Origin of the sequence: Salinibacterium sp. CAN_S4 (assembly GCF_015752305.1) — a bacterium.
Classification (GTDB): domain Bacteria; phylum Actinomycetota; class Actinomycetes; order Actinomycetales; family Microbacteriaceae; genus Rhodoglobus.
Genome location: NZ_JADOVB010000005.1, coordinates 226,073 through 283,743, shown reverse-complemented (window position 1 = coordinate 283,743; position 57,671 = coordinate 226,073). Strand labels below are relative to the sequence as shown.

At 65.4% G+C, this 57,671-nt stretch carries 53 protein-coding genes and 2 tRNA genes (2 of these 55 running past the window's edge); 7 read left to right on the top strand and 48 right to left on the bottom strand.

Annotated elements, in window-relative coordinates; all coding sequences use genetic code 11:
• From IWX81_RS13600 to infC, 7 genes are all read right to left on the bottom strand, one after another.
• On the bottom strand, nucleotides 1–299 hold the beginning of the coding sequence (locus IWX81_RS13600) for an amino acid ABC transporter permease (protein WP_199281854.1). Its footprint begins 349 nt before the window's first position; the window shows 299 of its 648 coding nt (coding positions 1–299); its start codon is at nucleotides 297–299; its stop codon lies off the left edge, out of view.
• Between the two features lie 80 nt (nucleotides 300–379).
• Nucleotides 380–1,234, bottom strand: coding sequence for a glutamate ABC transporter substrate-binding protein (locus IWX81_RS13595; RefSeq protein WP_334594244.1), 855 nt, complete (start codon nucleotides 1,232–1,234; stop codon nucleotides 380–382).
• Nucleotides 1,235–1,291: 57 nt separating this feature from the next.
• Nucleotides 1,292–2,029, bottom strand: a complete 738-nt coding sequence (locus tag IWX81_RS13590; RefSeq protein WP_199281852.1) for an amino acid ABC transporter ATP-binding protein — start codon at nucleotides 2,027–2,029, stop codon at nucleotides 1,292–1,294.
• Between the two features lie 90 nt (nucleotides 2,030–2,119).
• On the bottom strand, nucleotides 2,120–2,923 hold the full coding sequence (locus tag IWX81_RS13585; protein WP_199281851.1) for a TrmH family RNA methyltransferase: 804 nt from the start codon (nucleotides 2,921–2,923) through the stop codon (nucleotides 2,120–2,122).
• Nucleotides 2,924–3,077: 154 nt separating this feature from the next.
• The gene (gene rplT / locus IWX81_RS13580) at nucleotides 3,078–3,464 is read right to left on the bottom strand and encodes a 50S ribosomal protein L20 (protein WP_199281850.1); all 387 of its coding nucleotides are present in this window, start codon (nucleotides 3,462–3,464) and stop codon (nucleotides 3,078–3,080) included.
• A gap of 16 nt (nucleotides 3,465–3,480) precedes the next feature.
• Entirely contained in the window at nucleotides 3,481–3,675 is a 195-nt protein-coding gene (gene rpmI / locus IWX81_RS13575) for a 50S ribosomal protein L35 (RefSeq protein WP_199281849.1), read from the bottom strand.
• On the bottom strand, nucleotides 3,668–4,420 hold the full coding sequence (gene infC / locus IWX81_RS13570) for a translation initiation factor IF-3 (protein ID WP_442977798.1): 753 nt from the start codon (nucleotides 4,418–4,420) through the stop codon (nucleotides 3,668–3,670). The genes rpmI and infC overlap by 8 nt, the downstream gene beginning before the upstream one ends.
• Before the next feature lie 188 nt (nucleotides 4,421–4,608).
• Between infC and IWX81_RS13565 the strand changes: the two genes are divergently transcribed.
• Nucleotides 4,609–4,959 (top strand): DUF1844 domain-containing protein, encoded by a 351-nt coding sequence (locus tag IWX81_RS13565; RefSeq protein WP_199281848.1) that lies wholly within the window; start codon nucleotides 4,609–4,611, stop codon nucleotides 4,957–4,959.
• Here IWX81_RS13565 and IWX81_RS13560 read toward each other — a convergent pair.
• The 24 genes from IWX81_RS13560 to IWX81_RS13445 all read right to left on the bottom strand — a co-directional run bounded on the left by IWX81_RS13560 (nucleotide 4,956) and on the right by IWX81_RS13445 (nucleotide 37,683).
• Complete coding sequence (locus IWX81_RS13560; protein ID WP_199281847.1) at nucleotides 4,956–6,092, bottom strand: D-alanine--D-alanine ligase family protein; 1,137 nt, start codon at nucleotides 6,090–6,092, stop codon at nucleotides 4,956–4,958. The two genes, IWX81_RS13565 and IWX81_RS13560, sit on opposite strands and share 4 nt — an antisense overlap.
• Nucleotides 6,093–7,121 carry an NAD(P)H-dependent glycerol-3-phosphate dehydrogenase gene (locus IWX81_RS13555; protein WP_199281846.1) on the bottom strand — a complete coding sequence of 343 codons (1,029 nt, stop codon included), beginning with the start codon at nucleotides 7,119–7,121 and terminating at the stop codon, nucleotides 6,093–6,095.
• Nucleotides 7,108–7,890 carry a lysophospholipid acyltransferase family protein gene (locus tag IWX81_RS13550; protein WP_334594239.1) on the bottom strand — a complete coding sequence of 261 codons (783 nt, stop codon included), beginning with the start codon at nucleotides 7,888–7,890 and terminating at the stop codon, nucleotides 7,108–7,110. Before IWX81_RS13550 ends, IWX81_RS13555 begins: the two co-directional genes overlap by 14 nt.
• Before the next feature lie 55 nt (nucleotides 7,891–7,945).
• Complete coding sequence (gene murA / locus IWX81_RS13545) at nucleotides 7,946–9,313, bottom strand: UDP-N-acetylglucosamine 1-carboxyvinyltransferase (RefSeq protein WP_199281844.1); 1,368 nt, start codon at nucleotides 9,311–9,313, stop codon at nucleotides 7,946–7,948.
• Nucleotides 9,314–9,364: 51 nt separating this feature from the next.
• Nucleotides 9,365–9,961 carry a 3-isopropylmalate dehydratase small subunit gene (gene leuD, locus IWX81_RS13540; RefSeq protein WP_199281843.1) on the bottom strand — a complete coding sequence of 199 codons (597 nt, stop codon included), beginning with the start codon at nucleotides 9,959–9,961 and terminating at the stop codon, nucleotides 9,365–9,367.
• On the bottom strand, nucleotides 9,961–11,412 hold the full coding sequence (leuC, locus tag IWX81_RS13535; RefSeq protein WP_442977796.1) for a 3-isopropylmalate dehydratase large subunit: 1,452 nt from the start codon (nucleotides 11,410–11,412) through the stop codon (nucleotides 9,961–9,963). Before leuC ends, leuD begins: the two co-directional genes overlap by 1 nt.
• Nucleotides 11,413–11,559: 147 nt before the next feature.
• Nucleotides 11,560–12,135: an FHA domain-containing protein gene (locus IWX81_RS13530; protein ID WP_199281841.1), complete on the bottom strand. Its 576-nt coding sequence runs from the start codon at nucleotides 12,133–12,135 to the stop codon at nucleotides 11,560–11,562.
• Between the two features lie 96 nt (nucleotides 12,136–12,231).
• A complete protein-coding gene (locus tag IWX81_RS13525; protein ID WP_199281840.1) occupies nucleotides 12,232–13,140 on the bottom strand; it encodes a hypothetical protein in 909 nt (302 codons plus the stop codon).
• Nucleotides 13,104–13,739 carry a hypothetical protein gene (locus IWX81_RS13520; RefSeq protein WP_199281839.1) on the bottom strand — a complete coding sequence of 212 codons (636 nt, stop codon included), beginning with the start codon at nucleotides 13,737–13,739 and terminating at the stop codon, nucleotides 13,104–13,106. Before IWX81_RS13520 ends, IWX81_RS13525 begins: the two co-directional genes overlap by 37 nt.
• Nucleotides 13,736–14,356, bottom strand: coding sequence for a hypothetical protein (locus tag IWX81_RS13515; protein ID WP_199281838.1), 621 nt, complete (start codon nucleotides 14,354–14,356; stop codon nucleotides 13,736–13,738). The genes IWX81_RS13520 and IWX81_RS13515 overlap by 4 nt, the downstream gene beginning before the upstream one ends.
• Entirely contained in the window at nucleotides 14,353–15,681 is a 1,329-nt protein-coding gene (locus IWX81_RS13510; RefSeq protein ID WP_199281837.1) for a hypothetical protein, read from the bottom strand. The genes IWX81_RS13515 and IWX81_RS13510 overlap by 4 nt, the downstream gene beginning before the upstream one ends.
• A 3-nt stretch (nucleotides 15,682–15,684) precedes the next feature.
• Complete coding sequence (locus IWX81_RS13505; RefSeq protein ID WP_199281836.1) at nucleotides 15,685–15,975, bottom strand: hypothetical protein; 291 nt, start codon at nucleotides 15,973–15,975, stop codon at nucleotides 15,685–15,687.
• Between the two features lie 91 nt (nucleotides 15,976–16,066).
• Nucleotides 16,067–16,363, bottom strand: coding sequence for a WXG100 family type VII secretion target (locus IWX81_RS13500; protein ID WP_199281835.1), 297 nt, complete (start codon nucleotides 16,361–16,363; stop codon nucleotides 16,067–16,069).
• A 99-nt stretch (nucleotides 16,364–16,462) separates the two neighbouring features.
• Nucleotides 16,463–20,956, bottom strand: a complete 4,494-nt coding sequence (locus IWX81_RS13495) for an FtsK/SpoIIIE domain-containing protein (protein ID WP_199281834.1) — start codon at nucleotides 20,954–20,956, stop codon at nucleotides 16,463–16,465.
• A complete protein-coding gene (locus IWX81_RS13490; protein ID WP_199281833.1) occupies nucleotides 20,953–23,427 on the bottom strand; it encodes a transglutaminase family protein in 2,475 nt (824 codons plus the stop codon). Before IWX81_RS13490 ends, IWX81_RS13495 begins: the two co-directional genes overlap by 4 nt.
• A complete protein-coding gene (locus tag IWX81_RS13485; RefSeq protein WP_334594233.1) occupies nucleotides 23,424–24,713 on the bottom strand; it encodes a DUF58 domain-containing protein in 1,290 nt (429 codons plus the stop codon). The genes IWX81_RS13490 and IWX81_RS13485 overlap by 4 nt, the downstream gene beginning before the upstream one ends.
• 15 nt (nucleotides 24,714–24,728) lie before the next feature.
• Nucleotides 24,729–25,697, bottom strand: a complete 969-nt coding sequence (locus IWX81_RS13480) for an AAA family ATPase (protein ID WP_199281832.1) — start codon at nucleotides 25,695–25,697, stop codon at nucleotides 24,729–24,731.
• 34 nt (nucleotides 25,698–25,731) lie between these two features.
• Complete coding sequence (locus IWX81_RS13475) at nucleotides 25,732–31,344, bottom strand: Ig-like domain-containing protein (protein WP_199281831.1); 5,613 nt, start codon at nucleotides 31,342–31,344, stop codon at nucleotides 25,732–25,734.
• 99 nt (nucleotides 31,345–31,443) lie between these two features.
• Nucleotides 31,444–32,199: a hypothetical protein gene (locus IWX81_RS13470; RefSeq protein WP_199281830.1), complete on the bottom strand. Its 756-nt coding sequence runs from the start codon at nucleotides 32,197–32,199 to the stop codon at nucleotides 31,444–31,446.
• On the bottom strand, nucleotides 32,196–33,833 hold the full coding sequence (locus IWX81_RS13465) for a serine/threonine-protein kinase (RefSeq protein WP_199281829.1): 1,638 nt from the start codon (nucleotides 33,831–33,833) through the stop codon (nucleotides 32,196–32,198). The genes IWX81_RS13470 and IWX81_RS13465 overlap by 4 nt, the downstream gene beginning before the upstream one ends.
• Nucleotides 33,830–35,053, bottom strand: coding sequence for an FHA domain-containing protein (locus IWX81_RS13460; protein ID WP_199281828.1), 1,224 nt, complete (start codon nucleotides 35,051–35,053; stop codon nucleotides 33,830–33,832). The genes IWX81_RS13465 and IWX81_RS13460 overlap by 4 nt, the downstream gene beginning before the upstream one ends.
• A 4-nt stretch (nucleotides 35,054–35,057) precedes the next feature.
• Nucleotides 35,058–35,939 (bottom strand): PP2C family protein-serine/threonine phosphatase, encoded by an 882-nt coding sequence (locus tag IWX81_RS13455; protein WP_199281827.1) that lies wholly within the window; start codon nucleotides 35,937–35,939, stop codon nucleotides 35,058–35,060.
• A gap of 124 nt (nucleotides 35,940–36,063) precedes the next feature.
• Nucleotides 36,064–37,074: a TerC family protein gene (locus IWX81_RS13450; protein ID WP_199281826.1), complete on the bottom strand. Its 1,011-nt coding sequence runs from the start codon at nucleotides 37,072–37,074 to the stop codon at nucleotides 36,064–36,066.
• Nucleotides 37,075–37,257: 183 nt separating this feature from the next.
• Nucleotides 37,258–37,683 (bottom strand): pyridoxamine 5'-phosphate oxidase family protein, encoded by a 426-nt coding sequence (locus IWX81_RS13445; RefSeq protein ID WP_199281825.1) that lies wholly within the window; start codon nucleotides 37,681–37,683, stop codon nucleotides 37,258–37,260.
• A 151-nt stretch (nucleotides 37,684–37,834) separates the two neighbouring features.
• Here IWX81_RS13445 and IWX81_RS13440 point away from each other — a divergent pair, with 151 nt between their 5' ends.
• The 3 genes from IWX81_RS13440 (at nucleotide 37,835) to IWX81_RS13430 (ending at nucleotide 41,516) form a co-directional block, all read left to right on the top strand.
• The gene (locus IWX81_RS13440; protein ID WP_199281824.1) at nucleotides 37,835–38,914 is read left to right on the top strand and encodes a Glu/Leu/Phe/Val dehydrogenase family protein; all 1,080 of its coding nucleotides are present in this window, start codon (nucleotides 37,835–37,837) and stop codon (nucleotides 38,912–38,914) included.
• A gap of 407 nt (nucleotides 38,915–39,321) precedes the next feature.
• Nucleotides 39,322–40,380 carry a polysaccharide biosynthesis protein gene (locus IWX81_RS13435; RefSeq protein WP_199281823.1) on the top strand — a complete coding sequence of 353 codons (1,059 nt, stop codon included), beginning with the start codon at nucleotides 39,322–39,324 and terminating at the stop codon, nucleotides 40,378–40,380.
• On the top strand, nucleotides 40,380–41,516 hold the full coding sequence (locus IWX81_RS13430) for a glycosyltransferase family 2 protein (protein WP_334594225.1): 1,137 nt from the start codon (nucleotides 40,380–40,382) through the stop codon (nucleotides 41,514–41,516). The genes IWX81_RS13435 and IWX81_RS13430 overlap by 1 nt, the downstream gene beginning before the upstream one ends.
• A gap of 21 nt (nucleotides 41,517–41,537) precedes the next feature.
• On the opposite strand, the gene IWX81_RS13425 is transcribed toward IWX81_RS13430, so the two are convergent.
• The 3 genes from IWX81_RS13425 to IWX81_RS13415 form a co-directional block, all read right to left on the bottom strand.
• Entirely contained in the window at nucleotides 41,538–42,920 is a 1,383-nt protein-coding gene (locus tag IWX81_RS13425) for an NAD-dependent succinate-semialdehyde dehydrogenase (protein WP_199281822.1), read from the bottom strand.
• Between the two features lie 212 nt (nucleotides 42,921–43,132).
• Nucleotides 43,133–43,205, bottom strand: a tRNA-Glu gene (locus IWX81_RS13420).
• A gap of 68 nt (nucleotides 43,206–43,273) precedes the next feature.
• On the bottom strand, nucleotides 43,274–44,194 hold the full coding sequence (locus IWX81_RS13415; protein WP_199281897.1) for a diacylglycerol/lipid kinase family protein: 921 nt from the start codon (nucleotides 44,192–44,194) through the stop codon (nucleotides 43,274–43,276).
• Nucleotides 44,195–44,316: 122 nt separating this feature from the next.
• Between IWX81_RS13415 and IWX81_RS13410 the strand changes: the two genes are divergently transcribed.
• Both IWX81_RS13410 and IWX81_RS13405 read left to right on the top strand, forming a co-directional pair.
• A complete protein-coding gene (locus IWX81_RS13410) occupies nucleotides 44,317–44,958 on the top strand; it encodes an MBL fold metallo-hydrolase (RefSeq protein WP_199281821.1) in 642 nt (213 codons plus the stop codon).
• A gap of 57 nt (nucleotides 44,959–45,015) precedes the next feature.
• The gene (locus tag IWX81_RS13405; protein WP_199281820.1) at nucleotides 45,016–45,636 is read left to right on the top strand and encodes a TetR/AcrR family transcriptional regulator; all 621 of its coding nucleotides are present in this window, start codon (nucleotides 45,016–45,018) and stop codon (nucleotides 45,634–45,636) included.
• 14 nt (nucleotides 45,637–45,650) lie between these two features.
• On the opposite strand, the gene IWX81_RS13400 is transcribed toward IWX81_RS13405, so the two are convergent.
• The 14 genes from IWX81_RS13400 to IWX81_RS13335 all read right to left on the bottom strand — a co-directional run bounded on the left by IWX81_RS13400 (nucleotide 45,651) and on the right by IWX81_RS13335 (nucleotide 57,471).
• A complete protein-coding gene (locus IWX81_RS13400) occupies nucleotides 45,651–46,163 on the bottom strand; it encodes a GNAT family N-acetyltransferase (protein WP_199281819.1) in 513 nt (170 codons plus the stop codon).
• Nucleotides 46,144–47,079, bottom strand: coding sequence for a hypothetical protein (locus IWX81_RS13395; RefSeq protein ID WP_199281818.1), 936 nt, complete (start codon nucleotides 47,077–47,079; stop codon nucleotides 46,144–46,146). Before IWX81_RS13395 ends, IWX81_RS13400 begins: the two co-directional genes overlap by 20 nt.
• The gene (locus IWX81_RS13390) at nucleotides 47,076–47,702 is read right to left on the bottom strand and encodes a MerR family transcriptional regulator (RefSeq protein ID WP_199281817.1); all 627 of its coding nucleotides are present in this window, start codon (nucleotides 47,700–47,702) and stop codon (nucleotides 47,076–47,078) included. The genes IWX81_RS13395 and IWX81_RS13390 overlap by 4 nt, the downstream gene beginning before the upstream one ends.
• A gap of 128 nt (nucleotides 47,703–47,830) precedes the next feature.
• Nucleotides 47,831–47,902 (bottom strand) — tRNA-Gln (locus IWX81_RS13385).
• Between the two features lie 34 nt (nucleotides 47,903–47,936).
• Entirely contained in the window at nucleotides 47,937–48,626 is a 690-nt protein-coding gene (locus IWX81_RS13380) for a hypothetical protein (protein WP_199281816.1), read from the bottom strand.
• Nucleotides 48,623–49,528 carry a Brp/Blh family beta-carotene 15,15'-dioxygenase gene (locus IWX81_RS13375; protein ID WP_199281815.1) on the bottom strand — a complete coding sequence of 302 codons (906 nt, stop codon included), beginning with the start codon at nucleotides 49,526–49,528 and terminating at the stop codon, nucleotides 48,623–48,625. Before IWX81_RS13375 ends, IWX81_RS13380 begins: the two co-directional genes overlap by 4 nt.
• On the bottom strand, nucleotides 49,525–50,688 hold the full coding sequence (locus tag IWX81_RS13370) for a lycopene cyclase family protein (protein WP_199281814.1): 1,164 nt from the start codon (nucleotides 50,686–50,688) through the stop codon (nucleotides 49,525–49,527). The genes IWX81_RS13375 and IWX81_RS13370 overlap by 4 nt, the downstream gene beginning before the upstream one ends.
• 43 nt (nucleotides 50,689–50,731) lie before the next feature.
• Nucleotides 50,732–52,207, bottom strand: a complete 1,476-nt coding sequence (gltX, locus tag IWX81_RS13365) for a glutamate--tRNA ligase (RefSeq protein ID WP_199281813.1) — start codon at nucleotides 52,205–52,207, stop codon at nucleotides 50,732–50,734.
• A gap of 11 nt (nucleotides 52,208–52,218) precedes the next feature.
• On the bottom strand, nucleotides 52,219–52,551 hold the full coding sequence (locus tag IWX81_RS13360) for a hypothetical protein (protein WP_199281812.1): 333 nt from the start codon (nucleotides 52,549–52,551) through the stop codon (nucleotides 52,219–52,221).
• Complete coding sequence (locus IWX81_RS13355; protein WP_199281811.1) at nucleotides 52,548–52,904, bottom strand: CopG family transcriptional regulator; 357 nt, start codon at nucleotides 52,902–52,904, stop codon at nucleotides 52,548–52,550. The genes IWX81_RS13360 and IWX81_RS13355 overlap by 4 nt, the downstream gene beginning before the upstream one ends.
• 42 nt (nucleotides 52,905–52,946) lie before the next feature.
• Nucleotides 52,947–53,708: a fumarylacetoacetate hydrolase family protein gene (locus IWX81_RS13350; protein WP_199281810.1), complete on the bottom strand. Its 762-nt coding sequence runs from the start codon at nucleotides 53,706–53,708 to the stop codon at nucleotides 52,947–52,949.
• Nucleotides 53,705–54,823, bottom strand: coding sequence for a branched-chain amino acid aminotransferase (locus IWX81_RS13345; RefSeq protein WP_199281809.1), 1,119 nt, complete (start codon nucleotides 54,821–54,823; stop codon nucleotides 53,705–53,707). The genes IWX81_RS13350 and IWX81_RS13345 overlap by 4 nt, the downstream gene beginning before the upstream one ends.
• A 33-nt stretch (nucleotides 54,824–54,856) precedes the next feature.
• A complete protein-coding gene (locus IWX81_RS13340; protein WP_199281808.1) occupies nucleotides 54,857–55,900 on the bottom strand; it encodes a 3-isopropylmalate dehydrogenase in 1,044 nt (347 codons plus the stop codon).
• A gap of 50 nt (nucleotides 55,901–55,950) precedes the next feature.
• Nucleotides 55,951–57,471 (bottom strand): MFS transporter, encoded by a 1,521-nt coding sequence (locus IWX81_RS13335; protein WP_442977789.1) that lies wholly within the window; start codon nucleotides 57,469–57,471, stop codon nucleotides 55,951–55,953.
• 44 nt (nucleotides 57,472–57,515) lie between these two features.
• On the opposite strand from IWX81_RS13335, the gene IWX81_RS13330 reads away from it, so the two are divergent.
• Nucleotides 57,516–57,671, top strand: partial view of a TetR/AcrR family transcriptional regulator gene (locus IWX81_RS13330; RefSeq protein WP_199281807.1) — the beginning only. Its footprint extends 393 nt past the window's final position; only the first 156 of its 549 coding nucleotides appear in the window; its start codon is at nucleotides 57,516–57,518; its stop codon lies beyond the right edge, outside the window.

The window sequence follows — 57,671 nt, the reverse complement described above, 5'->3', positions numbered from 1 at the left end:
GCGACGAACGGAGAGGTGTAGATGGTGAGACCGATCGTGGCCGCGACCGTGTAGTCGAGCCGGATGCCGAGTTGCGGCAACACGAAGGCGCAGAAGAAGAGCACGAGCGTCAGCGGGGTGTTTCGCACGATCTCGGTGTACACGGTGGCGAATCCGCGGAACGCGGGGACCGGTGAGATGCGCATCGCGGCAACCAGGGTGCCGATCACGAGGGCGCCGATGCCCGAGACGACCAGCAGCCGAAGCGTCATCAGGAAGGCGTCGATGAACCTCGGGAAGTTCTCGATGATGGCGTCCATGTGTCGCCTCTCGGGTCAGGTGGTGGCAGTGGGGAAGCGGCCCACCCGGACTGGCCGGGTGGGCCGCTTGTCAAACAGGCCTAGTAGCGGTCGACGGCGGGCGGGTCGGGAAGGGGAAGCTCAGCTCCGGCAGTCCTGTCCCATGCGGCAGCCCAGTCGCCATCGTCGTACGACTCTTCGAGCACGTCGTTGATGAACATGCGGAAGTCGGTGTCATCCTTCGCGAGACCGATGCCGTACGGCTCCTCGGTGAAGGGATTGCCGACGACCTCGAACTCGCCGGCACTGTTCGCGGCGAGACCGGCGAGGATCACGTTGTCCGTCGTCGCAGCGACAACCGCGCCCGAACTCAGCAGCGGCAGGCATTCGGCGTATCCACCGAGAGCCGTGATCTGGTCGGTGTATTCAGCGATGTTCGCCTCTGACGTCGAACCTGACACTGTGCAGACCGGCTTGCCAGCGAGGTCTTCAGGGCCTTCGATACCATCCGGGTTTCCTGCGAGCACGAGGATGTCCTGGCCGGCGTTGTAGTACGGGCCTGCGAAGGAGATGACTTCCTTGCGCTTGTCATTGATCGTGTATGTCGCCACAACGATGTCGACTTCACCGGACTGGATGAACGGCTCGCGGTTCGCGGACACGGTCTCGGTCCAGGTGATGCCGCTCTCGGGAATGCCGAGCTTGGCGGCGATCAGCTTGCCGATCTCGACATCGAATCCCTGCGGATCCCCGCTGCCGTCGACCTGGCCGAAGAGCGGCTGGTCGAACTTCGTGCCGATGGTGATGGTGCCCGCCTCGTTGAGCGCCGCCATGGTCGAGCCTGCTTCGAACGACACCTCTTCTACTGGCGCCTCCGATTCGCCGGCGGTCGGGGCACCCGAATCGGTGCACGCGCTCAGCGCAAGCACACCGGTAAGCGCGATGGCTGAGATCATTAGACCTTTTTTAAGTCTCATGGTTTCCTCCTGGTTACTGTGTTTCTCACCCACTGGTTAGTGGGTAAGCACTTTCGAGAGGAAGTCCTGCGCTCTCGGGCTTTGGGGGTCCGTGAAGAATTTCTCCGGCGCGGCTTCCTCGACGATCTCGCCGTCGGCCATGAACAACACGCGCTGTGCGGCTTTGCGGGCGAAGCCCATCTCGTGGGTGACGACGACCATAGTCATGCCGTCTTTCGCGAGGCCGACCATCACATCGAGAACCTCGTTGATCATTTCCGGGTCGAGCGCTGATGTCGGCTCGTCGAACAGCATGACCTTCGGGTCCATGGCGAGGGCTCTCGCAATCGCGACTCGCTGCTGCTGGCCACCGGACAACTGTGAGGGCATTTTCGCTGCCTGGTTTGCCACACCGACGCGGTCGAGCAGCTCCATCGCGCGCTTATCGGCCTCGGACTTGGACCGCTTGCGCACCTTGACCTGCCCCAGCGTGACGTTCTCGAGCACGGTCTTGTGCGAGAAGAGGTTGAACGACTGGAACACCATCCCGACGTCTGCGCGGAGCCTGGCGAGAGCGGCGCCCTCGGCCGGGAGCGCTTGACCGTCGATCGTGATCGTGCCGTCGTCGATGGTCTCGAGGCGATTGATAGCGCGACATAACGTCGACTTGCCCGAGCCGCTGGGGCCGATGACAACGACCACTTCACCCTTGTGGACAGTGGTCGTGATGTCTTTCAGAACGTGGAGTTCACCGAAGTGTTTGTTGACATGGTCGACGACAACGAGAGGCTCCATTGACCCACCCAACCACACCCCGCAAAGGGGGGTCAACCGACCTGAGGATTCGTAACCCCAGCGTGACACGCCCGAAACACGGGTTTTGTGCTAAACGGACCGCTGTGCGAAGGCGCTTTCGTAGAGGCACACCGACGCCGCGGTGGCCAGGTTCATCGACTCTGCGTGACCGTAGATCGGCACCGTGATGGCCCTGTCGGCGAGGGCGAAATGCTCATCGGACAGCCCGCGGGCTTCGTTGCCGAACAGCCATGCCGTCGGGCCGCTGAGGGTGCCTGCGGTGCGCTCGACGAGCAGATCCACGCCCTTGATGTCGGCCGCGATGACCTGAAGCCCCGCGCCCTTCGTCTTTTCCAGCACGGCCTCGAGCTCGGCGCCGACCGCCACGGGAATATGGAAGAGGGACCCGGTGGTCGCCCTGACGACCTTCGGGTTGTACAGGTCGACACTGCGCCCGGTAAGGATGACGGCATCGGCACCGGCTGCGTCGGCGGCCCGGATGATCGTGCCGGCGTTGCCGGGATCGCGCACCTCTTCGAGCACCGCGATGAGCTTCGGCTCGCCGCCGAGAATGTCCTTCAGCGAAGTTGGGAACTGGCGGCACACCGCGATGACCCCCTGCGGCGTGACGGTGTCTGCCATCGCGTCGATGACGTCCTCTGTGACGAACTCGACCTCGAGCCCGACCTCCGCCGCCATGCGCGAAATCGCGCCGTATCGCTCTGACGCGGTGGGGGTGGCGAAGAGTTCGACGAGCAGCTCCGGCCTGAACTCCAACGCCTCAGAGACGGCCTGCGGGCCCTCCAGGAGGAAGAGTCCGGTCTCCGACCTGGCATCCCTCTTCGCCAGCTTGGCAACAGCTCGGACCCTGGGCGAACGCGGATTGTCGATCATGACCCCAGTTTAGGCGCGCTGGAGCTATCAGAATCGCGCCGGCGATACCGCAGGCACAACGAAGATCGCCGTGCCAGCGCCAACAGAGCCTGCGACAGAGGTTAACGCAGGGAACCCCGAGCAGCAGCTCGGGGTTCCCTATGAAACGGTTGAATCAGGCGTTGACCCGCGGTGCGCTCGTGTCGGCCGGAAGAGCTGCCTTGGCCGTAGCGACGATCGCCGCGAAGGTCGCGGGCTCGGTGACGGCGAGGTCAGCGAGGATGCGACGGTCGACCTCGATGCCGGCCAGGTTCAACCCCTGGATGAGGCGGTTGTACGTGAGGCCGTTGGCGCGCGACGCCGCGTTGATGCGCTGGATCCACAGGCGACGGAAGTCACCCTTGCGGGCACGACGGTCACGGTACGCGTAGACGAGGGAGTGAGTGACCTGCTCCTTGGCCTTGCGGTAGAGGCGCGAACGCTGGCCACGGTAACCCTTGGCACGCTCGAGGATGACGCGACGCTTCTTGTGGGCGTTTACTGCCCTTTTTACTCTTGCCATGTTCTAGTCCTGACCCTTACTTACCGAGAAGCTTCTTGATGACCTTGGCATCCGCCGGAGCAAGAACCTGCTCGGCGTTCAATTCGCGCTTCTTCTTGCCGCTCTTGACCTCAAGGTTGTGACGCATGCCCGCGCCCTGCTTCATGATCTTGCCGCTGCCGGTGACCTTGAAGCGCTTTTTCGCACCGGAGTGCGTCTTCTGCTTAGGCATCCTTTTCCTCTTCTTTTGTTGATACTGCTGCTGCGACCGGGGCGGGATCCGCCTCGGCTACGACTGGAGTGTTCGGCTCGGCAGCGTCGGCTGCGTCACCCTGTGCACGTGCTGGCTTATTGGCCGCCTTGCGAGCATCGGCTTCGGCTTTCGCCGCTGCCTTCGTCTTGTGCGGGCCAATGACCATGACCATGTTGCGACCGTCGATCATCGGGGTCGATTCCACGGAACCGAACTCCGAAACATCTTCGGCAAATCTCTGGAGCAAACGCACGCCCTGGTCGGGGCGGGACTGTTCACGGCCGCGGAACAGGATCATGGCTTTGACCTTGTCACCGGCTGCGAGGAAGCCCTCGGCGCGCTTGCGCTTCGTCTCGTAGTCGTGGGTGTCGATCTTCAGGCGGAAGCGAACCTCTTTGAGGATCGTATTCGCCTGGTTGCGCCTGGCTTCCTTGGCCTTCTGTGCCTCTTCGTACTTGAACTTGCCGTAATCCATGATCTTGGCAACGGGAGGCTTGGAATTGGGAGCAACCTCAACCAAATCCAGGTCGGCCTCCACAGCCAGACGAAGAGCGTCTTCGATACGGACGACACCGACCTGTTCGCCGTTGGGGCCAACAAGACGGACCTCCGGAACGCGGATTCGGTCATTGGTACGGGGATCGCTGATGCGTGTTCTCCTTCTAGTACGTGTAATCGCGACGGTTGTCGCATGGCACGAGAGAGGAAAAACTTCATGATGCACCCTGCTATCCGGACGGCGCCATTGCAGGAATGACGAGCCGATCGAACGGGGTGTAACTACCCGGTAACCTTAGGAAGCGGTTGACAGGTGGGAGAATCTCCACTTTCGTAGCCGGGGCAAGCCCCGGAGCCTGTAGAAGAATAGCAGATTCCGCGCCAAACGACTAAGGCCGAACAGTTAAGGGACGCATGAGCGACGCACGATTCGATACCGATGACGAGATCAGGGACATTTCGGAGGTTCCTGCCGTCGAGCTGATCAATACGGTTGCGGTGCACTTCATGAGCGCTGCAGCCGTGAAGCTCGGCCTGTCGGACAGCCAGAACGCCTCGGCGGACATCGACCTGGACGAGGCGCGCAAACTCATCACGGTGCTGGCTGGGCTCGTGGTTGCGGCCGCCCCCGAGATCGGGGACCAGCATGCGCGACCGCTGCGCGACGGCCTTCGGTCGCTTCAGCTGGCGTTCCGCGAGGCATCGTCCATTCAGGATGCCCCTGGCAAGGGCCCTGGCGAGAAGCTCACCGGAGCCGTCAACTAGCGAACCGTCTGCAGCCCCAGCTCGATCAGTTCGTCGATGAGCTGGGGGTAGGCGAGACCGCTCGCCGCCCAGCACTTGGGGAACATCGAAATCGGGGTGAAGCCCGGCATGGTGTTGAGTTCGTTGACCACGAAGTCGGTGCCGGTGTAGAAGAAGTCGACCCGCGCGAGTCCCGATCCACCGATCGCCTCGAACGCGCGGGCCGCGACGCGCTGCATCTCGGCGAGCTCGCCCTCGGTCAGCTCGGCCGGGCAGACGAGCTGCGCGGCCGAATCGTCGATGTACTTGGCCTCGAAATCGTAGAAGCCGTCGCCGGCGACGATGATCTCTCCCGCAAGGCTGACCCTGGTGGGGCCGCCCTCACGGCCGGAAAGCACCGCACATTCGAGTTCGCGGCCGACGATGGCCTGCTCGATGAGCGCCTTGCCGTCTTCGGCCCACGCGGTCTCGAGGGCGGCATCCAGTTGAGCGGCGCTTGTGACCTTCGTAACGCCGACGGAGGAGCCGGCGCGCGCCGGCTTCACGAACACGGGCAGGCCGAGCGACGCCGCCCTCCCCCGCCACAGGTCGCTGTCTGCCGACCACTGTGCAGGCGACACCGTCACCCAGGGGGCGACCGTCACTCCGACCGCTTCGAGCGCGGTCTTCGTGAAGTGCTTGTCCATGCCGAGCGCCGAGGCCAGCACACCATTGCCGACGTAGGGCAGGCCGAGCAGCTCGAGCATGCCCTGCACCGTGCCGTCCTCGCCGAACGGCCCGTGCAGGATCGGGAACACCACGTCGACGGTTCCGAGCGAGCGGCGCTGGCCCGAGGCATCCGTCACGGCCAGCTCCCTGCTGGCGGCAGACTCAGGCCAGAGCACGCGGGTGCCGTTATCGATGACCGTCGGCATCGCCGTCGGGTTGAGCGCGAAGAGCGCGGCGTCATCCGGCTGGAGAGTGAAGGCACCGTCGCGCGTGATCCCGATCGGGATCACGTCGTACTTGTCGCGGTCGATCGCCGACAGCACTCCCCCGGCGGTGGCGCAGCTGATCGTGTGCTCGGACGAACGGCCGCCGAACAGCAGTGCGACAGTCAGCTTGTGAGGAGCGAGCCTGTGAGGAGTGAGCCTGGAGGGCGTGGATTCTGGCAACTATTCCCCCTGCGGGATGTCGTCGGTCGTGAGGTGGGGGGCGATATCGCGCGGATCCAGCGTACCGGCCAGCACTTCGGCGACCTGGCTGACGATCGGCATCTCCACATTCTTCGCGAGTGCGAGTTCGAGGATCGGCGCAACGGACGACAGCCCCTCCGCGGTCTGGTTCATCTGCTTGATGACCTCGCTGAAGCTGTAGCCCTGGCCGAGCAGCCTGCCAGCGGTGTTATTGCGTGAGAGGGGCGACTCGCACGTGGCAATGAGGTCACCGAGACCGGCGAGCCCGGCGAGAGTCTCGGCACGCGCCCCGTAGGCGACGGCGAAATCGGTCATTTCCGCAAGCCCCCTCGTGATGATGGATGCCTTGGTGTTCTCGCCGTAGCCGACCCCATCGACGATGCCGATCGCCACCGCGATGAGGTTCTTCAGCACACCCCCGAACTCGGTGCCGATCACGTCGGTGTTCACATAGGAGCGGAAGTACCGATTGGTCGAGGTCATGGCCACGACGGTCGCCGTCTCCAGGCTGTCTGACGACACGACGGCAGCCGTCGGCCATTCCTTCGCGATCTCCAGCGCCAGGTTCGGTCCTGACACCACGGCGACCCGATCACCGTCGATGCCGAGCTCCTGGCGGATGACCTCGCTCATCCTCGCGCGGGTGCCCTTCTCGACCCCCTTCATCAGCGAGACGACCACGGCATCGGTCGGGATGAGTTCGCGCACGATCCGCAGGTTCTCGCGGAGGGACTGCGCCGGCACCGAGAGGTAGACCTGCTCGGCGCCATCCAGGACCTCGGGCAGTCGTGACGACGCCCAGAGGCCGCGGGGCAGGTTGATGCCCGGCAGGTAGTCGCTGTTGCGCTTGGACTGGGAGATCTCGCGGGCGAGCTCGGGGCGTCGCGCCCACATGGCGACGTCTGAGCCGCCATCGGCGAGGATCTTGCCGAACGTGGTGCCCCAGGATCCCGCGCCGAGCACAGCGACCCTGCGAGCCTGCAGGGCTAGTGGTTCAGCGTGTGTCATCGAAGCGTCCGATCTCGGTTTGGCCATGCTCTGTGGGATTCCAGCGTTCCGTCGGCGCGGTCTCGTCCCGCAGCTGCTCAACGAGCGCGGTGATCGCGGTCATCAGCTTGAGGGTCGCCTCAGCCAGCACGCGGGAGTCACGCGGCCTGTCGGCGAACTCGCTCAGGTCTACTGGTTCACCGAAGACGATGTCGACCGACTTGCGGGGGAACAGGCTCAGGCGGTTCGTCGACTGCGGCATGATCAGCTGCGCGCCCCAGCTTGCGGCCGGGATGAGAGGGATGCCGGCATCGAGCGCGGTGCGCACGGCCCCGTACTTGCCGCGCATCGGCCAGCCGTCGGGATCCCGGGTCAGTGAACCCTCGGGATAGATCACCACGGCATGACCCGCTGCTGCGATCTGCTGGGCCTGGCGGAGCGGGCCAGCTCCATCGCGGGAATTGCCCGAGCGCTCGACAGGGATCTGCTCGGCCTTCAGCAACAGGGCACCGACGACCGGAATGCGGAACAGGGAGGCCTTGGCAAAATAGCGGGGCATCCTGCCGGATTTCCACAGGCCGATGCCGATCACGATCGGGTCGACATTGCTGTAGTGGTTGGGTGCCACCACGAACGGCCCTACCTTCGGCACATTCTCGAGACCTCGCACCCGATACCGGCCCACGAGGTTCATGAGCGGGATGAGCACCCCGGCGAAGAACCTGAAGATCGCGGTCTTCTCGGATGCCGGGTGCGCCGACTCCGTCGTCGGTCGAACGCTTTCCGTCACCGTCGGACAGACTTCATGGACCCAGCCTTCATGCACACAACCTAACGAAGAAGCGCTATCCCTCGTAGACGAAATCGGCTCCGAGCAGTTCGAGCTTGTCGATGAAGTGCTCGTAACCCCGGCTGATGATGCCCACATTCGTGACAGTCGACTGTCCCTCGGCAGTCAGCGCGGCAATGAGGTGACTGAAGCCACCACGAAGGTCAGGGATCTCGATTTCGGCACCGTGCAGCTTGGTCGGGCCCGTGATGACGGCGGCCTGCTCGAGCGGTCGACGGGGAACCCGCCGGCTGATCGATTCGAGCCCGTCCTTGTGCACGACGATGTCAGCCCCCATCTTGATGAGCGCATCGGTGAATCCGAACCGGTTCTCGTAGACGGTCTCGTGAACGACAGAACGCCCCTCGGCCTTCGTCAGAGCCACGATGAGCGGCTGCTGCCAGTCGGTCATGAATCCCGGATGCACGTCGGTCTCGACCACGACCGGCTTGAGTGGGGTGCCGGGGTGGTAGAACCGGATGCCGTCCTCGTGGATGTCGAACGCTCCCCCGGCCTTGCGGAAGATGTTCAAGAACGTCATCAGCTCCTGTTGCTTCGCACCCCCGACGAAAATGTCGCCCTCGGTGGCGAGAGCCGCTGATGCCCAGCTAGCCGCCTCGTTACGGTCGAACAGGGCGCGATGCTCGTAGCCGTGGAGCTTGTCGACACCCTCGATGAAGATGACACGGTTCGGTTCGACCGAGATGATCGCACCCATCTTCTGCAGGATGGCGATGAGATCCATGATCTCCGGCTCGATCGCCGCATTCTTGAGCTCCGTGACTCCCTCGGCCAGGACCGCCGTCAGGAGCACCTGCTCGGTGGCGCCGACACTCGGGTACGGCAGCTCGATCGCTGCGCCCTTGAGGCCGTTGGGGGCCGTGAGGCGAATACCCTCGTAGCTCTTGTCGACGACAGCGCCGAACGCTCGCAGGGCATCCATGTGGAAGTCGATGGGGCGGTCGCCGATGCGGCACCCACCGAGGTCGGGGATGAGAGCCTCGCCGAGCCTGTGGAGCAACGGGCCGCAGAACAGGATCGGGATGCGGCTCGACCCCGCGAGGGCGTCGATCTCGGCGAAGTGCGCCTTGAGTACGTTGCTGGGGTCGAGGTTGAGCGTTCCGTTGCCGTCGTTCGACACGGAGACACCGTAGGCCTCGAGCATGCCGGTCACGATGACCACGTCGCTGATGGCAGGGACGTCCTTCAGCACACTCGGGGTGTCGGCCAGCAGCGCCGCGACCATGGCCTTGGTCGCCAGGTTCTTCGCTCCCCGCACCTCGATGCGACCCTTCAGCGGTTTTCCGCCGTTGATCACGATCTTGTCTGACAGGAGTCCCACCCTTTTTGCTGCCTTTTGGGCATCCTTGGTAAGAGAGTTCATGCTCACCTCTGTGTTGCTATAGCTAAAGCCGTTGAATTTCGAATGTCCAGCTCAGCGAGCGGGAAGAGTTTTCGGACGCCAACTCTCACGCTTCGCCTCGAACTCGGTTATTCGCGCCTCATCGCGCAGGGTCAGACCGATATCGTCCAAACCTTCGAGCAAACGCCACCTAGTGTAATCATCGATCTCGAAAGCGAAGGTGGACTTGCCAGCCGTCACGGTTTTGGCTATGAGATCGACCGTCACCTCGACGCCAGGCTGCTCATCGATGATCAGCCAGATCGTCTCTACGTCCTTTTCGGTCAGCTGGGCGGCAAGAAGCCCCTGCTTTCCCGAGTTCCCCCGGAAGATGTCGCCGAACCTCGAGCTCAGCACGACCTGGAATCCGTAGTCCCTCAGCGCCCAGACGGCGTGTTCGCGGCTCGATCCCGTGCCGAAATCCGGCCCGGCAACGAGAACTGTGCCGTGCGTGTACGGCTCGCGGTTGAGCACGAACTCGGGGTCCTGTCGCCAGCCGTGGAAGAGCGCATCCTCGAAGCCCGTCTTGGTGACGCGCTTGAGGAACACGGCGGGGATGATCTGGTCTGTATCGATATTGGAACGCTGAAGCGGAACGGCGATGCCGGTGACGGTGGTGAACTTTTCCATCAGGCGCCTACCTTCACGTCGGACTGCGGCATGGGGCTGTTCTCGAGATCCCAGGGGCTCGAGAGCGTGCCGCGGATCGCGGTCGCAGCAGCAACGAGGGGCGAGACGAGGTGTGTTCGGCCACCCTTGCCCTGCCTGCCCTCGAAGTTGCGGTTGGAGGTCGATGCACAGCGCTCACCGGGCGCGAGCTGGTCGGGGTTCATCCCGAGGCACATCGAGCAGCCCGCGAAACGCCACTCCGCGCCGAACGCCTCGACGATCTTGTCGATGCCCTCGGCCTCGGCTTCGAGTCGCACCCGCGCCGACCCCGGCACCACCATGACGCGCACGCCGTCGGCCTTGGTGCGCCCCTGGATGATAGAGGCGAACGCACGCAGGTCTTCGATGCGGGAATTGGTGCACGAGCCCATGAACACGGCATCGACCCTGATGTCTTTCATCGGGGTGCCGGCATCGAGGTCCATGTATTCGAGGGCACGCTCGGCCGCGGCCCGGTCGTTGACGTCGTCAAAGGCGGCGGGGTTCGGCACGCTGTCGCTGAGCGAGACGCCCTGGCCGGGGTTGGTGCCCCAGGTGACGAACGGCTCGAGGCTGTTCGCATCGAGGAACACTTCGGCATCGAACACGGCTCCATCGTCGGTCGGAAGAGTGTTCCAGTAGGCGACGGCGTCGTCCCAGTCTTGGCCCTCGGGCGCATGGGCGCGGCCCTTCAGGTAGGCGTAGGTCGTCTCATCCGGAGCGACCATGCCGGCCCTCGCGCCAGCCTCAATCGACATGTTGCAGATGGTCATGCGGCCCTCCATGGAGAGGGACCGGATGGCGCTGCCGCGGAACTCGAGCACGTAGCCCTGGCCGCCTCCGGTGCCGATCTGCGCGATGACCGCGAGGATGATGTCTTTCGCCGTGACGCCGGGGCGCAACTCGCCCTCGACCGTGATCGCCATCGTCTTGAAGGCCTTGAGTGGCAGGGTCTGGGTCGCGAGCACGTGCTCGACCTCTGAGGTTCCGATGCCGAAGGCCATCGCGCCGAATGCGCCGTGGGTCGACGTGTGGCTGTCGCCGCACACTACAGTGATGCCGGGCATGGTCAGGCCGAGCTGGGGGCCGACGACGTGCACGATGCCCTGCTCGATGTCGCCGAGCGAGTGCAGGCGCACCCCGAACTCTGCGGCGTTATTGCGCAGGGTCTGGATCTGGGTGCGGCTCGTCAGGTCGGCGATCGGCTTGTCGATAGCGAGCGTCGGCGTGTTGTGGTCTTCCGTGGCGATGGTGAGGTCGAGCCTGCGGACCGGGCGACCAGCCTGGCGCAGGCCGTCGAAGGCCTGCGGGCTCGTGACCTCGTGCACGAGGTGCAGGTCGATGTAGATGAGGTCGGGGGTGCCGTTCTCGCCCTTGACGACCAGATGGTCTTCCCAGACCTTCTCGGCCAGGGTTTTCGGAGTGCTGTTCATGCTCATGTCCTTCTTCGATCGAGGGCCCGGCCGGGTCGCGTCGAAGCTCCGCGACGAGGAAGGCCGGTGACTAAGCCTCGTCGCGGCGACGAAGAAGTCGACCGAAATGCATGAGTCGAGAGTATCACCGAGGGGCTGCAGGGCCCGTCAGGAGAGTTCCACCTGGATGACGAGGTCTCCCAGTTCGAGGTCGGCGCCCGCCGGCACGAGCATCCTCTGCCCGGGTGTGACCTCGGTCGCGTCCTCCCCGGCCGGCACCACCCAGACGCCGTTGGTCGAGTCGAGGTCGTGCACCCAGAGGCCGCCGGCGTCGAGTTCGAGCATCGCGTGCGTCTTCGAGACCGACCTGGACGCGTCATCCACGGCAAGCACGGTTGCTTCTGGATGATCGGCAGCAGCGACAGGGTTACGGCCGAGGTAGAGCCGTCCTTCGATGGCGACAGGGGCGCGACCCTCGGCCACGAGGTGCCAGGCCGGCGCGGTGTGGCGAGAGACGCTGATGCTCGTCGCATCGTCGACGCTGGATCGCGCTGGAGCAGGGGCGGGCTCCTCAGCCGCGACAACGACCGGAACGCCCGGGACCGCGGGAAAGAACACGATCTCGTCGCGATCGCTACGCGGACGCTCTGCGCGCTCACGCTTGACCGTGCCGGAGGTCGAATCCACTGGCACCGTCATTCCCGGCGGCAGGCCGATGAATCCGTCGTCGTGCTCGTCCGTCACAGCTGGCCTTTCGTCACATTCCCCGGCCAGCACATGCTAGTCGATCGTGTGCGGCGGGCAGGTGCACGGGCTTCCTGCGGCGATCACGTCGGCGAATCAGGGATAGTTGTTCTTCTTATTGACATCTCCGCGAAGGAATGCCCCATCGCGACCGCGCAACTGCGTGATCGATTCCGGCATCTTCTCGATCCAGGGACCCGGGAGATGCCCCCAATACATAGCCCAGCCCGCGAGCGCCATACTCGGGTTCGTTGTGGTGCGTACCCATAGTTCGAGGTTCCTGGCACGCTGCCAATACTCCCGCTCCGCGTCCGTGACGCGACGTGCTCCCCTGCAGATCAGCGCGACCGTGGCTATCCCGACCGTCGCCGCCACCACAGCCCATGCCACACCGTTCGTTCCGCTCGAAGTCCTGGGGAAGTTCGCGGCAATGGTGCCAGCTAGCGCCAGTGCGCTACCCAGAACAGCCAGCGCAACGAGTCCCGCCGCCAGATAGCGCGACGCGACCGGTCGCACACCGAAAGCAGCGCGCTGGCGACCCCTGGCGTCGATGATGCTCGCGGTCAACGCTTCGCGGGTCGCGGTGTCCTCACGCGTCAGGATGAATGTTGCTCCCGAGGCGGGCGCGTCTGGCACCAGCGCCTGGAGTACCGGTAGTTCGATCTCATCCACAGTGGCGGCGTCGAGCACAGTGAATATCCACTCGGGGCCCGAGGAGCGTCCCGACCTCTCACCTTTGGCGAGTTCCGGTCCCTGCTTCTGGATATCGATGACACCCCGCGCCTGCCAATCCGCGAGCAACGGGATCGTCCACTGGTGCGCACCGGTGATCATGAGGATCGTGCCGTTCGGACGGGTCGCGTCGGCAACGGCCGGACCGGTCGCTCGACCCCAGATAGTCCGTCTGGTGCGGACCGCGAGCACGATGGCGGTGATGACCAGCACGATGCCAGCCCAGGCAATGAGGATCATGCGCTCGCTACGGTCGCCGTCGGGGCGGGCCATTTCATGGTGGACATCATCGCGTCGAAGAGATCGAGCATCTCGTCTTCGTAGTCGGCAAGCGCCGAACTGAACGTCACCAGTGCGAGGCGGTTGGGGTCGGATGCAACGACCCAGTAGTCAGCTTCAATGAACTCGAACTTCTGCTCCGCGTCGCCCTCGACGACATCCGTCGTGCGGCGCCATGCATGTCGCACCGCATGAATGGGAGTTGGTGAGGCGATATCCGATTCCCTTTTGGTGCCACCCTCGATCGCCGGGCCCGTGGAAAAATCTACGGACCGGACGAGGTCACTGAACCCGATTGTGCTGAGATCCGCAGACTCGTAGTCGGCGGGGAAGACGGCGATCCATGCGGGCAGCGGGATGCCGGGAACAAGCTCGAGCCCGATGAACATGTCTGTCGCTCCACCGCTCCTGGCGACATCGGCCGCCTTGACGAATCGCGCGCGCATCTCGGCTCTAAGCGTGGCCAGCTGATCCATTCGACCCGTGATCTGCTCGGTCATCTTCCGAATGGACGACAGCGTTGCCGCTTCGCTGCTGAGTGGGATTCGCGCCCATGAACCGGCCAGTGCGAACCGTGGCCCTGACTCGTTCATCCCGCCACCCTACGGTGTTCAAGTTGGCCTGGCACCCCGGGATCCTGGCCCGCGACCAGGGCGAGGGCGAATTCGACGATGTCGTCGAACAGCGAGAGATCCATGGTCGCAAGGTGCAGTTCGATCAAGGCTGGTTCCGAATCGACAAAGAATCCGATAGTGCAGCGTTCCCGCGCTGGTGCCAGCACACCCCCCTCACGCATGAGAAGGATGTCGTGCACGACCACCGCGCGACCCAGCCCCAGCGTGAATTCGAGCACCCGTTGATTCACCAACTCCACCCGGTCGGTCGACTGTTGAGAGCGCGCGAGCGCGAGATAGTCGTCGTAGACGTCGCCCTCTATCCTGCTGAACCTCCAACTGAGAAGCGCATCCACCCTGCCCTGTTCTGGGTAGCGCACGAGTGCGAAGCTTCGACGCTCGCCCGGCGCAAGCGACTGCGACCAGTCAGCGAAACTCACGAGATCAGATCGCAACGCCGTGACAGATGGCTCCCCCAGCGTCGGCACAAGGCTCGTGATCAGAGCATCGGCGATCTCTGCCGCCGAGTCAGTACCATCGCCGAGCGGCCACCAGGCACGGTCGAGCTGGATGGACACCTGTTCGAGACCAGTCACGAAGCACCGACCAGCGAACTGATGCCGCCCGAGAAAGCGAGGATGGGGTTGGCTGACCCACCGGACAGGGTGTTGGCGACCGGTTTCGCGAGGGCCGAGGTCAGTTCTCCCGAATTGAGATCCCATCCGCCACTGAGCGGCCCGAATGATCCTCCGTGGGCGCCTTCGGGGAAGAAGTCCAGGTTGATGTCGAGCCCACCCTTGGCCAGGCCGCCGAGCGCTCCGCCCGCCAATTTGACAGTCGTTTTCGCCGGATCGAAGAGTTTCGCTGCGACGTCCAGCCCAGCACCGGCGAAGGTTTCGGTCTTTCCCATGATCGCGTTGCTGAAGGCGAATGACAGCTTCATCGTCGACGTTCCGGATGACCACGCCGAGCGGGTGAAGACATTCGTCAGCCCTTCGAGCTTGGCCGCCGGCTTGAAGACATTCAGCCCTCCCATCTTGGAGGTGATGACGCTCGTCACGAGGCCGATGGCGTCACCCAACACGCGACCGAGCGACTCCTTACCGAGCGCGAAGAGAAGGAGCGAGCTGAGAAGGATCATCGCCGCGAGTGCAATCGAGACCAGCGTGAGCGCAGCCGCGAGCGGAGCCAGGAACGGCAGGAAAATCGACAGCACGGAGACGATGAGCGCGAGGATGTCGACGATGGACTTCAGCACTTCGAGGATCGAGCGAAGTGTTTCAATGAGTGGCGCGAGGTTCTCCTGCGCCCACTCGTAGGCATTTTCGAGAGCGTTGCCGACCCGGTCCCAGAATCCATCGTCGATGTCCGCTGCCTGCGCAGCCGAATGCAGCGCCGAGATCGCAGTCTCCACCGCCGAAGACTTGTCGGTCTCAGCACCGTGGTACTGGGACATGGCACTGTGGAACTCGGTCGCGAAATCCTGGACCCGCGATTGGGCCTCGGTGATGTCGTCGAGTAATTCCTGCGAACTCTCACCGGCGTGAGCCTGATCCGTCAGGGAGTTGAGTCGTCGGCGCCAGTATGCGGCCTGGGAGTTGTTGTCGGTGATGCGCTGTCGCGCACTATTCGCGCGATCCTGCGCCTGGGAGAGGCTCGATGTATACGAATGCATAGCATCAGCCGCGCCCTGGTAGCGATCCTCCACCTTCGAGATCGCGGTGCGGGTCTCATCGGCCTTGGTGCGGACTTCGTCGACCGCGTCGCTGATGGTGACGTCGTCGCTCGCGAGTTGCCTCAGCTCGGTGATCGCATCTCGCAGGGCCTGCGCGGTTGCACCCAGCACAGTCGCCTTCGCTCCGACGATCGATGGTTCACCGTCGAGCTGGTTGGGAACGGGATCGAGTAATAGCGTGGCCACGGTTTAACCCTTCAATCCGTCGGCGAGGTCGCCGTCGGTGGTTGCGAATCCGTCGGAGATCTCGCGAACCTTATCGCGCATCCACTCAATCTCTTCGCTGATCTGTCCGCGGTGGACCGACCAGGAATCGCCAAACTCTGTGATCTTGCCCGCGAGTCTCGGGTCGCCAACAGCGGCAGCGAGATCGGAGGTCGTGTGATTGTCGCTCTTCATCGAACTGACGATTTGAGTGAGCCTGCCCTCGAGCAGGGAGAGGTCACCGTAGTCGACCCTGAGTAGTCCGCCGCCGGCCACGAGCCTGTCCTTCCAAGTTTTTCAATGGGGTCACAACACGCTTGAGCAGTGACGACCGGCTCCCGCGAGTAACGGGAGCCGGCCATGGTCACTAGCCCCGGATCGCGCTGGCGAGACCCTCGTCTGTCTGCTGCAGGGCGTCTGCGGCCGACGTGAGGAAGTTGGCGAGGCCTTCGAGACCGTCGATGGCGCTCGAGGTGCCGGTGCGGAACTGCTCGAAGGAGTCGCGGTAGGCCGCCGACGACTGCTCGGCCTGGAAGCCGCTCGCCGTGAGGTTGGTCACGAGGTTGCTGAGCTCTGCAAGCTTCTGCTGCAGGTCGCCCTGGCCGTTCTTGAGTCGGCCTGCGACGTCGCGGAGGTCGTCGTATGTGACGTTGAGGTTAGCCATGATCGTGCTCCTTCTTGTTGGTTCCCGCTACAAGGAACGGGCTAGTGATCTCAATCTAATGACTGAGAAATCTTCGGTCTATGGGTAGAGGTACCCACGTCATGCCCCCAGAAAGGGCAACTGGACCCTGGTCGCCTTACCGCGGGCGATGAAGTATCCACGACCGGGAGGAAACTCGTTGCGGGCGATCCGCGGCAGGGTTGTCTTCAGGATCGTGTCGCCCTCCATGGCATCGGGCTGCAGGAGGAATCCCGTGCGACCACCCTTGACCTCGGCCAGCAGGGGCCAGGACGAGCCCCACCCGCCGGACTCGGATTCCGCGATCAGGAAGTGGTCGCTGCGCTTGACGGCCTTGATCATCTCCACCATCGACGAGTCCGCTGCCGAGCTCAGGAAGTCACCGATCTGCTCGATCACGATGACGACCTTCCCGCGGGTTGCCGGGTCGGCCACGGTCACGGCCAGTTCCTTGGCGAGACTCGTCGCATCCTCCACTGTGCGCGCTGTGGCCTCCCAGCCCGGCCCGGCACCGACCGCGGACCTCGGATTGCCGAAGTAGTAGCGCGTGACCTCGGGCACCGCCTCATCCACCGACCTGATGAGCCACGACAGGGCGTTGGTGCGACCGCTCGCCGGCGGGCCTGAGAGCACGAAAGTGCCGATCGGGTCGAAGGGCAACGGAGCGAGATCGTCATCCGAGATACCCAGCACCGGCATGCCGCCGATAGCTTTTGGCAGCTGTTCCGCGCCGAACTCTGTCGCAAGGGTGCCGACAGGCTCGGCTGGCTTTCGACCGGTGCGATTCATGGCCTCGGCAAGCGAGACGATCGCCTTCGACTGGTCTGCAACATTCGAGTGACCGCCGACGATCGCGATCTGCGTCTCGAGGCCATCGATGACGGCACGCCCCGGAGGCGAGGTCGCCGACAGCACATCGGCCGGGGTGTCCAGCAGCATGTACTGGCCGTCGTCGGCGAGCCGATGCACGACCCTGCGCTGGAATGAGGAACTGACCGCGGACGGAACGCTGCCCGGACGATCCGCCGTGATCGCCACGTGCATTCCCAGCGCGCGCCCCTCCCCCAGCAGTTGCTGGAAGACGCCGTACCAGACGGCGCGGCTGGCCCCGACCTCGAAGTCGTTCCTAAAGGCCGGAAAGTTGTCGACGAGGAGGAGGATACGACGCTCATCCGGAGCGTTCGCGTTGCGCCGGTAGTCGACGATGCTCCCCGCGTTCACCTCGGCATAGCGCTGCCCGCGATCCTCCAGGATGCCCTTCAACTTGCGCATCAGTCGGATCACCCGCTCGGGATCATCGCCGCTCACGATCGACCCGACGTGCGGAAGCGCCTCGAGCATCTTGAGACCGCCGGTGCCGAAGTCGAGACCGTACACATCGACGGGCCCGCCGCGCGGGGTGATGCCCGCCGCCGCCGCGAGGGTGCGCAGGGTGACGGTCTTTCCCGTTCCGCCTGCGCCATAGATGGCGATGTTGCCGTCGGTGTCGGGCCTGAAGAAGACCTCGTCCTGGCGCTGACGCTGCGGCACGTCGCAGACACCGAGCACGATGTCGGTATCCGTGCGCTGTCGGAGTCGGGTCAGGTCGAACGCAGTTGCGAGCTCGTCGAGCCACGGCCGACGGGGCGCTGGCAAGTCGATGGATGCCGCGGCGGCGATCAGGTTCGTCACGAGCCTGGTCTGGTCCGTCGGCCCCTGCTCCCCCGCGCCCGGAACCTCGATCTTGTCGCCAGGGATCTCCCACGGCTGCTCTGCCCCGAAGCGCAGCTCCGCGACGTCGATCGACGGTGCTACGGCCGCATCGCTCGTCCAACCACCCGCGTAGGCGGACTGGAAGCTCGTCAGCCGCCCCGGCCCGGTCTTGGCGATACCCCGACCGGGGATCGACGGGTCGAACGTTCCCGCGATCTTGTCGCCCACGACATCCATCGAGTCGGATTCGTCGGCCATGCGAAGCGCGATGCGGAGGTTGGTGTTCGCACGGAGGTTGTCTCGGATGACGCCAGCGGGTCGCTGGGTCGCCATGATGAGGTGGATGCCCAACGACCGACCGCGCTGGGCGATGTCGACCACGCCGTCCACGAACTCCGGCACCTCACCGGCAAGCGCGGCGAACTCATCGATCACCAGCACGAGCGCGGGAGGACTCTCGGGGTCGCCGCGCTTTTCGAGATCGAGCAGGTCTTTCGCTTTCTTGCGATTGAAGAGGTGCTCGCGATAGTGGAGTTCGGCGCGCAGCGAGGTCAGCGCGCGGCGCACGAGATGCGGGCTGAGGTCGGTCACGAGGCCGACACAGTGCGGCAGGTTCACGCAGTCCGCGAACGCCGAACCGCCCTTGTAGTCGACGAAAAGGAAGGTAACTCGGTCGGGGCTGTACTCTGCGGCCATCCCGAGCACCCAGGCCTGCAGGAACTCGGACTTCCCCGAGCCCGTCGTGCCGCCGACGAGGGCGTGCGGGCCCTGCGTGCGCAGGTCGAGGTGCATGGCGTCGACACCGGACTGGCCGACGAGCGCCCGCAGTTTGCCGGCGCGGCGCTTCTTCAACGGTCCGCCGGAGCGGTCGTGGATGGAGTCGTTCTCTTTCCACCGACCGACGGCGACCGACGAGTCCGTGGCGATCTCGGCGCCGAGCAGCGACAGCATCGAGACCGTACGCGGCAGGTCGCTGGAGTCGCGCAGCAGCGCGCTCGCGTCCACGACGGGCGCGAGTCGACGGGCGAACTGCATGGCCTGGTCGCGCGTGATCGGCTCGGTGACGACATCCATGACATCACTGCCCAGTCGCACCAGGCCGACGCGTGCAGAGGCGCCGTCCGAGGCGACGTCGACGAAGGTCCTGGCCACGGCGGGAAGGTCGGCGACCACCGACGACACCCAGATCGGATAGACCCCGGCATCGGCCGCTCGCTCGGCGAGCTGCACCAGCCGCGCGCGATCCACCGGAGCATCGTCGGAGACGAGCAGGAGAATCGCCGGAGTCGCTGATGGTGGCGGGGTCGCAATCTCGGCGCCATCGCCGGCGGAGGCGCCGGCCACGAGGGCCGACTGCTCGAACAGTGCGGCACCACGTTCACTGGCTTTGGCCTTGCGGCTGTTGATGAGTTCTTCGATCGACGACAGGAGCGCGTCACCCGTCGCCTGGCTGTTCGCGAGATGCACCGCCTCGATGGGACTGTGCGGTGAGGCCGTGTGCGGCAGCCATTTGAGCCACTCGAACTCTGGCGTCCACGCGTTGCTGACGATGGCGGCGACGACGACCTCGGCCGGGGAGTGCAGCCCGGCGATCTGGACTATCGCACTCCTGGCGATGTCGGCGGCGGCGGGTCGGGCGCCAGAGATTCCGAGAGCACCGGAGAAGTAGAGGTTCTCGGTCACTGGCACATCGGTGATGAACTCGTGCCGGTCACGGATGGCTTCGGCACGTTCGAGATAGATCGGCTGCGCCGCGTCCTCCTGAGCAAGAATGACGACATTCCTGGATGCCATCGAGCCGGTACCCAGGTGCATGCTGAGAAACTGCCAGTGCTCGGGCCGCCGCGTCCACAGCAGGGGGCCCAGCGTCATCGCGGCCTCGTAGACCTCTGCCGTGGTCGGGCTCTCCTGCTTGCGGATGCGGCGCTCGACCTCGACCTCGGCGTCGAGCGTCGACTCGAGATGGGCGGCTCGATCGTCGAACTGCTTGATCTCCTGCTTCTCCTTGCGCTTGCGCTGACCGCGAGACGTAAGCCAGGTGCCGATCATCAGCAGCGGCGCGGCCGCAACGAAGATGATCGCTTCCGGGCCGCGGCGCAGGACGAACACGAAGACGATGCCCATCAGAATCGGAATGGCGAGAGCGAGCCACGGGAAGGGCGTGGGATCCCTGTCGCTCGGCGGTTTGGGTCCGGCGTATTCCTTGCCGGGGTATCTCGATTCCACCCGTGGCGAGCGGTTGTAGGCCACCGGTCCGCTACTGACCTGCGCCACTTCTTCGGCTGGTGCTTCGATGACCGCCTGCAAGAGGCTGTCGCCTACCCTGACGGTCGCGCCGTTCTCGAGGTCGATCCTGGTGACGAGCCCGCCATCGACCTCCAGTCCATTGGCCGAATTCAGGTCGACGATCCTGATGGCCTGAGAGAAGACGTCGATGCGGGCGTGCCGCTTCGACACGAGAGGGTCGTTGAGCGTGACGTCAGACACGCTCGAGTCTCGACCGAGATACCGGGTGCCGATCGGCATGGGGAACTCAGCACCAGCGTCGGGGCCTTCGACGATCCTGAGCACGGCAGAGATGACCGCACGCGGTACCGCTTCCTGAGCACCGGGTACCGCGATCGTGATGGTGGCACCGGACCCCACGGCGGCTTCCGAGATCGGCAGATCCGGTTCGAGCACCGAGTGCCTCGATCCACGGGGGTCGACGATCCTGAGAGTGGATGCCGCAACAGCGGCTCCCGGCGCGGCGACCTTCGCGATGAACGGGTCGACAGCCGCGATCGCCGACGCCACCTCGCCGACCGTGGCCGCGGCATCCGTGGTGACGACGATGTCAGAATCGGGGCCAGCGGACCGCCGCAGCGTGAGCTTGAGTTTCATTCGCCCTTACCTGGATCTTCGAGTGGCTGCTGTGCCTGAGCGGGTGGGGTAACCGGGTCGACGATCAGTCGAGCCGGCTTGAGCCTGAGCTTCTTCGGCGGCTTCGGCTCTGGTTTCCGGGCCACGGATCCCGTGCGCGCCACCCAGTCCCGAGCCGATCGGATACGGAAGCGGCTGAGCAACTGGCGACCCCTTCCCAGGGTCGTCCTGGCAAGCTCGACCGCCCCCATGGCCTCGGTCCAGACACGCTCGGAGTGGGCATCGTCGATGACCCCGCCCGAAAACACGGCTTCATCGGTCACGACGGCGAGGCTGCGCAGCCGCAACGGTTCAGGAGCCGTCACCTGGCCCTCGATGCGCTCGGCGACAGCCACCCTCGTGAGCTTCGACGGCACGGCGTATCCGAGCTCCGAATACCGGTCCGTGAGCTCTTCCCAGGCACCGGCGACCCGGTCGTGACCGGCGCCCAGGGTGCGGCGCTTGCGGGCACGCCTGGCTTTGATCGCACCGATGACCAGCAGCGGGGTGAAGAAGATGACGGCGGGAATCAGGATGCTCAGCCCGACGACCCAGACCCACCCGGGCACGAGGAAGCCATCGGCTTCGTCGGTCTTGTCTGTCTTGTCGAGTTCGACCGGCGACAGCAGGTCTTCCTCGTCGTTGTCGGCGCGCGGTGGCTGGCGCACCTGCGGCTGCGGTTCGCTCTGCGGCTTCGGCACTTGGTCCTGCGGGATGTCGGTTTCGTCCGGGGTCGGGTTGAATGCGACCCATCCCACGCCATCGAACGCGACTTCGGTCCACACCGTCACGTCATCTCCGGTGACGGGCGTGCTCGACTGCCCGTCGACGATCTCGGGCGCGAAGCCCATCACGACGCGGGCGGGATAGCCGAGGCTGCGGGCCATGAGGGCGTAGGCGGAGGCGTACTGCTCCTGGTCGCCGATCATCTGGTTGCGCTCGAACAGTTCGGTGATGCGGTCGGCGCCGTGGCCGGCACGGGAGGGAACGGTGTCTGAGGCCCGGCCGTGGCTGAGGAATCCATTGTTCACGAGCGCCTGCCTGATGGCCTCGAGCTGCGCGATCGGGGTGGTCGCGCTGGCGGCATACTCGCCGGCCCGCACCGTCACGATGTCGGGAGAACCGTCGATGGATGGCAGGTCGACCGCGGCGATCTTCGCATCGGCCAGCTCCTCGACGGGAAAGACCTCCTGGGCCTCGGCGTCGAGGGTGTAGGTGTCGCCCTTGCGCAACCCGCTGGTGAGAACACCCGTGCCGGTCGAGGCGTTGTACCGCAGGCTGTCAGTCTCATCCTGTGCATCTCCCCCCGTGAACTGCAGGTCGGTCGGATACCCGATGCTCGGAATCCATACGTCGTCGTAGCTCTCGATGGTGAAGGTCACATTGTCCCGCTCGACGGGAGTGATGAGCGCGGGCTGGGGCAGGGAGCGCCCCACGAGCTCGAAGGAGCCTGAGCCCCCGGCCGATGACTCCGGCCCCGTCACGTTCCACAACTTCCCGGTGAAGGTATCGAGCGTGGCGAGCCTGATGGTGTCCCCGGCCTTCAGGCCGTCGACGGTGAACAACAGCTCGTCGGTGACCTGTTTCGTGTAGTGCCGGAAGCCCGACAGGGGGCTGGGATAGTCCAGCGGATCGAACGGTGGCTCGATCTCATCGCGCAGCACGAATCGCTGGTCGTTGGCTGGCGCGATCCACAGCCCTGCTGCTCCGCCGAGCACGACCGACGCCGCGACGATGACGGCAGTTCCTGCGAGTTTGCGATTGCGGAGCTTCGCGGCTCCGGCCTGGGCCACGGAATTGCCCTGGCGCCTCCAGCCGAGCCAGATGATGGCCAGCACGCCGAACACGATTCCGCGAATACCGGACTGGTACGGCTCGTCGGTTCCGATGAGGATGCCCGTGATGTACAGCGCGATCGGCGCGATCAGGGCGATGCCGAACCGCCAGGCCGTGCGCGGCCGCGCCGCGAGCCAGCGGCAGGCGAGAGTCGTCGACACGAGCGCGACGATCCAGGTCGCGAAGTACGGCACCACCGCGATGTATTTCGGAGCACCGATCGGCGTGCTCAGGGTGACGATGTCTGCCCAGCCGAAGACCGTGCCCTGCGCGAGACTCGCCAGCGACTGCAGGCTCGGCAGGACGAAGAGCGTGGCCTGGCTCGGCACGGCGATCGGGGTGCCGATGAGGAAATACGCGGCGACGGCGGCGGCGACCGTGGTGACGGCCCCCAGCCTGAACATGGAGGTCAGGATGCCGGTGGCAGCACCCAGCACGAGCCCGCCGATGCCGGCCACGAGGAATCCGTAACCACCGAATGACGGCTGGAACCCGATGACGCCCACGGCGGTGAGCACGAGGAGCACGGCCACGTCGGTCCAGGTGCGACCCGTGAGGGAACGGATGCCGGCGCGGATGGGCGCATGGTCCGCGGCATCGATCGTCGTCTCGCTCATGAGCTCAGCCCCCTGACCAGGCTGGGGAGATCTTTGAGGTCGCCGACCGTCATGAGGGTCAGGCCCGCCACGGCACCGAGCCTGGGCTGCGCGCCGAGGTCGACGTGGAAGGCGACCTGGTTGGTGTCAGACCCGAACAGCGACTGTACGCTGCGGAACTCCGCTGTCGTCATCTTCGATCCGCCGACGATGATCACCACGCTCGGGTTCGGGAGCCGCTTCGTCCGCTCGCGGGCGAACTCACGGACGCTGGGGAACACCTTGCCGACCGGGTCGATGCGGCACGAAGAGTCCAGCATCGATACAACGGTCGGTGTCTTCCACACTCCGCTTTCGCTCACGATATTCATCTGCGTGCCGTTGCGGATGATCTGCGCGGCGATCGACGCCGTGACGGAAATGGCCAGCTCGAACTCCTCGTCGGACGCGTACAGGTCGCTTCGGCTGTTGTGGATCATGGTGACCTGCGAACGTCGGGTCTCTTCGAACTGCCTCACCATCAGCTGGCCGATGCGCGCCGAGGTGCGCCAGTGCACGTACCGGCGGTCGTCGCCGGGAACGTAGGGGCGTAACGCGTGGAACGCGATGTCGTTATTGGTGATCTTCTTCGAAACCTGGCCTTCGAGATCCCTCACGAGCCCCGCCGCCGATGGCGCGAGCTTGACGGTCTTCGGATGCACGAACAGGTCGACCGCGTCAGCCCACGTGAGCGCCCGACGCAACAGACCGAGCTGGTCGCCGCGCACCGATTCCGCGGGGCCGGCAACGATCACCGCTCGCTTGCTCGTGGGGACGGCGAACAGCTCCTCCACCTCCTGCCTCGGGGTCATCGCGGGTAACTGGAACTCGGCGATGCCCGCTCCGACGGGAAGCTCCATGCGGGTCGGCTGGAGGTTTCTCGTCCCGGTGTTGGTGATGAGCATGCGCCCCATCGCCCTGTCGCCCACGACCACCCGGCGCGGATTCAGCTCGATGATGACGCCAAACGATGCTCGACCGAAGAGGAAGGCGCTGCACACGATGAAGGCCGCGAGCATCAGTGTGCCGAGGTACGTGAACTCCTGCCAGCCGAACACGAGGCTCAGCGTGAGCGAGGTTGCCGCGACGAGCAGCACGAGCCAGCCGACCGGAGTGATCACGCTGAGCACCGGGCGCACCAGCCGCCAGACTGCTGCCACCGCCGGCGACACCACGGCACGCCCTACGCGCAGGGCACGCACAGCCTTCAGGCCGGCCGCCCTCAGGGGCGCCGGAAACGCGGTTGCGCGATCAGCGGTGCTCGTCATGATCCTCGGGTTCGCTTACGCTGCGCGGTAGGCGGGCGGTTCGATGTCGACGAGGATGCGATCGATGATGTCGCCCGCTTTCACACCGGCGAACTCCGACTCGGGGTCGAGCACCAGTCGATGCGCGAGCACAGCGCTGGCCAGGTCCCTGACGTCGTCCGGAGTCGCGTATGTGCGTCCCTGCGTGATCGCCCACGTCTTGATGGCACGAGAGAGCGCCATGGCGCCTCGCATGCTCACACCGAGCGCGACGTCGCGGTTCTTGCGCGTGGCATCCACGATGTCGCTGAGGTACTGCATGACGGACTCATCGACGAAGACCTCGGACGCGAGAGCGGACATCGCGACGATCGACTCCGGCTTGATGATCGGAGTGACCAGCGAAGCGCGGGCGCGGTTGGCCGAATCCATCAGCAGCGCCACAGCGGTCTTGCCGTCAGGGTAGCCGAGACTCGTCTTGATCAGAAAGCGGTCGAGCTGGGCCTCGGGGAGCCTGTACGTTCCGGCCTGCTCGATCGGGTTCTGGGTCGCGATGACCAGGAACGGGGCCCCGACGGAGTGACCCTCGCCGTCGATCGTCACGACTCCCTCTTCCATGACCTCGAGCAGCGCACTCTGGGTCTTGGGGCTCGCGCGGTTGATCTCGTCGGCGAGCACGATCGACGCGAAGATGGGCCCGGGGTGGAATTCGAACTTGCCCTTGCCCTGGTCGTAGATCTGCACGCCCGTGACGTCAGAAGGCAGCAGGTCAGGAGTGAACTGGATGCGGCTCGTGCTGCCGTCGAGCGTGTTCGCGAGCGCCTTGGCGAGCACCGTCTTTCCCGTTCCGGGAAAGTCTTCGAGCAGCACGTGACCGTCGGAGATGAGGGCGGTGAGCACCAGCCGGATGACGTGATCCTTGCCCATGATCGCCTTATCGATATTGGCGATGAGCTTCTGGAAGGCGTCAGCGAACCACGTCGCCTGCTCTTGCGTTACTGGCACTGTTCTTCTTTCTTCGGTGTGGTTATGGGTCGAGCTAGCAGTTGGGGATGCTCGACATCGTCTGAGCGGGTGTATCGACGCCGTCGAAGGTAACCCAGAATTGTGCATTCTCGTTGATGGAACCGGCAGGTCCACGGTTCGCCCAGCTCTGAGTGCGGAGCTGTCCACTGCCGCCCGAGGCATTGCTGAGGAAGTTGAACGAGTTGTTGGGGTTGTCGACCTTCATGGTGTGGTTTCCACCGCTCTGGCCGCTCCAGTTGATACCGAAGAGGTCCCCCGATCCTCCGGGCACCTCGCTGCCCCGACCCGGAAACAGACATAGCGAAGCCCTCGCCGGGTCAGGGGGTGCCGGCCTCGTGTCGAGTCGCATAGTCGCCCCTGGACTTGCGGCACCAGCACCCGACTTATTGGTTGCCCGCACCTCGAGCGTATGGTTGCCGGCGCCCCGATTGTTGAGGTCGTAGCGCGTGGCGGTGCCGACGTTCTCCCAGCCGCCGCCGTTGTAGCTGACCTGGTAGGTGAGGTTGGCTGACCCGCCGGGGTTCGCGGTCACGGGAGCCCAGTTCCATCCGACCGACGACGGCGCGTATGTGCCATTCGCCGGGGACGAACTCGAGATCGTGGGCCTGTCCGGCGCGGCCTGGGTGGTCAGGGTTCCCGGAGCAGAGTTGCCGTCGGGGCTGCGCTTATTGCCGGTGTTCACCGCATAGACGGTCACCGTGTAGGTCCCGCCGTTGAGCGTCTGGTTCCCGGTAGTCGTACCCGTGGTGCTCCCGGATCCCCCGCCGCTGACCGCCCAGAAATAGGTGGTGGTGCCGCCAGTTCCCGCCACGGCGGGCCAGTCCGCGCGCAGCACTCCGTTCGGAGCCCACTGGTCGACGACGGTGATCGCCGGTGCGGGCTGCGCAGGGGTGCCGTACGGCGTGATCTGGTCGCTGGCCACCGAGAAGGCGCCAGAGCCGTTCTCGTTGATCGCCCGCACCTGGAAGGTGTACTGGGTGCCGTTGGTCAGGCCTCCGATCGTGCACGCCTGCCCGGCCGTGCATCCTTCGGTGATCGTGCCCGTCTGCACGTTCCTCACCTGGTAGCCGGAGATGTCCTTGCCGTTGGTCGCCGGGGCCGCGAACCTGATGGTCGCCGAGCCGTCGCCGCCGATATCCGAGCCACCATCGCGGTCAGGTTTCTGCACGACGTCGGGCACGTCGGTGACGGTGAACTGGATCGTGCCGTTGACCTGGCGATCCTTGTCCTTCGTGGCATCCTGCACCGTGTAGACCACCTCGATCACCATGTAGGGCGGGCTCGAGTTCGGGGTGACCCTGATCTGGGTGCCCGTGTGGCTGATCGTGCCGACGTTGCCGGCATTCGTGATCTGGGCATCGACGATCGTCAGCGCCTCACCGGTGGACTGGTACGGGTTCGAGTCGTTCGTCAGCGGATCCATGACAAAGGTGCCGACCGGGCGTTTGGTCTCGTAGACGTCGGAGACAGCGACGGGCGGCGGCTTGCTCGAGCCCACCACCGTGACGTTGATCGTGCCGGGCACGGTGAACTTATCCCAGCGGAGCGTCACCCCGACCGTGAAGGTGGTGCCCTTGGGGGTGTCCCTGGGAACGCTCAGCGACAGCTGTGAGCCGCTGAGGTTCGCGCTCACCACTGAGCTCGACGGCGAGATCTCGGAGTACGTGACCTCCTGCAGAATCTGCGGATTCTGATGACCCGTCGACTGCCGCAGGTCGACCGTCGCCGTCTCCCCGACCTCGACCGGCACGTTGGGTGTCGTGAAGGTGGGTGCGGTGTCCCTGAACTCAGGATCGCCGACGATGATCGGCAGTGTCAGGGTCTGCTGGATGCCCTTGGGATCGTTCTTCGAGTCACCATCAGACACGGTGAATGTAACCGACGCCGGGCCGCGGTAGTCGGGGGCAGCGGTGAAGCCGATGGTGCCATCGTCGACAAAGCTGGACTCACCGTTGCTGCGGATCGCGCTGACGCTCGACTCTTCGTAGATGTGGGCGTCACGACCCGAGGGCACCACGAGGATGTCTGACAGCGCCCACTGGCGCGACTCGTTCATGCTGACGTACTGCACAGGCAGATTGGGGTCGATCATGGGTGGCTCGTCGAAGTTCTCGTCGACGGCGGCCGGCACCATGATGAACGCGACGGCGCTCAGGTCGTCGGCTTCGTTCGTCACCCGGTAGGCGACGGCCTGGCGGGTGGGCCCGGGGGTCACTTCGATCTGGCCGTTACGTTCCAGGAGGGTTGCCGCATCAGCGTTCGGTCCTTCGACCGAGACGGTGAGGTCTTCCGTGAGGCCTGAGGGGTTGAATGCGTAGCCGTCGAAGATATCGACGGTGATCGACTTTTTGCCCGCGATGTCTTTGGTGAGGATCGGCACATCGTTGGCCGACGGGGGCAGCAGCGGGGCATCCGGGGTGACAGTCACGAGCACGTAGCTCATGGTCTTGCCACCGACGCTGTTGGTGAGCTCGTATCTCAGCGAGAACGACTGCTCGGTATCCGGCGCCGTCACGACGAGATACTGGCGACCGACGACTTCGGCGTCGATGCCCTCCGGCACGTCGACGAGCGCCTTCGAGACCTTGATCGGCGAGCCCTGTGGGTCTGAATCGTTGGCCATTAGGTCGACCTGCGCGATGCGCCCAGGTCGCACCGCAACGCTGTCCGGCGCGGCGTTGGGAGGCTGCAGCTCGCTCGGCTTCGGGATGATCGCGATCTTGATCGTCGCCTCACCGGTGGCCCCGAACGTGTCGAAAACCCGGTAACTGAACTCATCGGTGCCCACGGCGGCCTCGGACGAGGTGTACAGGAAGTAGTCGTTGCCGACCTCCGCGATCGAGCCCAGGGTCGGGTTCTGCGGGAAGCTCAGCAGTTGCGTCGAATCGCCGTCGGGATCGATGCCATTCAGCGGAACGTCGATGCGGATGGTGCCACCGGCAAGCACCCGGCCCACCAGGGGGTCTGGCACGGGGTCGCGGTTGCTGTCGTCATTCAACGGCGTCACGGTGAAGACCGCCGTCGCCGCGGCGGTCTCGCCGAAGGGATCCAGCACCCGATAATCGACCCGGTACTCTCCCGCCGTCGTGGGCGCCTGGAACCTCAGTGCGTTCTTCGACACGAACGCGAGGCCATCCGTGGGCGGTGTGATGAGGGCCGTATCCAGGAACATGGATGAGTCATCCGGGTGGAAATCGTTGGCAAGCACATCGAGCGTGATGATGTCGCCCACTCGCACTGTCGCCGCGTCGTTGACGGCGACGGGAGGCTGATGCTTGGTGAGTGCCGGCACCGGCACGACCGTGACGCCCGCGGTGGCCGTCGACACGCCGTCCGAGATCGTGTACGTGAAGTTCACCTGTTCCGTCAGCGCCGCCGGGGACGTGATGCGGATGAGGGTGGATTCGAGCAGTTCGACGACGAGTCCCTTACCCAGCACGTCCGGCGGCACCGACACCGACTGCACAGCGAGGATCTTCCCCGTGGGGCTCACATCGTTCGACAGCACGGAGACGGTGACCGGCTCCTCGCCGCGCAGGTACGCCGTGTCCTTCACCGCGACGGGCGGGAGGGTGTCGTCTGCCGGCGTGTCTTTGACATCGATGCGGATGATGCCCACGCTCGTGTTCGCCCCGGCCTGCAGGCTGTACTTCATGTAGAAGATGCCGGGGTTTGACGACGTGAACGTGACCTGGCCCCGGTCGGAGTTGAAGGATGCCACGGCACCCCCGGTCGGCTCGTCCATCCCGACCAGCGACAGTTGTGCCCCCGACGGCGACAGGTCGTTCTTCAGGGGCTCGACCACGACCGTCTCGCCGGTGAAGGATGTCGCGAAGTCGGGTGTCCCGACAGGGTTCAGGGTGCCTGCCGGCTCGACGGTCACGGTGAGGGTGCCCGCCACGGGAGGGCCGTTGCCGTCGCTGACCTGGAACTGCACCTCCTTCTCCCCGAGCTCGGAGGTCTGGTGCGTGAAGGTGATGAATCCGTCCGGCGTGAACCTGACGAGGTCGGCCGATTTCGGGCTCGCACCAATGAGGTACAGGTCGTCGCCGTCGGGGTCGCGCCAGTCAGACAGAACGTTGTAGGAAATCGTCTGGTTCGCCTCGACGGCGACACCGGGGAACCTGACGGAGTACGGAGGCTCGTTGATCTGCTCCGGCACCACCCTGGCCGTCACGTTCGCGGAGGCTGTGCCGCCGCGGCCGTCGTCCACCGTGTAGTTGAAGGAGATGCCGCCGACGAAACCCTCCACCGGAGTGAACTGCAGGGCACGCCCGCCGTCGATGGGGTCGAGCGTTCCCGTCGATTCGGCTATCGCGTCGAAGGCGGAGATCACCAGCACGTCGCCATCGGGGTCTGAGTCGTTGTCGAGCACGGAGAAGATCGTGGTGCGGCCGGGGCGGACGCCGAACTCGTCATCCTTCGCCGTCGGCGGCCGGTTCGTCTCGGTGCGCTCGGCGAGGGTGTCTTCGAACGACTGGATCGAGGACTTCTCCTCGCCGATCTCCTCGGACTCCTGCTCGACGGGAGGAGTGACGTCATCCCAGTTGTCGACGAGGCGCATGTTCTCGCTCGGCAGCCAGACGTTGCCGTTCGTCAGGTCATTGAGCGCGATGATCGTGCGGTTGACCCTGAATTCGAGCACGCCGCCCTGGGTGGGTTCGACGATGTCCTGCGGGGCGGGATCCTGGCCCTCACACGACAGCAGGTACTTCTGGGCCGCACCCCACGCCCCGTGCGCGCAGCCGTCCTGGTTCACCGGCGCGGCGACCCCGTCGAGGTCGTTGCTCGAGCTGTTGAACCCTGCGTTCACGCTGTCTGCGGCGCCGGAACCGAGATCCATCCGCACGAGCGAATCGGCCGTCGAGACTATGGCGAACGACGACTCGGGGCCGGATTGCTGCAGCTTCAGTCCCTGCGCGTCGCCGATGCCGTACTTGTCGCCACCCTCGGTGACGATCTCGTTCGTCGACTGGTCGAACACGACGGCGGTGTCACCGACGGCGGCGAGCTGGAACTCTCCCACCGCCGGGAAGTCAGCCGCGACCGGCGCATCGGCGAGCGACGCTATGCGGTACAGCTTCTTCTTCTCGGCGGACACCGCGATGATGCCGCCATCGCGAGTGACGGCCACGTGGGCGCCCTCGCCCAGCTCGAGCTTCGGGGCGTCGGACACGTAGTTGAACTGCAGGTCACCGACGGAGGGGATGCCCCAGAGCTTGCCGTCGGGAGCGAGGATGGCGATCACGCTGCCGCCGTACGCGACCTCGGCGCCGATGGGCACGTCCACGGCCGAGGTCACCTCGGTGCTGGCCGGGTTCACGGATTCGACGCGGCCGGCATCCGGATCGTGCATGAAGAGCGTGTCGCCATCCTGCATGACATCGAAGGCGGGGCTGGAGGCGACCACTGAACCGTTCAGTTCGTCGATCTGACGATTGAGCCGACCACCGAGCAACTGCTCGCCATTGGTGACCCACACGTCACGAGAGGTGAGCTTCACATCGGTGATGGGGAATCCCGGATGCAGCGCCGCGAAGGTCAGCGGAACACCGACGACCAGCGCGATGACGACCACGGAAGCGGTCGTCTTGCGCGCGGCAACCCACCTCGTCAACGCACTCACAAACATCCCCCGCGTTGATCGATACACCCCGTGAAATCCCGTTGATGGGGATTCTTCGACAAATCTAACACGGTGGTCGGGCGCGCGCGGTGGGTACCTCTACCCATCTTCGGGGGCAGTGCTCGCCGCATTCTCCCGGTCGTTCCGCTCCAGCAGGAACAGGTCTTCCTTGCTCACGAGATGGGTCGCAACGGCGTATTCGACCAACCGGAGGCGCCGGTTCGTCGCGAGGTTGCCCTTGCCGCCGCGGAGCCCCTGCACACCGATCTTGTCGAGCTTGTCGCACACATTGTCGAGCTTGCGATTGAAGGTCGTCATCGACCAGTGCAGTCGCGCGGCAGCTTCGGCCGACGTCGGGATGTCACCGCGACCCGGCGAATCCTGCCGAAGCATCATCTCGGCCAGGGAGACGACAAGCAACCGCTGGGTGGTGGTGAGGGCGACGGGAGCCATCGTCGTCTCGCCTCCGCCGCCGGCATTCGCCGCGGCGGTATTGAAGTAGTCCTGCGAGGAGTAGACGGTGAACTCGTAGGTCGTGGATCCTGCACTGAAGAGCACCTGCATCTGCGCGAACACGATCGGAAGTCGCGCACCGGGGGCCAGCCACGCCTGCACCTGGCCCGTGGCATCCGTCACCGTCGCCGACAGCAGCGTGCCGACGTTGGCCAGCCACCACATGCCGAAGTCTTCGTAGATGCGCAGGAATCGTCGATGCAGGTAGGGGTTGTCGTCGATGACGAGGTCGGATTCCCGGCCGATGTGGAAATCAGCGGGGTGGGCGACCTCGTACCACTCGCCGCAGAACTCGATCTTCAGCGGGCCGACCGGCGCGACCACTGCCTCCCCCTCGCTCATGCGGGGTAACAGGTTTCGAACGGGTTGGCCGAGAGCTTGCCGGCGCGGGCGATGCTGACCGACACGCACACCGTCGACCCCGGCGCGTAATCGTCGACGACGACCGCGTTGCCGTCAGCCTGGCGAACCGGCTCCGTCGCTGTCCGGTTGGTGATCTGCCACAGGAACGTATCGCCGTCCTGGGGGTCCGGGTTGGTGAACGTGAACGTGACGGTCGAGCCGTCGGCGGTGGGCGGCCCGGCGATCTGCGGCGTCGGGATGCTCTCGATCACGACGGGCGGCGCAGAACCCGTCGGAGTCGGGACTGCGTCACCGGGAGTCATGACCCCGCCGAACACGATCGCCGCCGTGACCCCGGCAGCAACGAGTACCGCAACACCGCCGATCACCCATCCCGCGATGCTGCGCGGGCGAGCCACCGGGGCCGGGGCCGCGACGGGTTCGGGCGACTCCGGAGGTGGCAGGATCGGCTCGCGTCGACGCACGACAGTCTCGCTGGGCAGCTCCCTCGAGCTGTCCGGACCCGGAGCGGAGGGCTGCGCCACGATGTTCTTCGCGCCGCGCACGACTGTTTCGTCTGCGCTGGACTGCTCCGGGGGATGTGCCGGTGGGCGCACCGCGGGCTGGGCGTCGATCGTGGCGACCGATCGCACTTTCGTCTCGTTCTCGTCCTCACCCTCGGCCTCGCGAACCGGAGCTGCGACGAGCAGGTTGGGAACATCGATGGCCGTCGGTGCGTAACCCAGCTCGAGTTCGACGCGCTGCAGGGCGCGGGCGAAATCCACCGCCGTCGCAAACCTGTCTGCTCGATCGCTCGCCATCCCCTTGTTGAGCACGGCCAGCAGCGAACGCGGGACATCGTCGCGAGACATCGGGGTGATGGCGCCACGTTCGATGCGCCCGATCAGGTCGAGGGTGCCGTTGGAACGACCGCGCACCTCGAACGGAGTCTGGCCGGCAAGGATCGTATAGATGGTCGCGGCGAGCGAGAACACGTCGCTGCGCACATCCGGCTGCGGGTCATCCTCGAACATCTCGGGCGGAGACCACGGCACACTCATGCCCACGGACTGCCCGGTGCCACCCTGCGTGCCCGTGTCGTTGAGCGCGGCGGCCAGGGTCGTGGTGTGCAGCGGCAACTCGTCGTCGAGCGCGGACGAGATGCCGAAGTCGGTCAGGGCGGGCCAGCCGTAGTCGTTGCTCAGCACGTTGGCCGGCTTGATATCCCGGTGCAGGATGCCCGCAGCATGGGCAGTGGCGACGGCGCTCGACAGTCGCACCCCCGTGCGGAGCGCATCGGCGACCGCGAAGGTCTCACGCTTGTAGCGGTCGGCGAGGCTCGGCCCGGAGCAGTACTCCATGACGAAGTAGGGACGCGCATCCGAGGCGACATCCGCCTGGTAGATCGTGACGATGTAGGGATGCGCAGACAATTGCGCCATGAGGTTCGCCTCTGCCACGAGAGCGTCGCGACTGGCGTCGGTGATGTCGTCGGTCAGCAGCACCTTGACGGCGACCCGACGCTTGGGCAGGTGCTGGTCGTAGAGGAACACATCGGAGAAGCCGCCGGAGCCGAGCAGCTTGACGAAGGTGTAGCCGGGGAGCTCCGGAGGGGTGGATGCTGCGCGCCTCACGCCTCGCCCTCCGCCGCGTCATCCTCGACGGTCAGGGTCACGCCGCTGCCCAGGTCGATGACGGTGCCCACGATGATCGATGTCGGCTCGCCCGCGCGCAACTTCTGCGGGGACTTCCCAGGAAATTCCACCATCGTGCCGTTGCGGGAGTGCAGGTCCGTGACGACCACGGTGCCGCCTTCGAGACTCACCTGCACGTGATTGCGCGAGATGTCCTGGTCGGGGGTTCCGACGGTCAGCAGGCGCGGGATGACTCCGCCAGAGACCTTGCTCACGCTCGGGCTGCGCCCCACGAGAATCGGCTGCCCGAGGGATTCCCGCACTCCGGTCGTCGAGATCGCGAGAACGAGCTGCGGCGTTGGCACGACCCCGTTCGCCACCGGTGTGGACGCGGGGCGTCGCCTGCCGCGGATCTTCGCGATGTCAGAGGTCAGCACTGTCTCGCCATCGTGGAGGGTGTCATCGACGACGACGACTTCAGTCTGCTTCCCGTCGGCCTCGGTGGCGGCCGGCTCGTGAACGACGGCATCCGCCACCGACCTGTACATCGTGTCTCCGAACAGGTAGTCGTACCCTTCGGCATCGGTGTCGTCAGGCGATGCCACGGAGGGCTCCGTGAGGAAGGTCGCCGCAGTCGGAGCTTCGCGCACCGTCTCCTCGGGGTCGGCTTCTGTCGTTGCCGCTGGTTCTGGTTCTGGTTCTGGTTGCGGAGCTGGTTCTGGAGCTGATCGGGCGGGGGCTTGTTCGACAGCTGTCGCAGCCGGCGTGCCCTGCGCCGCCGGTGCAGCAAACGTGATCTCCGAGACGAGCGCGACCCCCGCGTCGACCGGAAGTGTCGCAGTGCCCTGGGGCGCAGCACCGGGAACGCCGAAGTGGATGGCCGTGACCCCCGGAATGCCGCGTTCGACCCAGGTGGAGACACCCGCAGCCGACAGCGGCTCGCTGCCCGAGGCATCCGTCACCGTCAGCGGCGCCGTGCCCCGGAGGATGATGCGGGCCTCTGCCGCCTCGATCCACTCCACGAGCACGAACTGCGGGGTCGCTGCGACGCCGTTCGCCGTAAGCAGGTCGAGGATGCGCCGGAAACCGTCGGGCTCCGCGATCGCCGCCCACGCGGCACCCACGAGAGCGTCCTCACCGACCGGAGTGACGAGAAGCCTGGGGCCCGATGCGAACGCGAGCCAACCGCCATCCCCCGATGGCCTAACCGTCAACGTCATGCTGTCAGCCCCTCGGCCTGGTGTCTTCGAGTTGCCCCGACAGGGCGCCCCGGTCGAGCGTATCGTCGTCGGAGTGCTGGGAGCCGACTCCGACGATGTCGGATTCGACAATCACCACCGTCACATTGTCTGAGCCACCGGCGGCGATCGCCGCGTTGACGAGCCGCTCGGCGAGCGACAGCGGCAGGTTGTCCGTCTCCCGGAGCTGTTCGGCGTCGTGGAACACGATGATCCTGGCGATCTCATCGTCGCTGAGTTCTTTGCTCAGCCCATCCGAACACAGCAGGAAGGCCTGTCTCGCGCGGGCGGGCAGCAGCCAGATGTCGGCGTCGACGGTGTCGTCAGCTCCGAGCGCCCTCGTGATCACATTGCGCTGAGGATGCCGCTCTGCCTCGGCCTTCGACAGCACGCCCGAATCCACGAGCTCCTGTACGGCAGAGTGGTCGACGCTCAACTGGGTGAGCGTGCGACCGTCCCAGCGGTACGAACGGGAGTCCCCGACGTTGAACGCCATCCAGTGGTAGTTCCCCGCGGAGTCGAGGTCGACGAAGGCCACGCCCGTGAGCGTTGTGCCCGACAGGGAATCGTCGCCGACCGAGAGTTCGAGCACGGCATCGTTGGCGCGCTTCACGGTCTCGAGGATCGCGGTGGCGCTTGCGGGAGCCCCCTCGACGAGTGCATCGGCGAACACGGCGATGGCCGCCTGACTGGCGCGATCACCGAAGGCATGACCACCCATGCCGTCCGCGATCACGAACAGCGGGGCCGACATGAGGAAGCTGTCTTCGTTGATGCGCCTCACGGCACCACGGTCGGTATGCCCAGAGAAGCGGAATCGCACCGTGGCGTCGGGCAGCGCGAATTCGCGACTGATTTCGACCGACATCCCGCTCTCCCCCGCTCCCCGGCGCAATCCTTGAGACGCAGGTCACTACACGGTACCAATTACCGACAGAAACTCGGCACCCGCGGCATGGGCAGAACTCCCCATGCGCGAGCGCGGCGGTTCGTCAACGGTCGGCCGACTCGGTCACCCTGCTCTCGCGGTTCTTGTCGATACGGATCTTGATCAGGCTCGCGACCACGGAGATCGTCATCGCGGAGAGGATGACCGCGAGCGACGCCCACGTCGAGATCTCGGGAGCCCACTCGACATGCTCCCCGCCGTTGATGAACGGCAGTTCGTTCTCGTGCAGGGCGTGGAAGAACAGCTTCACGCCGATGAAGGCGAGGATGAACGCGATGCCGTAGTGCAGGTACTCGAGCTTGTCGATCAGGTCGCCGAGCAGGAAGTAGAGCTGGCGCAACCCCATGAGCGCGAAGATGTTCGCGGTGAACACGATGAACGGATCTGTCGTGATTCCGAAGATCGCCGGGATCGAGTCGAGCGCGAACACGAGGTCGGTGATGCCCAGGGCGACGAAGACCACGAGGATCGGCGTGAATACGCGGGTGCCGTCGATCGTGGTGCGCAGTTTCGCACCCTCGTAGTTGTCGGAAATAGGGATCCGCCGACGGAGGAGGCGGATGACGGCGTTTTCCTGTTCTTCCATGTCGTCGTGCTTCTGTCGCGCCTGCTGGATCGCCGTGTAGACGAGGAACAATCCGAAGATGTAGAAGATGAAGCTGAAGTTCTCGATGAGCGCGGCGCCCGCCAGAATGAACAGTCCGCGCAGCACGAGCGCGATCAGGATGCCGACCATCAGCACTTCCTGCTGGTACTTCCGGGGCACGGAGAAGCGCGCCATGATGATGACGAACACGAACAGGTTGTCGATGCTGAGGCTGTACTCCGTCACCCACCCCGCGATGAATTCTGCGGCGTGGTCGACTGATCCCTGCCACAGCATGAGCAGTGCGAACACCAGCGCGAGCCCCACATAGATGCTCACCCAGATCGCCGACTCTTTCGTCGACGGCACGTGCGGCCGACGGTAGGCGAGAATGAGGTCGAACGCGAGGATCGAGAGCAGCACCACGTATGAGGTGATCTCGAACCAGACGGGAAGAGAGGCTTCCATGTACTTCCGTTCAGGGAGAAGCGGGCAGGGCGATAGCCGAAAGTCTCTCCCGCAGCCGTCAGCACCGTGAGGTGGGATGGATGCCGCTGGCCCGGGCGAGCGACGACGCGCACCGTGTTGACGAGCTCAGCGAGGTGGGATACTCCCCTTCGCAGCCTTCAGCTTACTGCGCGCTGACGGGCACTACTGCTGCGTCGGCACCAGCATCCCGGTGGAACCCATCGCGCGGTTCACCGTGACGACCATGGCCACCCGCAGCGGATTGACTCTCGGTTGCCGGTATCGGGCCGCATAGCGTTCGACCGCGTCAGCGACGGTCTCTGCATCATCGTGGATGCTCACGGTTCCGCTCACGGTCAGCCACCTCGCGCGATCCACCTGGCTGATGGTCGCGATGCCGCCCCGCTGGGCATTCAGCACCTTCTGGGTGCCCCCACCCGTGATCACCCTGGCGATGCCGTCCGCATAGGTGAAACCGACTGGCACGGAGTGGATGGTGCCGTCGTCGGCCAGCGTGGACAGGGTGGCGAGATGGTAGTCGGTGGCGAACTGGAGCCCCTCCGGGCTCAGGAAGCGGTCGGTAGCGGCATCCTGCGCATCAAGGCTCATCTTCCGACAATAACCCGCCGCGGGCATCGCTGGGGGCGCGGGGTGACGGGGGCCGGTCCAGCCGCTACGCTGACCTCGGGCGCACACCCTCGCGCCCCGTTTCACCCCTCATTACTGTTGCGCCCACAAGGCCAGGACTCAGGAGAATGTCATGACACTGCACCCACCGACGACGCTGCATGCCGCACCGTCCTTTATCGCCAACGCCGAGTTCGGCCACGAAAAAGTGCTCATCTCGACCGGCAGGCGATCGGGACTGGTCATCACCGTGGCCGTGCATTCGACAGTTCTGGGCCAGGCTCTCGGCGGGGCACGCATGTGGAACTATCCGCACTGGACGGATGCCGTCGCCGACGCCCTCCGGCTCTCGGCCGCCATGACCCTCAAGAATTCCGCCGCCGGCCTTCACCGCGGTGGGGGAAAATCGGTCATCCATCTGCCCATGGGTGTGACCCTCACTGCAGACGAGAAGCGCGATGCGATGCTCGATCTCGGCGATGCGATCGAAAGCCTCAACGGCGCATACATGACGGCGGAGGATGTCGGTACGAGCGCAGAGCTGATGGCCATCGTGGCCGAGCGCACCGAGCATGTCTGCGGGCTGCCCGCCGACCAGGGCGGCGTCGGGGAACCGGCTGACGCGACATCCGCCGGCGTCTACGCCAGCATCCTCGCCACCTGCGACGCCCTGTTCGGCTCCCGCGACGTCCGGGGCCGCCATATCGTGATCTCGGGACTCGGCCAGGTGGGCGGCCGGCTCGCTCGGGCTCTCGCCGCGGCCGGTGCCGTGCTGACCGTCAGCGACGTCAACCTCGACCGCAGGCTGCTCGCCACCGAGATCGGTGCCGCGTGGGTGGATGCCGATGAGGCCCATCGGGTCGAAGCCGACCTCTTCGTGCCGTGCGGGCTCGGCGGTGCCCTCAACCCCCAGGTGATCGCGGAGCTGAAGGTCGGCGGTGTCGTCGGTGCGGCGAACAACCAGCTCGCGTACCGTCACGGGGCTGCAGAGCTGGCCGGGCGGGGAATCCTGTGGGCGCCGGACTTCGTCGTCAACGGCGGCGGCGTGATCTACCTCGACATGGCGACGCAACCCGACGCCGACGCCAGCGCCATCAGCCTGCGGGTGGAGGCGATCGGCGACACCGTCGCCACGATCTTCCGGGAGTCGGTCTCCGAGGGCATCACGACACTGGACGCGGCCGAGCGCCTGGCCGAAGCCCGCCTCGTCTGAATTCGCCTCGTCTGAATTTCCCTTAGCCAGAGTTTCGCCTCGCCTGAATTTCACTGAGATTCCGTCGGGTTAACCCGCCCCTTAACCCCACCCGGAATGGGGTATTCCGGCGTGCCCGGATGTCGCAATAGCCTGTCCACAGAAGAGGGGACCGAGAAGCGGCTCGCGGGGTACACAATACCCGGCACCGATCGACAGGTTCCCCCGCCTACCCGCAATCCCATTACCCTTCGGTGGACCACCCATCCCCCGATGCAGCAGCGGTCAGTGACTTTCTCCCAGGACACGATCGGCCATCACCGCGCTTACCCCGCGGTTGCATCATCCGGCCTTACCCGCCGACGCATGGCGGCGCCCCGGCGCCTACTTCCGCGTGCCCGATAGCGAAGAAACTGGACGTAAACCCGATGTCACTCCCTGCACATTTTCGACCCGAATTACTCCTGGGCAATTCCACAGACCCCGTCTACGGCGCTGAAGCCCGCGAACTCATCCGGGGCAAAATCGTCATGGTGACGGGCGCAGGCGGCTCCATAGGCTCTGAACTCGTTCTGCAAGCGAAGGCGCTGGGCGCCGCTCGCGTCTGCAACGTCGACACCGACGAGTTCGCCCTGTACAGCCTCCAGCTCGGCATGGAGGGTCGCGCCCTCCTCGACGACGACGACTACATCCTCGCGGACATCCGCGACGAGTCGCTCATGGATCGGGTCGTCCGCGCCAATGCCCCCGACGTGATCTTCCACGCCGCCGCCCATAAGCACCTCCCCTTGCTCGAGCGATTCCCGGACGCCGCCGCGAAGACCAACGTGTTCGGAACGGAATCGGTCGTACGTGCCGCCGTCACCAACGGTGTCAGTCGGGTCGTCAACATCAGCACAGATAAGGCCGCGTCGCCCACGTCGGCGCTCGGGTGGTCGAAAAAGCTCGCAGAGCAGGTCGCTGCCAGCTATTCGACCGACGCCACAGTGATCTCGAGCGTGCGCTTCGGCAACGTGCTCGGAAGCAGGGGCTCGTTCCTTCCGACGCTGATGTGGCAGATCAGCCAGGGCATCCCGATCCAGATCACCCATAAAGATGTCTCCCGATTCTTCATGACGATCCCCGAGGCCGCAGGCCTTGTCATCGAATCCTCACGCCTGGCTGAGGGCGGCGACGTGTTCGTACTCGACATGGGAACCTCGATCAGGATCGTCGATCTGGTCAAGGAATACGTGCGGATCTCCGGCAGCGCCGATCCCCACATCGTGTACACCGGCCTGCGCGACGGCGAGAAGATGCAGGAGACCTGCTTCGAATCGGAGGAGGATCAGTCCCCTACCGCTCATCCGCGCATCCTGTCAGCGAATATCGAGAGTGTCGACACCACGCGGGTGGTCGCGGAACTGCGCGAATTAGTCGCGGAAGGAGCACCTGCAGCAATCATCCGTGAGGCCCTCGAGTTCAGCAAAGCTGTGGCCATCGCCTGATGGAATGGCTGGCCATGCTGGTCTTCCCCCTCCTCTGGATGGCGGTGGACCTGGTCGGCAGCATTCGCGAGCGCCGGTTGAGCAAAGAAGGGCTGCGCACCGAGACCTGGCGGGACGATTTCCAGATCCTCGTTCCCATCTACGGGAGCGCGCGGTATCTGACCAATGCGGAGTATCTCGCGCCGCATGCTGGTCGGGTCATCCTGTGCACCACCTCAGGGGAATCGGATGAGTTCTACACCGAACTCGATGCGATAGCGGCTCGTTACAAGTTCACCGTGTATCGGAGCCCGCATCGCCCACCGATGGCCGGAGGCAAGCGGCTGACCGGGGGGACGATCCGCGATCGGATCGTGCGCGATGCGCTAGTGCACGCGGTGACGTTGAAGTACGTGGTCTGCCTCGACGCCGACACGACCACACCGCAGCCGCTGTGGCTGCTCGTCGGCGAACTCGCGCGACGGGATGCCGAACTCGCGTCGATCCGACTCGTGCCCCAGACCCACGGGCGATCGATGGTGCAGTTCCAGCGACACGAATACCGCCAGTCGATGAGGATGCGGTTCGTCGTGCCCTGGCTGGTGAGCGGAGCCTGCCACGCTGGCACGAGTGACGCGATGAGGGCCATCATGCTGCGCCACTCGCTGTTCTTCCAGGGCAACGACGTCGAGACCGGACTGCTCGCCGAGCAACTCGGCTACCGGGTCTGCCACATTCCGTTCGAGGTCAACACCGACGTCCCCGACACCTGGAAGGCGTGGTGGCGACAACGGCTGGCCTGGTCTGGCGGGGAGTTCAGGCTGTTCGTCGCGAACTTCCGCTACTTCCTGAAGCACCCGTTTCTCTGGGCGTACGGAGGGATCGTGACGATCGCGATGTTCTCCCTGCGCTGGTGGGCCATCTCCACTGCGACCACGACCATCATCGCCGTCGGAGTGCTCTACGTCTGCGCCGTGATCTGGCTGCACTGGGAGCATCGCAACAGATGGCTGCTGCTCCTGCCGCTCTACTCGCTGTTCACGAGTCTCATCGTCGCGCCAGTCGGCATCGTCTGGTACTTCGTGATGGCCATTCCGGAGAAGAACTTCGGCATCATCCGACCGAAGGGGAAGGTGCCCGCATCATCCCTCAACTGATGCCGGCCGACCCAGACCCCGCTACCCCGCGATGCGGATGAGCTTCTTGTTGATGAACTCCTCGAGCGCGAACCGGCCCATCTCGCGGCCGGAACCCGAGCGCTTGACCCCGCCGAAGGGCAGCTCAGCCGAGTCGCCCAGCACGAGGTTGATCCAGACCATCCCCGCGTCCATCGCGTCGGCCATGCGCAGTGCCTGCTCCTGGTCGGTCGTGTAGACGTAGGAGCCGAGCCCGTATGGCGTGTCGTTGGCGAGCGTCACGGCCTCCTCCTCGCTCGACACCCTGTACAGGGCTGCGACCGGGCCGAAGAACTCCTCGTGATACGCGTCCATCTCCGGCGTGACATCGGCCAGCACGGCGGGCGGGAAGAAGTTTCCGCTCGTCGTTCCGCTCGCAAGCACCGTAGCGCCCTGCTCGACGGCCCTGGCGAGTTGCTCATCGAGTCGTTCGGTCGCTGCCGCCGACGCGAGCGGCCCGAGCAGCGTGCCATCGACCATCGGATCGCCGGGCTGTGCCGCCGTGAATACCTCGGTGAACTTCGCAGCGAACTGGTCGTAGAGCGAGTCGATAACGATGAATCGCTTGGCGCCGTTGCAGGACTGCCCGTTGTTGTCGAGCCGTGCGTTGACGGCATCCTGAACCGCGGCATCGAGGTCGTTGGTCGAGAGCAGGATGAACGGGTCTGAGCCCCCGAGTTCGAGCACGACCTTCTTCAGGTGCCTGCCCGCGAGCTCGGCCACCGCGGCGCCGGCGCGCTCTGAACCCGTGACGGAGACGCCCTGGAGACGCGGGTCGGCAATGACCGTGGCGATCTGGTCGTTCGAGGCGTAGATGTTGACGTAGACGCCGGTGTGGGCGCCGAGCTCTGCGGCGGCATCGTCGAAGATCTGCGCGATCGCTGCGGCGGATTCCGGGCACTGCGGAGCGTGCTTGAGCAGGATCGTGTTGCCCGCGACCACGTTCGGGCCGGCGAACCTGGCCACCTGGTAGTAAGGGAAGTTCCACGGCATGATGCCGAGCAGCACCCCGAGGCCGGCCCGGCGGATGAACGCCGATCCACCGCCATCGGCGAGTTCGATCGGCTCATCCGCGAGGAACGCCGCACCGTTGTCTGCGTAGTACTGGTAGATCGCGGCCGCGAAATCCACCTCACCGAACGCCTGGTCGAGGGGCTTGCCCATCTCCCGCACGATGATGTCGGCGAGCTGGTCACGGCGCTCTGTGTGCAACTCGGCGACCCGTGCGACCAGCGCGGCCCTGGCCGCGACAGGGGCATTGCGCGACCACTCCGCATAGGCGGCATGGGCCGAACCGACGGCATCGTCGAGGGCGGAATCCGTGATCTCCGGGTATTCGCTCAGCGTCTCGCCTGTGGCGGGATTGATGACGGCGTAGTTGCTCATGCGATAGCTCCTTCGATATGTGAGATCCGACGGCGATCACCCTGTAATCCGAGGGCGAGGCCGTCAAGATCGAAGCTAGTGGCGTACGGGCGCTGAGTCCACTCCGGACTGCCGCCGTCACCCGGGAAATGAACCTTCACCCGGGAAATGAACCTGCACTCGGGAAATAAAAGAGCCCGGCTCTCTTGACGGGCAAGAGAACCGGGCAGTTGTGACCCCAACGGGATTCGAACCCGTGTTACCGCCGTGAGAGGGCAGCGTACTAGGCCGCTATACGATGGGGCCGCAGCACACAACTACAAGAGTATGCCACAGGTTGGGCGTGACTCCCAAAACGTGCAGGTGCATGGCCTTCAGGCGGGCGCGAAGATCCTCAGCGCCCCCGGAACTACTGTGACATCGACCGGGGCCGGGCCGATTCGCTCGCCGTCCGCATAGACGACCGCGACCGCGGACTCGATCCGGATCGACCTCACGCGGTGCACGGCGACCCTGGGGTCGCTGAGGTGCGTGCCCTTGAACACCCTGGGGAAGATCCGCAGGAACTGGATGCGCGACAGCGGCTGCACGACCAGCACGTCGAGCATGCCGTCGTCGATCTTCGCGTCGGGAGTGACCTTCATCCCGCCCCCGAGGGACACATTGTTGCCGACGCTCACGAGCATCGCCGAGGTCTCGAGCGGCCGGCCGTCGAGCACGAGTCGATACGGGATGGGCTTGAGCCTCAGCAGCTCCAGTCCGATGGCGATCGTGTAGCGGCTCGCGCCCTTCGGATGTCGCATCCGGTTGGCGCGTTCATTGACGACAGCATCGAAGCCGGCAGACAGGCTGCCGGCGAACCAGCGGGTGGACGCCTGCCCGGTGTCGTCGTCCACATACTCGACGCGGCCGGCATCGATCGTTCGCGGCGGCCCCTGCAACAGATCGGCAAGCATCCTGATCGCGGCCTCGGTGTTCTCGAACGGGATCCCCAGGCCGCGGGCCATGTCGTTGCCCGTGCCGGAGGGCACGATCCCGAGGGGAACCTTCGAGCCCGCCAGCAGGTTCGAGGCGAGGCTCACCATGCCGTCGCCGCCGACCACGATGAACGCATCCGGTCTGGTCGCGATGGCCTGCCGGGCAGACTCCATCAGTTGCTCGAAATCGGGCTCCTGGAGGCTGGTGACGGTGTGACCGATGGCCCGGAGGGTCTGCACGACGGCCGGGCCGACCCTGCTTCCCTTGCCGAACGACGCCGTCGGGTTGATCGCCACTACGAGGCGGAGCGGCTTCATCGTCACCTCGTCATTATGCAGCAGCACAGTGCAGGAGCACAGTGCAGTAGCACGCGCCTACCCCATGGCAGCCCCGCAGTACAGGGAGGGAGATCTCGGAAAGCTCGTAATAGTGTCGGATCATGAAGATCACGAAGTACGAGCACGCCTGCACGGTCGTTGAGAAGAGCGGTTCGACGATCATCATCGATCCCGGAGCGTTCACCACTCCGCTCAATGACGTCACAGGCGTCGTCGCCATCGTCGTCACTCACGAGCATGCCGATCACTGGACTCCCGAGCACCTGCGGCGCATCCTCGAGCGGAACCCCGGGGCGCGCATTCTCGGCCCGGGTGGAGTCGCGGCTGCTGTCACCGACGACGACCTCACCGTCGAGACGGTCAAGAACGGCGATGAGCTCCAGGTCGGACCGTTCTCTCTGAAGTTCATCGGGGAGAAGCATGCGGTCATCCACGAGTCGATCCCGATCGTCGACAATGTCGCGGTACTCATCGACGACAGCTTCTACTACGCCGGTGACTCGTTGACCCTGCCGAACGTTCCGGTCGACACTCTCGCCGTCCCCATCGGAGCCCCGTGGCTCAAGGTCAGCGAAGCTATCGACTACGTCCTCGCCGTCGCCCCGCGTCGCGCATTCCCCGTGCACGAGGCTGTGCTCTCACAGATCGGCATCTCGATCAACGGCGAGCGCCTCGACGCTGCGACACAGCGCGGTGGAGGCGAATACGTGCAGCTCGGCGTAGGACAGTCACTCGACCTATAGGTCGGCTTCGCCAATCCTGCATTTGCGCATTTTTGCAGTCAGTGCAAATATAGAACTATGGGTTCTCCTCCCGCTCTCGGCCTGCGCGATCGCAAACGCGCGGAAACTCGAGCCAACCTGGAGCGGGCCGCCACTGGCATCGTGCTGCGGCATGGGCTCGACCATGCCACCATCGACGCGATCAGCGAGTCGGCTGACGTGTCTCCACGCACATTCTTCAATTACTTCGACTGCAAGGAAGACGCGATCCTCGGCACCCAGAACGTCGAGGTCACCGAAGAGATGGTGCGCGCGCACCACCGCGAAGGCGACCTGATCTCCTCGATCGTCGGTGTGCTGCTCGACGTCATGGCACCCACCCTGGGATCGGCTGCCCTGCATGCCGTGCGCGTGCAGATCGCCCGCGAATACCCCGAGCTCTTCAGCCGCAAGATGGCACAGATGACCAGGATCATGGACGGGCTCGCGGTCGCCGTCCGGAGCCTCATGGCCGACGATCCTCGCTTCTCCGATGAGGAGTCACGGGCCCCGCTCGCGGATTCGATCGTCGCACTCTGCGGCTCGGCCGTGCGCACCGCGATCAGGGAGTGGGTCGCCGCCGGCAGCACCACGACCGTTCTCGAGATTCACGAGCGGGCAGTCGGCCTCGCCCGGGACGTCGTCGCACTGCTGCGCTGACGCGAGCCGATGCCTCAGTCGCGCGGCAGCTGATCGGGTGACACCTGCAGTCGCATGAACGCGAGATCGAGCCAGCGGCCGAACTTCAGCCCGACCTCGGCGACCACCATCGGCTCACCGAATCCGAGGCGCCGATGAAGAGCGATCGACCCCGCGTTCTCCGCATCGATCGCCGCGATCATGACGTGGATGCCGCGCTCCTTCGCCAGGCGGATCAGCTCCACCATCAGCGCCATCGCCACGCCCCGCCGCTGGAAGCCCCCCGCGACGTACACGGAGTTCTCGACGGTCAGGCGATATCCCGACTTCTCGCGCCAGGGGCCGTACGCCGCATAGCCGGCGAGCACCCCACCCACCTCGGCGACGATGACAGGATGCCCGGCGGCCTGACGCGCGGCCAGCCACAGCTCGCGATCCTCCCGACCGACCTCCACCTCTGTCCAGATGGCGGTCGTCTCGCGGATGGCGTGGTTGTGGATCTCGAGTATGGCGTCGAGGTCGGAGTCGTCAGCGGGCCTGATCTGCATCCACCCATAATCGCGCATCGCGGGCTGGCGCCAGCACCGAGGCCACTGCCGACACGACTGTCGCGGCGGCCACGGTCAGCCCGGCGGCGAGGATCGGTCCGGCGGGGCTCACGATCGACTGGCCTGCCAGCGACTGCCAGGTCAGCACGGCGACCGTGGCGGAGTACGCGACGACCGCCACGCGCACCAGCCGCAGGCGCACCTGCGGGGAGTCGAGCCGTGGAATCCTGCGCGCCAGGAACTCGAGGGCGATCACGAAGAGTGGGAGCACCTGGAGGGCGTGCATCCCGACGAAGTGCGGAATGCGCAGGTCGCCTGCCACCGTGCTCCAGCCCAACAGGAACAGGCCGGGGCCACCGTCGGCGACACCGACGGCGTGGGCTCCGGCTACGCCCTGGAAGTCGTCGAGCTGTTGCGCGGTCGGTCCCGTCATGAGGAAGGCGAGCCCCATACCCACGAGCGCGATGATCACGCCCGCCCTGATCGCGAGGGTTCTCGCACGGTCCCCCAGCGGATTGCGGAACAGGGCGACCCCGACGATCAGGGTCATCATCCAGACCACCACGATCGAGAAGGCCATGACCGACCACAGCACGGTGTGAAGCGGGGTGGAGACGTTGAAGTGACTCGTGTCACCGGTCGCCGCAGCGCCGACGATGATGACCGACTCGATCACCAGGCCGATGACGCTGACCGTGCCGGCGATGCGGGCGAGCCTGCGCATCCTGGTCAGCTGCCCGATGAGCCACGACAGCGTCAGCGAATAGATGCCGATGGATAGCGCGAACTTCAGCGGCTTGGCCCAGGCCGGCGCACCGAGCACCTCGCGGGGGTCGACAACGACGCCGATGATCGCGACGACGGAGAGCACAGCCATCGCGGCTGCGAGCCACAGCAGTGGCCGGTGCGCGGTCATGCCTGCACCGGTGCGTACTGGCGGTGCGCTTCGTCTTCCTGCGCCATCCGACGAAGCCCGGCAAACAGGGAATCGCCGAGCACTGTTCCGACCACGACGGTCTCAGACACGCGCAATCGGCTGGGCTGAAGCGCGATGGAGGCGAGGTCGGTGCGGGCGACCATGACCGCGGCCGCCGAATACGCGGGCAGCACACTCAGCAGCTCCTCGTGGTCGAGCTGCACGTACGAGTCGATCACCCTCGCCGCCATGCCGCGGCCGGGATTGTCGGCAGATACCGTCCAGCCCATCTCCTCGGTGACCCTGTCGATCTCGGCAACCCCGCGGGTGGACTCGACCGGCAGTTCGACCGAGCCGGGGATGGCGTGCTGTGCGACCCCCATCGCCCAGTCCAGCGGAATGTCGGCTTCGGCTGCGGCGAGCACCTCGCGCACGGTGGCGACGGACAGTCCCCCGACGTCGACGAGCGCACGGATGAGGCGCAGCCTGTCGACGTGGTTCGAGTCGTACCGGGCCTGGTTGGGGCTCGTGCGTTCCGCCTCGGGAAGGAGTTCCTCCCGCTGGTAGAACTTGATCGATGCGACGCTCACGCCGCTGCATTCGCTCAATTCGGACATCTTCATAGCCGATAGTGTAACTATCGATAGTGTCACTGTCTATATTTCGGCGCAGCGAATGTCACGGCATCCGGGCAACAAAAAAGCCCCGGATGACCGGGGCTCTTCGGGCTGCTCACTACACGGAGCTAAAGCTGGGGTACCTGGACTCGAACCAAGAACAAAAGAATCAGAATCTTCCGTGTTGCCAATTACACCATACCCCACAGGGCCCTGCCGAAGCCGGGCCGACTGTCTACTTTAGCGTACCTCAGGCGTGATGTCGTACTCGACGACGCACGACCCGGACTGGTCGCAGTTGGCGCTGGCCGCGACACCCATTCCGAGCCGGTCTCCCGGTCCCGCCGTGAATCCGAACGGCTCACCGGCCGCCACCGACGCATTCACGTCGGCGAAGATCGCATCCGTGTCGAGGGGCTGCCAGCCGAACTCTTTGGCCTGTGCGCCCAGATCGTTCAGCGCGACCCTGAACGGGACGATCCCGCTCGACTGGGCGATGATGTGAGAGATCTCGCCGCCCGACGTGGTGATGGACAGCTGGCTGACGGTGAAGCGCTTGCCGCCGAATCCCTCACCACCGCCGTTCGCGATCAGGTAGTAGTCGTTGTCGGTGTCGAAGTTCTCGCTCGGGCCGATGGTGGTCGTGCCGTCCGCGGCGAGGCCGAGGGCCGCGGCATCCGTCGGCGATCGGGACAGGTCGATGCGCACGTCGCGCGACCTCTCGATGTAGGCGAGGCCGTCTTCCGTGAAGGATGACCAGTTGAGCTCGGTCACCTCCCCCACCGTCGGCTCCGGAGCCGGCCCACCTAGGCCGTTACCCACCAGAACCGCCGACGTGATACCCACTGCGGCGACAATGAGCACCAGCGCGACAGCGGGAATCCATCCCACCCAGCGCGGTCGCTTCCGCTTCACGTCGAAGGAGGTCATGCGTCCACGATAGTCCGGGCGCTGCGCCGCGACTCGAGACCGACGAGGATCATGTGCGGCACGGTGAGCCCCGCGAGGCCGATGAAGACGACCTGCAGCAGCCGGTCATCCACGGAGACGATCGGGCCGACCGACAGCGAGACGAGCAGCACGGCGACGGCGCCGAGGATGGGCACGGCCGTGTACAGCACGACGATGAGACCAGTCAGTCGACCCCGGCTCTCGGCGCTGAACCCGGAGCGCAGGTGACGCACGCTGTGCAGGGCGCAGAAGTAGATGGCAAAGAACACGAGGGGCGGGGCGACGACGGCCAGCAGCGCCGCGACGACGAGCTCGGCAGCCTCATTCGGTCGACGGCGCACCGCGAGACCTGCTCCGATGAGCATTCCGACCAGGGCAACCGGCGCGATCCAGAACTGCACGGTCGAGATGGCATCGCCGCCGCCGGGAGCGAGAGTCTCGTAGAGGCCCGATACCTCTGCCCTGTGACCGAGGGACGGAAGGGAGAGAAGCCCGACGCCCGCCGCGATGCGCAGCCACACGGGTCGGTCGCCGTTCCAGTCCGCGCCGAAGTGCATGGCAGAGACGGCGAGGAACACCACAAGGCTGGCTACGGGGTTCAGCAGCCACAGCAGCACGACGACGACCACGGCTCCGAGGTAGGCGAGGTTGAACACCGCGAACCCCGCAGGGCCCTTCCACAGCCCGAGCCGACGGGCGATGAGCGGATCCAGTGCACCGTGCGGGAGGCCGAGCACTGCGGCGAGCACCCCGAGCACGATCACCTGGGCCTGCAGCGGCGGTGCGGCGGCCGGGGTGAGGAAGACCGCCACGGCGACCAGGGCGAATCCGCAGAACAGGTACGTCTCCACCGGGGGGCGTCTCGACTCGACTGTCGTCATCCTGCCACCTCCTCTGTCCGCAGAAAAAGCTCTGGCCTGCGAGGGATCTGGGCAAGAAACGGCAGCAGCGGGAGGCTCGCGATGATGCGGGCGTAGTCGCCGACCGTGGCCTGGTCGCTGAGAAAACGCACCAGCCGCTCGGGAGGAACCGAGCCGGCAAGGCGCAGGAAGTAGTCACCGGTCTTCTCCGGCCGAGCGCGGATCGCCTGCAGGAAGATGCGATCCATCTCGCGGCGATCCCATGGTTCTGCCGGATGCCCGACGGGAGCCCGGCCGGACTGTAGCTCCGCGGCGCAGGTTTCGGCCCAGCCCTGGATGCGCAGGAAGGCATAACCGGACGCCGCGCGCAGCGCGCCTCCCCCCATGCCCGCGAGCACCACACCGGGCACGGACGCCGACACCGCCGGGGGCCGACCCATCGGCAGCACGCCGCCTTCGTTCCGGATCACGCGAGCCGACGCCAGGCCTTTCGCATCGAGCACAGCGGCAAGTCCTGCGGCGAGTTCGGCTGGAGGGAGCGGCCTCGCGCTGAATCTGGTCCATTCGATGATGGCGCTGGTGGCAGTCAGCGGCAGGATGTACGTGAACCCCAGCCCATCAGCGTCGGAGCGCATGCCGGTCATGAGGCCGGCTTCGTCGAGATCGAACGGCAGCGGACTGTCGGACTCGATCTCCACGCCGGCGAAGCACTGGTAGAGCATGGCGGGGAGTCGCCGGGGCCGGGTATCCACCACCCAACGGGGCGTGAACTCTCCCGAATCGGTCTGCACACGCAGGCCATTGCCCTCGGGTTCGACGGTCGACACCCGCACCCCCGTGCGGATCGAGACGGAGCTGGATGTCGCTATCCGCTGCAGCGCGTCCGCGTAGAAGTCAGACCCTCGAATGTACTGGTACCGCAGGCCGGGGACTGCACGGGTCGAGGTGCGCCCGTCGGCACCCCTGAAGGTCCACGACGACCATGACTTCGACACGAGATGGCTGAGGTCGTGCTGCTCAGGTCTCCAGAAACACCAGCTGCGGTCATCCACGTAGCCGGTCCGCGCTTCGAGCACGACGACCGTCAGCCCTGTGCGAGCGTCGGCCAGGCGGGCCGCCAGTGAGAGGCCAGCGCAGCCACCGCCGAGAATGACGAGGTCGACGTCATGATCGGATGGCACATCCCCACTCTAAGCTTCCGCGGAGCTTCTTCAGCCCACGCCGCTAGAGGCTCGCGCGGAGCCTTTCGATGCGCCTGAGAGTGGATTCTCGACCGAGCAACTCCATCGACTCGAAGAGCGGTGGGCTGATCCGGCGGCCCGACAGTGCCGTGCGCAAGGGACCGAAGGCCGTGCGCGGCTTCATGCCCCTCGACTCGATCAACTCTGCGCGCAGCGCGGCCTCGATGTTCTCCGTGTTCCACGGCGCGACGGCGGGCAATACCGCCGCTGCGGCATCCAGCACGTCGGCACCGTCGGCACTCGGCATCGCGTCGGCGGCGAAGGCCAGGTCGTCGTCTTTCGTGAACAGGAAGGCGAGCAGTTCGCGGGATTCCCCGAGCAGCTGCATCCGCTCCTGCACCAGAGGCGCTGCGGCCAGCAACATGGCGCGATCGCCGTCGTCCTTGAGCATGTCTGCGACGTAGGGCTCGAGTCGCTTGGCGAACTCGTGCACTTCGAGAAGCCGGATCTGGTCGCCGTTGATGGACTCGGCCTTCTTCACGTCGAATCTGGCCGGGTTCGGGTTCACGTCGACGACGTCGAACGCAGCGACCATCTCGTCGATCGAGAACACGTCGCGGTCGGCCGCAATCGACCAGCCGAGCAGCGCGAGGTAGTTGATGAGCCCCTCGGGGATGAAGCCGCGATCACGGTGATGGAAGAGGCTCGACTCCGGGTCGCGCTTCGACAGTTTCTTGTTGCCCTCCCCCATGACGTAGGGCAGATGGCCGAATCGTGGGATGGCCGTGGCGACCCCGATCTCGATGAGCGCGGTGTACAGCGCGATCTGGCGCGGAGTGGATGAGAGCAGGTCTTCGCCACGCAGCACGTGGGTGATTCCCATGAGCGCATCGTCCACCGGGTTGACGAAGGTGTAGAGCGGCGCCCCGTTCGGTCTCACCACGACGAAGTCGGTGAAGGATCCCGCGGGGAAGGTGATCTCGCCACGGACGAGGTCGTCGAAGCTGAGGTCGGTGTCCGGAACGCGAAGACGCAGGGCCGGCTGGCGCCCTTCTGCCACGAACGCGGCCTTCTGCTCGACGGTGAGGTCGCGCTCGAAGTTGTCGTAGCCCTGCTTGGGGTCGCGACCGGCAGCAACGTTGCGGGCCTCGATCTCTTCGCCCGTCGCGAAGGACTCGTAGAGGTGGCCGGTCGCCTTCAGCTTCTCGATCACCTCGAGGTAGATGCTGGTGCGCTGCGACTGACGGTACGGCTCGTGCGGCCCGCCGACGTCGATGCCCTCGTCCCAGTCGATGTGCAGCCAGCGCAGTGCATCGAGCAACTGCAGGTAGCTCTCTTCACTGTCGCGCTCAGCATCGGTGTCTTCGACACGGAAGACCATGGTTCCGCCGGTGTGCCGGGCGTATGCCCAGTTGAACAGGGCCGTGCGGATCAGCCCCACATGCGGCGTTCCGGTGGGCGATGGGCAGAATCTGACGCGGACGTCGGTTCCGGTGGCTGTGGAGAATAGAGCGGTCATCGGGCTCAAGTCTACGAGGCGGTGAGCACAGCAACAGATGCCTCCGCGCAACTACCAGCTCCGGCGATGGACGTTCCGTCGTCGAGCAGCGAGCGCATGGCCTCCAGATGAACGGCGTCGATGACCGCGATGCTCCACGCACCGCCCGCCAGTTCCTCGAGCACGGCGAGCCAGCCGTCCCGCCCGAACTGTGCTCGGGTCAGGGGTTCGAGTTGCGCGATGACGAACGGTGAAACCACGAGTTGTTCCCCGTCGGCAGCCAGATCGATCGTGCCTGCCATCGCCCAGTGGCCGTCCCTTTTCCGATCGAAGAACGTGAGAAGGCTCTCGGCATCGAGGATCACAGGAATCCCCCGCGCGGCGGCGGACGATATCCCCCCACCGCGGACTCCACCGCTGCCCTGATGATCCCCGCGGACGACGTTCCGCGCGCTTTCGCGACAACCCGGACTCCGGCGACGACTGACGTGGGTAGAAACACCGTAGTTCGCACCATCCGATGCGGATCGTTCTGTGGGTGCTCGGGCTCCGGGATGTGGGCTGTCATCCTGCGAAGGTATGCCTCTTCGCCATACGTAGCGAGTGGAGCAACCCTGGTGGTCAGCAAAAACCGACCCACGAGGGCTGGGGAGGAGTAGAGCACGCAGCCCACGATGTGGTGGCCGTGGAACAGGATGTATGGCGGAGTGCCATACATCCTCTAAGGGAGCAGCCTTCTCCCGGGGCTGAAGCGGGCGGGTCAGCCGCGGACGGGGTTGCTCAGCACGCCGATTCCGGAGACCTCGATCTCGATGACATCACCGTCGACCATCTTTCCGACTCCGGCGGGCGTCCCGGTCAGGATCACGTCGCCCGGCAGCAGGGTGAACGCGGCGGAGACGTACGCGACGATGGACGCGACGGAGTGCACCATGTCGGTGAAGGGAGCGCCCTGGCGGGCCTCTCCGTTGAGCCGTGACTCGACACTGCCCGCCGCAACGTCGAACTCGGTCTCGATCACAGGCCCGAGTGGGCAGAACGTATCGAAGCCCTTCGCCCGCGCCCACTGGCCGTCAGTCTTCTGCAGGTCACGTGCCGTCACATCGTTGGCGATGGTGTACCCGAAGATCACCGAATCGACATCAGCCTCGGCGACGTTGCGGGCGATGCTGCCGATGACGATGGCGAGCTCCCCCTCGAAGTCGACGCGGTTGCTTTGCCGGGGAAGCACGATGGCGTCCCCAGGGCCGATCACCGACGTGTTCGGCTTCAGGAAGAGCAGCGGCTCCGTCGGAACCTCTCCCCCGAATTCGGCAACGTGATCGACGTAATTCTTGCCGACGGCGACGACCTTCGACCGCGGGATGACGGGAGCGAGAAGCTTCGCCTCAGCCAGCGGCACGCGCTCATCCGTCGTCTCGAAACCCGCGAACATCGGGTCGCCCGCCAGCACGACGATCTCATCGCCGTCGACGATGCCGAACCGGGGATCACCGCCCGTGCTGAATCGTGCGACCTTCACTCGGCGCCCTCGCTGTCGAGCCTGGTGAGCCAGCCGTGGGTGTCGGGGCGGCGACCGTACTGGATGTCGGTCAGCTCTTCGCGCAGAGACATGGTGAGCTCACCTGCTGGCGCATCCGCATCGCCGATCGTGAAACCGTCGGCCCTGAACTGGGCGATCGGGGTGACGACGGCGGCGGTGCCGCACGCGAACATCTCCACGATGTCGCCGGATGCCACACCCTCGCGGATCTCGTCGATACTGACCCTGCGGCGTTCCACGGTCAGCCCACGGTCGACGCCGAGCTGCAGGATCGAGTCGAGCGTGATGCCCTCGAGGATGCTCGGAGAATCCGGAGTCACGAGACGGCCATCCTTGTACACGAAGACGACGTTCATGCCGCCGAGTTCCTCCAGATACTTTCCCTCCTCGGCATCCAGGAACAGCACCTGCGCGCAACCGTGGTCGTACGCCTCCTGCTGTGCCACGAGCGACGACGCATAGTTTCCTCCGGTCTTGGCTGAACCCATCCCGCCCTTGCCTGCGCGCGCGTAACTCGTCGACACCCAGATCGACAGCGGGTTGACCCCACCCGTGAAGTAGGCGCCGGCCGGGCTCGCGATGACGTAGTAGTTGACCTTTGCCGCAGGGCGCACCCCGAGAAACGCTTCTTTCGCAAACATGAACGGACGCAGGTACAGGCTCGTCTCCGGGGCGGACGGCACCCAGCGGGAGTCGACGGCGATGAGCTGCCGGAGCGATTCGATGAAGTCTTCGGTAGGCAACTCCGGAAGGGCCAGACGGCGCGCCGAACGCTGCATGCGGGCGGCGTTCGCCTCGGGCCGGAACGACCAGATGGAGCCGTCAGCGTGGCGATAGGCCTTGAGCCCCTCGAAGACCTCCTGGGCGTAGTGCAGCACGGCGGCGGCCGGGTCGAGCGCGATGGGTCCGTAGGGCTGGACGCGGGCGCGGTGCCATCCGCCCTTCTCGCTCCAGCAGATGTCGACCATGTGATCGGTGAAGTGCTTGCCGAAACCGGGGTCAGCCAGAATGTCGGCATGCTCCTGCTCCGAGCGGGCATCCTGGTTTTTCTTCACCAGGAACTGGAGTGACACGGGAGCGAGCAGGTTCTTCATGGGGATCCTTCAGGGATTTAGTCGGACGTGCTACTAATTCTGCGCTACCGCAGCCGCAATCGCAGAACCGACCTCGGCCGTGGACCGTGACGTGGTGCCACGAGCGGCAAGATCGGCCTCGACGGCCGCTGTGACCTTCGCCGCGGCATCCTGCTCGCCGAGGTGAGTCAGCAACAGCGCAACGGAGAGGATCGCCGCAGTGGGGTCGGCCAGCTGCTGGCCCGCGATGTCCGGTGCCGAACCGTGGACGGGTTCGAACATCGAGGGGAACGTACCGTCGGGGTTGATGTTGCCCGAGGCCGCCAGCCCGATGCCACCGCTGATTGCGGCGGCAAGATCGGTGAGGATATCGCCGAAGAGATTGTCGGTGACGATGACATCGAATTTACCCGGGTCGGTCACCAGATGGATAGTCGCGGCATCGATGTGCTGGTACCCGACCTCGACGGAGGGGAACTCGAGGGCGACCCGGTCGACGGTGCGCTGCCACAGGCTGCCCGCGTGGGTGAGCACGTTGGTCTTGTGCACGAGGGTGAGCTTGTTCCTGCGCGCCACGGCCTGGCCGAACGCGAAACGCACGACCCGCTCGGCGCCGAACGCGGTATTGATCGAGACCTCTGTGGCGATCTCGTGTTCGGTTCCGACCCGGATGCCGCCGCCATTGCCCACGTACGGGCCCTCTGTGCCCTCGCGTACCACCACGAAGTCCACGGTGCCGGGGTTCGCGAGCGGAGACGCCACCCCGGGGAACAGGGCCGTCGGGCGCAGGTTCACGTAGTGGTCGAACGCGAACCTGAGCTTCAACAGCAACCCACGCTCGATGATGCCGCCGGCCAGCCGTGGATCGCGTGGATCTCCGCCGATGGCCCCGAGCAGGATCGCATCGAAGGGCGTCAGCGACTCGAGGTCGGCAGCGCCGAGGATGTCACCGGTGGCCAGAAAATGCCCGGCGCCGAACGGGAACTCGATGGTCGTGGCATCCACCCCCGTCGCCGCAAGCACCTTGAGTGCTTCTGCGATGACCTCGGGGCCGATGCCATCGCCGGGAATGACTGCGAGATTCAGGGTTGGTGCCATGGATGTACAGTACCGCCGTGCGGCACCCCGACTCGCCCGGCCGGGCGCGCCTAGCCGCGGGCCTTCCGCAGCGTGAGCAGGGTCACGGCGATGGCCACGAGCATCATGGCTGCCGCGAACCACGAGGTGACGGTCACGCCGGAATCGAAGGCGCTGCGGGCCGACTCGAGCAGGGCGTCGCCGACACCGCCGGGGAGGGTGGATGACACCTCCACCGCGCCACCGAGGGTGTCGCGGGCCGCCTGCGCATCCACGTCGCCGACCCCGTTCGGTATCACTATCGAGCTGCGGTAAAACGCGGCAAGGATGCTTCCGAGCACAGCTGTGCCCAGCACGGCACCGAGTTCGTACGCGGTCTCAGAGACTCCGGATGCCGCACCGGCCTTCTCGGGCGGCACACTGGCGATCACCAGGTCGTTCGACAGGGTCTCTGCCGCTCCGATTCCCGCCCCGAGCAGGCAGAACGCGACGACGAGGGTGGTCACGGTGGCGCCGCTGCCGATCACGGCGGTCATCGCATAGGCGGTGAAGCTCAGCCCGAGCCCCGCGGCCATGACGAAACCGGGCCGCACGATCCGCACGAGAGGAACGGCGAGCAGGCCCGTCACGATAATGATGACCACACCGGGGATGAGCGCGAGCGCCGCATTCAGCGGCGACAACCCGACGACGAGTTGGAGGTGTTGCGTGAGGAAGTAGAGGAATCCCACGAGAGAGAACACGCTCACGAGGTTGACGATGACCGCCCCGCTGAACGTGGGCACCCTGAACAATCGCATGTCGAGCATGGGGTTCGGCTGCGCGAGGAGTCGACGCACGAACAGGAACCCTGAGACGACTCCGACGGCGACGAGCGCGACCGGCATCACACCGATGCCATTGGTGGCAACACTCTTGATGGCGTAGACGATGGGCGTGAGGGCCGCCATCGAGAGCAGCACGCTCACGGGATCGAATGGACCGGGCGTCGGATCCTTCGACTCCGGCACCAGCAACGGCACGAAGATCAGCAGCGGCAACAGCACAGGCACGGCGATCAGGAAGACCGACCCCCACCAGAAGTGTTCGAGGAGCACACCGCCCACCACGGGCCCGATGGCAGAACCCGCCGAGAATCCCGCCGCCCAGATGGCGATGGCCAGCCGACGCTGCCGGCGGTCGGTGAAGAGGTTGCGCAACAGCGACAGGGTCGATGGCATCAGCATCGCCCCGAAGAATCCGAGCAGCACTCTCGCGGCAATGAGCAGTTCTGCGGATGGCGCGAACGCGGCCAGCGCGGAGACGGCGCCGAATCCCGCCGTGCCGATCATGAGCATCCGGCGACGGCCGAACCGGTCGCCGAGGTTTCCCATCGCCACGAGCAGCCCCGCGAGCACGAGCGGATAGGCGTCGACGATCCACAACTGGCCGGCCGCGCTCGGGCGCAGGTCCCGGGAGATCTCGGGGAGAGCAAAGCTCAGCACCGTGTTGTCGATCGAGATCAGCAGAACGGGCAGCATAAGCACAGCGAGCCCGGCCCACTGCCGCGAACCCGCCCTCACTGTTACGTCATCAATAATCACCTGATTCACTATACCGTCCAGCCGGTACAGTCGTCCAACTATACTGTGGGAGTATGACGTCCAGCACCTCGACCCGTGACCTGATCCTCGACGCGTTCGAGTCGATCGTCATCGACAGTGGGGAACGAACTGCCACTCTCGACGCTGTCGCAAAACGGGCAGGCGTATCGAAGGGCGGCCTGCTCTATCACTTCGCCTCGAAGAACGAC

Coding starts and splice junctions, on each gene's coding strand:
- IWX81_RS13375 (WP_199281815.1), bottom strand. CDS start 49,528: ATGACGACAGTCGAGTCGAGACGCCCCCCGGTGGAGACGTACCTGTTC.
- IWX81_RS13520 (WP_199281839.1), bottom strand. CDS start 13,739: ATGAACGAGTCAGGGCCACGGTTCGCACTGGCCGGTTCATGGGCGCGA.
- IWX81_RS13435 (WP_199281823.1), top strand. CDS start 39,322: ATGTCACTCCCTGCACATTTTCGACCCGAATTACTCCTGGGCAATTCC.
- IWX81_RS13485 (WP_334594233.1), bottom strand. CDS start 24,713: ATGACGAGCACCGCTGATCGCGCAACCGCGTTTCCGGCGCCCCTGAGG.
- IWX81_RS13345 (WP_199281809.1), bottom strand. CDS start 54,823: ATGAAGAACCTGCTCGCTCCCGTGTCACTCCAGTTCCTGGTGAAGAAA.
- IWX81_RS13555 (WP_199281846.1), bottom strand. CDS start 7,121: ATGACACACGCTGAACCACTAGCCCTGCAGGCTCGCAGGGTCGCTGTG.
- IWX81_RS13355 (WP_199281811.1), bottom strand. CDS start 52,904: ATGTATGGCACTCCGCCATACATCCTGTTCCACGGCCACCACATCGTG.
- IWX81_RS13430 (WP_334594225.1), top strand. CDS start 40,380: ATGGAATGGCTGGCCATGCTGGTCTTCCCCCTCCTCTGGATGGCGGTG.
- IWX81_RS13415 (WP_199281897.1), bottom strand. CDS start 44,194: ATGAAGCCGCTCCGCCTCGTAGTGGCGATCAACCCGACGGCGTCGTTC.
- IWX81_RS13445 (WP_199281825.1), bottom strand. CDS start 37,683: ATGAGCCTTGATGCGCAGGATGCCGCTACCGACCGCTTCCTGAGCCCG.
- IWX81_RS13340 (WP_199281808.1), bottom strand. CDS start 55,900: ATGGCACCAACCCTGAATCTCGCAGTCATTCCCGGCGATGGCATCGGC.
- IWX81_RS13405 (WP_199281820.1), top strand. CDS start 45,016: ATGGGTTCTCCTCCCGCTCTCGGCCTGCGCGATCGCAAACGCGCGGAA.
- murA (WP_199281844.1), bottom strand. CDS start 9,313: ATGAACTCTCTTACCAAGGATGCCCAAAAGGCAGCAAAAAGGGTGGGA.
- IWX81_RS13565 (WP_199281848.1), top strand. CDS start 4,609: ATGAGCGACGCACGATTCGATACCGATGACGAGATCAGGGACATTTCG.
- rpmI (WP_199281849.1), bottom strand. CDS start 3,675: ATGCCTAAGCAGAAGACGCACTCCGGTGCGAAAAAGCGCTTCAAGGTC.
- IWX81_RS13470 (WP_199281830.1), bottom strand. CDS start 32,199: ATGAGCGAGGGGGAGGCAGTGGTCGCGCCGGTCGGCCCGCTGAAGATC.
- IWX81_RS13455 (WP_199281827.1), bottom strand. CDS start 35,939: ATGTCGGTCGAAATCAGTCGCGAATTCGCGCTGCCCGACGCCACGGTG.
- IWX81_RS13590 (WP_199281852.1), bottom strand. CDS start 2,029: ATGGAGCCTCTCGTTGTCGTCGACCATGTCAACAAACACTTCGGTGAA.
- IWX81_RS13500 (WP_199281835.1), bottom strand. CDS start 16,363: ATGGCTAACCTCAACGTCACATACGACGACCTCCGCGACGTCGCAGGC.
- IWX81_RS13410 (WP_199281821.1), top strand. CDS start 44,317: ATGAAGATCACGAAGTACGAGCACGCCTGCACGGTCGTTGAGAAGAGC.
- IWX81_RS13390 (WP_199281817.1), bottom strand. CDS start 47,702: ATGAAGATGTCCGAATTGAGCGAATGCAGCGGCGTGAGCGTCGCATCG.
- leuC (WP_442977796.1), bottom strand. CDS start 11,412: ATGAACAGCACTCCGAAAACCCTGGCCGAGAAGGTCTGGGAAGACCAT.
- IWX81_RS13400 (WP_199281819.1), bottom strand. CDS start 46,163: ATGCAGATCAGGCCCGCTGACGACTCCGACCTCGACGCCATACTCGAG.
- IWX81_RS13440 (WP_199281824.1), top strand. CDS start 37,835: ATGACACTGCACCCACCGACGACGCTGCATGCCGCACCGTCCTTTATC.
- IWX81_RS13450 (WP_199281826.1), bottom strand. CDS start 37,074: ATGGAAGCCTCTCTTCCCGTCTGGTTCGAGATCACCTCATACGTGGTG.
- gltX (WP_199281813.1), bottom strand. CDS start 52,207: ATGACCGCTCTATTCTCCACAGCCACCGGAACCGACGTCCGCGTCAGA.
- IWX81_RS13395 (WP_199281818.1), bottom strand. CDS start 47,079: ATGACCGCGCACCGGCCACTGCTGTGGCTCGCAGCCGCGATGGCTGTG.
- IWX81_RS13425 (WP_199281822.1), bottom strand. CDS start 42,920: ATGAGCAACTACGCCGTCATCAATCCCGCCACAGGCGAGACGCTGAGC.
- IWX81_RS13495 (WP_199281834.1), bottom strand. CDS start 20,956: ATGAAACTCAAGCTCACGCTGCGGCGGTCCGCTGGCCCCGATTCTGAC.
- IWX81_RS13585 (WP_199281851.1), bottom strand. CDS start 2,923: ATGATCGACAATCCGCGTTCGCCCAGGGTCCGAGCTGTTGCCAAGCTG.
- rplT (WP_199281850.1), bottom strand. CDS start 3,464: ATGGCAAGAGTAAAAAGGGCAGTAAACGCCCACAAGAAGCGTCGCGTC.
- IWX81_RS13595 (WP_334594244.1), bottom strand. CDS start 1,234: ATGATCTCAGCCATCGCGCTTACCGGTGTGCTTGCGCTGAGCGCGTGC.
- IWX81_RS13460 (WP_199281828.1), bottom strand. CDS start 35,053: ATGACGTTGACGGTTAGGCCATCGGGGGATGGCGGTTGGCTCGCGTTC.
- IWX81_RS13525 (WP_199281840.1), bottom strand. CDS start 13,140: ATGGCCCGCCCCGACGGCGACCGTAGCGAGCGCATGATCCTCATTGCC.
- leuD (WP_199281843.1), bottom strand. CDS start 9,961: ATGGAAAAGTTCACCACCGTCACCGGCATCGCCGTTCCGCTTCAGCGT.
- IWX81_RS13380 (WP_199281816.1), bottom strand. CDS start 48,626: ATGACCTCCTTCGACGTGAAGCGGAAGCGACCGCGCTGGGTGGGATGG.
- IWX81_RS13490 (WP_199281833.1), bottom strand. CDS start 23,427: ATGAGCGAGACGACGATCGATGCCGCGGACCATGCGCCCATCCGCGCC.